The 57,671-nt window shown below is 46.2% G+C and carries 48 protein-coding genes and 1 pseudogene; 32 read left to right on the top strand and 17 right to left on the bottom strand.

Features of this window, described 5'->3' with window-relative positions; all coding sequences use genetic code 11:
- Window positions 1-827: 827 nt before the first annotated feature.
- Window positions 828-1,142, top strand: a complete 315-nt coding sequence (locus tag A596_RS23915; RefSeq protein ID WP_412130341.1) for a flagellar protein FlhE — start codon at window positions 828-830, stop codon at window positions 1,140-1,142.
- 54 nt (window positions 1,143-1,196) lie between these two features.
- On the opposite strand, the gene A596_RS21255 is transcribed toward A596_RS23915, so the two are convergent.
- Window positions 1,197-1,676, bottom strand: coding sequence for a hypothetical protein (locus A596_RS21255; protein ID WP_039918687.1), 480 nt, complete (start codon window positions 1,674-1,676; stop codon window positions 1,197-1,199).
- A 1,105-nt stretch (window positions 1,677-2,781) separates the two neighbouring features.
- On the bottom strand, window positions 2,782-4,623 hold the full coding sequence (locus A596_RS21250; protein ID WP_039918686.1) for a 3'-5' exonuclease: 1,842 nt from the start codon (window positions 4,621-4,623) through the stop codon (window positions 2,782-2,784).
- 745 nt (window positions 4,624-5,368) lie between these two features.
- On the opposite strand from A596_RS21250, the gene A596_RS21245 reads away from it, so the two are divergent.
- From A596_RS21245 to A596_RS21160, 17 genes are all read left to right on the top strand, one after another.
- Complete coding sequence (locus tag A596_RS21245) at window positions 5,369-5,773, top strand: hypothetical protein (protein WP_039918685.1); 405 nt, start codon at window positions 5,369-5,371, stop codon at window positions 5,771-5,773.
- A 229-nt stretch (window positions 5,774-6,002) separates the two neighbouring features.
- Complete coding sequence (locus tag A596_RS22420; protein ID WP_052417774.1) at window positions 6,003-6,425, top strand: hypothetical protein; 423 nt, start codon at window positions 6,003-6,005, stop codon at window positions 6,423-6,425.
- A 312-nt stretch (window positions 6,426-6,737) separates the two neighbouring features.
- Window positions 6,738-7,487 carry a PEP-CTERM sorting domain-containing protein gene (locus A596_RS21230; protein WP_039918683.1) on the top strand — a complete coding sequence of 250 codons (750 nt, stop codon included), beginning with the start codon at window positions 6,738-6,740 and terminating at the stop codon, window positions 7,485-7,487.
- A 373-nt stretch (window positions 7,488-7,860) separates the two neighbouring features.
- A complete protein-coding gene (locus A596_RS21225) occupies window positions 7,861-8,541 on the top strand; it encodes a response regulator transcription factor (protein ID WP_039918682.1) in 681 nt (226 codons plus the stop codon).
- Window positions 8,528-9,874, top strand: coding sequence for a sensor histidine kinase (locus A596_RS21220; protein WP_052417773.1), 1,347 nt, complete (start codon window positions 8,528-8,530; stop codon window positions 9,872-9,874). The genes A596_RS21225 and A596_RS21220 overlap by 14 nt, the downstream gene beginning before the upstream one ends.
- A 131-nt stretch (window positions 9,875-10,005) precedes the next feature.
- Window positions 10,006-11,277, top strand: coding sequence for an NAD(P)/FAD-dependent oxidoreductase (locus A596_RS21215; protein WP_084128769.1), 1,272 nt, complete (start codon window positions 10,006-10,008; stop codon window positions 11,275-11,277).
- Window positions 11,271-12,032, top strand: coding sequence for a DUF1365 domain-containing protein (locus tag A596_RS21210; RefSeq protein WP_039918681.1), 762 nt, complete (start codon window positions 11,271-11,273; stop codon window positions 12,030-12,032). Before A596_RS21215 ends, A596_RS21210 begins: the two co-directional genes overlap by 7 nt.
- Window positions 12,033-12,091: 59 nt before the next feature.
- On the top strand, window positions 12,092-13,252 hold the full coding sequence (locus A596_RS21205) for an SAM-dependent methyltransferase (protein WP_039918680.1): 1,161 nt from the start codon (window positions 12,092-12,094) through the stop codon (window positions 13,250-13,252).
- Window positions 13,242-13,826, top strand: coding sequence for a chalcone isomerase family protein (locus A596_RS21200; RefSeq protein WP_160280199.1), 585 nt, complete (start codon window positions 13,242-13,244; stop codon window positions 13,824-13,826). Before A596_RS21205 ends, A596_RS21200 begins: the two co-directional genes overlap by 11 nt.
- Window positions 13,823-15,142, top strand: a complete 1,320-nt coding sequence (locus A596_RS21195) for an MFS transporter (RefSeq protein ID WP_052417771.1) — start codon at window positions 13,823-13,825, stop codon at window positions 15,140-15,142. Before A596_RS21200 ends, A596_RS21195 begins: the two co-directional genes overlap by 4 nt.
- Window positions 15,135-15,626, top strand: a complete 492-nt coding sequence (locus A596_RS21190; RefSeq protein WP_052417770.1) for a DUF3833 domain-containing protein — start codon at window positions 15,135-15,137, stop codon at window positions 15,624-15,626. The genes A596_RS21195 and A596_RS21190 overlap by 8 nt, the downstream gene beginning before the upstream one ends.
- Window positions 15,623-16,378 (top strand): SDR family NAD(P)-dependent oxidoreductase, encoded by a 756-nt coding sequence (locus A596_RS21185; RefSeq protein ID WP_039918679.1) that lies wholly within the window; start codon window positions 15,623-15,625, stop codon window positions 16,376-16,378. The genes A596_RS21190 and A596_RS21185 overlap by 4 nt, the downstream gene beginning before the upstream one ends.
- Before the next feature lie 311 nt (window positions 16,379-16,689).
- Window positions 16,690-17,502: a hypothetical protein gene (locus A596_RS21180; protein ID WP_039918677.1), complete on the top strand. Its 813-nt coding sequence runs from the start codon at window positions 16,690-16,692 to the stop codon at window positions 17,500-17,502.
- A 480-nt stretch (window positions 17,503-17,982) separates the two neighbouring features.
- Window positions 17,983-19,173, top strand: a complete 1,191-nt coding sequence (locus A596_RS21175; RefSeq protein ID WP_052417769.1) for a lytic polysaccharide monooxygenase — start codon at window positions 17,983-17,985, stop codon at window positions 19,171-19,173.
- 518 nt (window positions 19,174-19,691) lie between these two features.
- Window positions 19,692-20,183 carry a DUF892 family protein gene (locus A596_RS21170; RefSeq protein WP_039918675.1) on the top strand — a complete coding sequence of 164 codons (492 nt, stop codon included), beginning with the start codon at window positions 19,692-19,694 and terminating at the stop codon, window positions 20,181-20,183.
- Window positions 20,184-20,280: 97 nt separating this feature from the next.
- Window positions 20,281-21,273, top strand: coding sequence for a hypothetical protein (locus A596_RS21165; protein WP_200882987.1), 993 nt, complete (start codon window positions 20,281-20,283; stop codon window positions 21,271-21,273).
- Window positions 21,274-21,728: 455 nt separating this feature from the next.
- The gene (locus A596_RS21160; protein WP_039918673.1) at window positions 21,729-22,514 is read left to right on the top strand and encodes a type 2 periplasmic-binding domain-containing protein; all 786 of its coding nucleotides are present in this window, start codon (window positions 21,729-21,731) and stop codon (window positions 22,512-22,514) included.
- Between the two features lie 103 nt (window positions 22,515-22,617).
- Here the strand turns inward: A596_RS21160 and cysW are convergent, their stop codons facing one another.
- From cysW to cysP, 3 genes are read right to left on the bottom strand one after another with little or no spacing between them, the layout of a single operon-like run.
- Complete coding sequence (gene cysW / locus A596_RS21155) at window positions 22,618-23,457, bottom strand: sulfate ABC transporter permease subunit CysW (RefSeq protein ID WP_039918671.1); 840 nt, start codon at window positions 23,455-23,457, stop codon at window positions 22,618-22,620.
- Window positions 23,458-23,497: 40 nt separating this feature from the next.
- Window positions 23,498-24,322 (bottom strand): sulfate ABC transporter permease subunit CysT, encoded by an 825-nt coding sequence (cysT, locus tag A596_RS21150; protein ID WP_039918669.1) that lies wholly within the window; start codon window positions 24,320-24,322, stop codon window positions 23,498-23,500.
- 56 nt (window positions 24,323-24,378) lie between these two features.
- Window positions 24,379-25,437 carry a thiosulfate ABC transporter substrate-binding protein CysP gene (gene cysP / locus A596_RS21145; protein WP_326979758.1) on the bottom strand — a complete coding sequence of 353 codons (1,059 nt, stop codon included), beginning with the start codon at window positions 25,435-25,437 and terminating at the stop codon, window positions 24,379-24,381.
- A gap of 398 nt (window positions 25,438-25,835) precedes the next feature.
- Between cysP and A596_RS21140 the strand changes: the two genes are divergently transcribed.
- Both A596_RS21140 and A596_RS21130 read left to right on the top strand, forming a co-directional pair.
- Window positions 25,836-26,324: a hemerythrin domain-containing protein gene (locus A596_RS21140; RefSeq protein WP_039918667.1), complete on the top strand. Its 489-nt coding sequence runs from the start codon at window positions 25,836-25,838 to the stop codon at window positions 26,322-26,324.
- Between the two features lie 703 nt (window positions 26,325-27,027).
- Window positions 27,028-27,516, top strand: coding sequence for a hypothetical protein (locus A596_RS21130; RefSeq protein ID WP_039918663.1), 489 nt, complete (start codon window positions 27,028-27,030; stop codon window positions 27,514-27,516).
- Between the two features lie 7 nt (window positions 27,517-27,523).
- Here the strand turns inward: A596_RS21130 and ligD are convergent, their stop codons facing one another.
- Both ligD and ku read right to left on the bottom strand, forming a co-directional pair.
- Entirely contained in the window at window positions 27,524-30,286 is a 2,763-nt protein-coding gene (ligD, locus tag A596_RS21125; RefSeq protein ID WP_039918661.1) for a DNA ligase D, read from the bottom strand.
- A gap of 29 nt (window positions 30,287-30,315) precedes the next feature.
- The gene (gene ku / locus A596_RS21120) at window positions 30,316-31,371 is read right to left on the bottom strand and encodes a non-homologous end joining protein Ku (RefSeq protein WP_084128760.1); all 1,056 of its coding nucleotides are present in this window, start codon (window positions 31,369-31,371) and stop codon (window positions 30,316-30,318) included.
- Between the two features lie 319 nt (window positions 31,372-31,690).
- On the opposite strand from ku, the gene A596_RS21115 reads away from it, so the two are divergent.
- Together A596_RS21115 and A596_RS21110 are read left to right on the top strand one after the other, a co-directional pair.
- Window positions 31,691-31,891 (top strand): hypothetical protein, encoded by a 201-nt coding sequence (locus A596_RS21115; protein ID WP_039918659.1) that lies wholly within the window; start codon window positions 31,691-31,693, stop codon window positions 31,889-31,891.
- A gap of 32 nt (window positions 31,892-31,923) precedes the next feature.
- Window positions 31,924-32,844: a DUF72 domain-containing protein gene (locus tag A596_RS21110; protein ID WP_039918657.1), complete on the top strand. Its 921-nt coding sequence runs from the start codon at window positions 31,924-31,926 to the stop codon at window positions 32,842-32,844.
- A gap of 144 nt (window positions 32,845-32,988) precedes the next feature.
- Here A596_RS21110 and A596_RS21105 read toward each other — a convergent pair whose 3' ends face one another.
- A complete protein-coding gene (locus A596_RS21105; protein WP_039918656.1) occupies window positions 32,989-35,214 on the bottom strand; it encodes a TonB-dependent siderophore receptor in 2,226 nt (741 codons plus the stop codon).
- A gap of 291 nt (window positions 35,215-35,505) precedes the next feature.
- Between A596_RS21105 and fumC the strand changes: the two genes are divergently transcribed.
- On the top strand, window positions 35,506-36,891 hold the full coding sequence (gene fumC, locus A596_RS21100; protein ID WP_039918654.1) for a class II fumarate hydratase: 1,386 nt from the start codon (window positions 35,506-35,508) through the stop codon (window positions 36,889-36,891).
- A gap of 25 nt (window positions 36,892-36,916) precedes the next feature.
- Here the strand turns inward: fumC and A596_RS21095 are convergent, their stop codons facing one another.
- From A596_RS21095 to A596_RS21075, 5 genes are all read right to left on the bottom strand, one after another.
- Window positions 36,917-37,234: a DUF3325 domain-containing protein gene (locus A596_RS21095; RefSeq protein WP_039918652.1), complete on the bottom strand. Its 318-nt coding sequence runs from the start codon at window positions 37,232-37,234 to the stop codon at window positions 36,917-36,919.
- Window positions 37,227-38,915, bottom strand: a complete 1,689-nt coding sequence (locus A596_RS21090; protein ID WP_039918650.1) for a PepSY-associated TM helix domain-containing protein — start codon at window positions 38,913-38,915, stop codon at window positions 37,227-37,229. The genes A596_RS21095 and A596_RS21090 overlap by 8 nt, the downstream gene beginning before the upstream one ends.
- Window positions 38,916-38,925: 10 nt before the next feature.
- On the bottom strand, window positions 38,926-39,222 hold the full coding sequence (locus A596_RS21085) for a hypothetical protein (RefSeq protein ID WP_039918649.1): 297 nt from the start codon (window positions 39,220-39,222) through the stop codon (window positions 38,926-38,928).
- 158 nt (window positions 39,223-39,380) lie between these two features.
- A complete protein-coding gene (locus A596_RS21080; RefSeq protein ID WP_039918647.1) occupies window positions 39,381-39,956 on the bottom strand; it encodes a DUF1003 domain-containing protein in 576 nt (191 codons plus the stop codon).
- A 282-nt stretch (window positions 39,957-40,238) separates the two neighbouring features.
- A complete protein-coding gene (locus A596_RS21075) occupies window positions 40,239-42,425 on the bottom strand; it encodes a TonB-dependent siderophore receptor (RefSeq protein WP_039918645.1) in 2,187 nt (728 codons plus the stop codon).
- A gap of 261 nt (window positions 42,426-42,686) precedes the next feature.
- Between A596_RS21075 and A596_RS21070 the strand changes: the two genes are divergently transcribed.
- Both A596_RS21070 and A596_RS21065 read left to right on the top strand, forming a co-directional pair.
- Entirely contained in the window at window positions 42,687-43,583 is an 897-nt protein-coding gene (locus A596_RS21070) for a LysR family transcriptional regulator (RefSeq protein ID WP_039918644.1), read from the top strand.
- Window positions 43,584-43,617: 34 nt separating this feature from the next.
- The gene (locus tag A596_RS21065) at window positions 43,618-44,226 is read left to right on the top strand and encodes a YigZ family protein (protein ID WP_039918642.1); all 609 of its coding nucleotides are present in this window, start codon (window positions 43,618-43,620) and stop codon (window positions 44,224-44,226) included.
- Between the two features lie 328 nt (window positions 44,227-44,554).
- On the opposite strand, the gene malQ is transcribed toward A596_RS21065, so the two are convergent.
- Window positions 44,555-46,078, bottom strand: a complete 1,524-nt coding sequence (gene malQ / locus A596_RS21055) for a 4-alpha-glucanotransferase (protein WP_039918639.1) — start codon at window positions 46,076-46,078, stop codon at window positions 44,555-44,557.
- 471 nt (window positions 46,079-46,549) lie between these two features.
- Here malQ and A596_RS21050 point away from each other — a divergent pair, with 471 nt between their 5' ends.
- The 7 genes and pseudogenes from A596_RS21050 (at window position 46,550) to A596_RS21020 (ending at window position 54,589) form a co-directional block, all read left to right on the top strand.
- Window positions 46,550-46,771, top strand: coding sequence for a hypothetical protein (locus A596_RS21050; RefSeq protein ID WP_039918638.1), 222 nt, complete (start codon window positions 46,550-46,552; stop codon window positions 46,769-46,771).
- Window positions 46,772-46,869: 98 nt separating this feature from the next.
- A pseudogene (locus tag A596_RS23910) lies at window positions 46,870-47,139 on the top strand (alpha/beta hydrolase family protein); the annotation flags it as partial.
- Window positions 47,140-47,306: 167 nt separating this feature from the next.
- Complete coding sequence (locus A596_RS21040; protein WP_039918634.1) at window positions 47,307-48,158, top strand: YciI family protein; 852 nt, start codon at window positions 47,307-47,309, stop codon at window positions 48,156-48,158.
- 339 nt (window positions 48,159-48,497) lie between these two features.
- Window positions 48,498-49,049 (top strand): TetR/AcrR family transcriptional regulator, encoded by a 552-nt coding sequence (locus A596_RS22415; protein ID WP_052417767.1) that lies wholly within the window; start codon window positions 48,498-48,500, stop codon window positions 49,047-49,049.
- Window positions 49,050-49,065: 16 nt separating this feature from the next.
- Entirely contained in the window at window positions 49,066-50,202 is a 1,137-nt protein-coding gene (locus A596_RS21030) for an efflux RND transporter periplasmic adaptor subunit (protein WP_039918633.1), read from the top strand.
- Window positions 50,202-53,276: an efflux RND transporter permease subunit gene (locus tag A596_RS21025; RefSeq protein WP_039918631.1), complete on the top strand. Its 3,075-nt coding sequence runs from the start codon at window positions 50,202-50,204 to the stop codon at window positions 53,274-53,276. Before A596_RS21030 ends, A596_RS21025 begins: the two co-directional genes overlap by 1 nt.
- 32 nt (window positions 53,277-53,308) lie before the next feature.
- Window positions 53,309-54,589, top strand: coding sequence for a DUF445 domain-containing protein (locus A596_RS21020; RefSeq protein ID WP_039918630.1), 1,281 nt, complete (start codon window positions 53,309-53,311; stop codon window positions 54,587-54,589).
- Here A596_RS21020 and A596_RS22410 read toward each other — a convergent pair.
- The 3 genes from A596_RS22410 to A596_RS21005 all read right to left on the bottom strand — a co-directional run.
- On the bottom strand, window positions 54,573-55,889 hold the full coding sequence (locus A596_RS22410) for a multiheme c-type cytochrome (RefSeq protein WP_052417766.1): 1,317 nt from the start codon (window positions 55,887-55,889) through the stop codon (window positions 54,573-54,575). The genes A596_RS21020 and A596_RS22410 overlap by 17 nt on opposite strands.
- 14 nt (window positions 55,890-55,903) lie before the next feature.
- Complete coding sequence (locus tag A596_RS21010; protein ID WP_039918628.1) at window positions 55,904-56,176, bottom strand: sulfurtransferase TusA family protein; 273 nt, start codon at window positions 56,174-56,176, stop codon at window positions 55,904-55,906.
- An 87-nt stretch (window positions 56,177-56,263) separates the two neighbouring features.
- Window positions 56,264-57,671, bottom strand: a 1,408-nt coding sequence (locus A596_RS21005; RefSeq protein ID WP_039918698.1) for a YeeE/YedE family protein, incomplete at its 5' end; no start/stop codon positions are given.

The following is a 57,671-nucleotide window of genomic DNA, read 5'->3' as shown; positions in this document are numbered from 1 at the left end:
GAGGGAATCGCGACATAGCACTTAAAAAATCGGCGTCAGATTAAATCAATTTCTAAAGATTTTCCAATTAAAGTTTCAGTAGCATGACCTCTTTAAATTCCATTAACTAAGTGATGCCTCACGAACCAAACCTCAAAGAGATGCTACGTAAACGACTCACATCAATCAATTTAATATCAACCTTTTGAAAACCAGAAATTTGACTAGCCCCCCTACGAAACGCCAGCAATTAGTTGATATTCTCGAATCCATACCCCATAAAGTGAAACTTGTAAATTACGCAACATTACATTTTGAATCGCTCATGCCTTACTTTAAAAAATATGTACTTATATGTGAGAAAAGAGCTGGCGAACTGCAGAATGCTTCACTAGTTGACAGAAGCATGTTTAACTCATCCTGCTTCAGCACCCAAACGAACACGAAAAATGTTTTTTAGTATTATTTTCAATACATTTAATTTATAACGATACCAATGTTTAAACATACGTATTTATTACACTAATGGAAGTCACGGGATTTGATGGCCAGATTTTGTAATCGTGGTGTGACGTCTTCTATGTGACCTGCTATATTAGTTTTCAGTTGCCTATTTTTTGGAATTAACGGATTAGGCGTAACTTAAACTCAAAGGAACAAAAATATGGAATTACTTAAAGCGTTTAAAAGTATATTTAACCTTGGGGTTGGTTTCTGCGATTTACCCTGTATTTGCGCAAACAACTTCAATATCAATTATCCCTGAAGATAATTCATATCAAGTCGAAGCTGCTAGTCCTATTGCTGCACTTTTGAGTGGTGCTTGGATTAACAGTGGAGTGGGACCGATGCTCACAAATAAATCCACTAACTACGCATTGACTATTCCAGTGCTGGGTCCAGTTCCGGCAGGCTCTGTAATAACCTCTGTGAATTACTCCTGGAACCTATCCACGCTGCCTTCAGGTCTCACTGTGAGTCTATGTCACGATACTACCGCGACTTGTGTGAACGTGACATCGTCCAAAAATGGTTCGGTGTCTAACTTCAACGGTCTGGATGCTAACAAGAAGTTTATTTATGTGTTCCGTGTATCAGGTTCGGGTTCAATTTTCCCGGTCGCATACGGAATGTCGGACCAAGTGATTGTTAATTATAACTAATTAACATCGCTGTGGCCGCAACATAGACAATAGTTGCGGCCACTTTTGATGAAATCAAACATAAATACTATATCTGCTTAATCCAGTCTTCAGCTGATAATCCATAGGAAGGGATTTGTTGAATTCCATTAATGATTTGAAAATTTCTGCATCAGGAATATTTTCGGCCTTCATTTTTTTATAAATCTCAATCCGTTGTTCAGTTACATCTTCTGCTATTTGACTGAATTGATTGGTCCGATCCTGAAAGGCCCTCCATGCCTCAATATCAGAGGGCACATCATTAGCGTCATATATCTCTCTATCGGGAATAAAGGTATATATTTCGACCATTTCTTTGGCGAATAGAGGATCTTGTTCGACTTGTTCAAAAATTTTTTCAATGCCACTAGCGGCTTCATCGGATTCATTGATATTGGATGTTAATGAGATACCTGTGGTCGACGCTGAGTTAACATTGGTTGTTGTTGAAGGTTTAACTGGGTTGTTTATTGAATTACTTAATAAGCTGCCAATGCTAGAAATTACTGACATTTTAAATCTCCTTAAGTTTATCTCCTTATCTACATTGCAGAGCTTATGCCTATAAAAAAATAATGAATAGGTTCAACAAATTACGTCGTGCTAGTAGTGCATGACGTATACCAAGCGGTAGATGCTTGCCGGGATACGGCAATAATCTTCCGCCTTCAGATTCACCCACTTTCCATTCATTTAATTCCAGCGAATAACAACTGTTCTTGGGCATGGCTATTTACTTGTATTTGCATAAACTGGCACCCGATTTTGGCGTGTACCGTGATAAGGCGGTGCTTTCCCCCACGGATGAAAAACCTACTTGCCTATCGTTCCAGACGAAAGCAAGGGGAGCAATTGTGGAGGCAACGAAATAGTTGAAGCCTTCGTTGAGGCGTGCCACAAAATACGGTGACAACGCGAGTATGCAGACTGTAACGTGAGTGAGCGCCGAGCAATTTTCGAAAAGAATGTTGCACAGGCTTATCGTGCAATTGATAGCTATATCGCCATGCGGTTGCACATGTGGCTGCGACATAAATATAAAGTTAGAGGGTCGAGGTAAGCCATTTTCCTCGGTCCCATCTCTAAGGGCATTTTGGGTTCGTGCGTTTAACGCAATTGGGTTGCGGGTGAAAACGCGATATTTTGTCCGAGTGCCAAATGCGGGAAATTTGCACGTCCGGTTCGGTAAGCGGCGGCTGGAAATGTGAGCAGAGAGAAGGCGTGTCGGCTGCATTAATAATTGTTAAAAATGCGATGTCTATCGATCTTGTCAGTAATCGTAAGCTTTGCAGTTAGACTGTATCCACAGATGAATTTTCTAAAATTGAAAAAGCGGTAAAAAACTATCTGTTGCTATAAATAATTAAGTATAGATATGCAGCCAAAATGATTCAGAAAAACTGTTAGATTAATTTTAAGAGGGGCGGACGAGATAATGGATGAGCGAGAAAATAAAATATTTGAGATGGTCAAGCTCAATAGACGTCGGGAAATAATTAGAAAATTTCTAAAAAATTCGAAGTTGGTATGGATATTAGATCCATACCCTTACGAAACACATATAATCACCTATATTTTAATTAAACGATCCTTTAAAAAGGAAAATTGGTTGATACTGTCAACCACTCCCAACCAATTTTTGCGCATAATGATTATTAACCGATGAAGTTAATAACAAAAATTGCTGCGCACGTGTCATGGCAACATACAGTAAGCGCGCTTCTTCAGGCATAGCTTCCTCATCATCTTTCAGAACTCCAAGCCCCGCGACTATCACGCGGGGAAATTCAAGCCCTTTACTGCTTTGGCGAGTTACCAATAAGACTTTATTTTCCAGAGGATCATAGTTGCGGCGATTTTTGGAATCGCCCATCCATACATTCGGAACGGTGTGTTGGTTGAGTTCATGCATAAGCGCTTCACCAAAATTATGATGGCAATAAATGACTGCCATATCGGACCATGCAACACCATCGTCATGCCACTTTTTCAAACAAGTGCGAATGAATGATAATTCCTGAGCCCGGTTTGATAAAAGACGAAACGCTGGAACCTGACCGGATTTCCCGCCCATTTGTGGTTTTATAAGCGGTACTGAATCTTCATCTGCATCTTTTTCTTGTAAATATTCTTTAGCAAAGTCAAAAGCAAAATGTAGAATTTCGCGGGTGTTTCGGTAATTTAATTTGAGGATGCTGGTGCGGCCACGCGCCTGAATCCCTACACTGGATAATGTAAAATTCAGATTTGATTTTTTCTTATAGATGGCTTGCGCATCATCGTACAGTAACAGCAAAGCATTGGTTTCCGGATCGATCATACCTACGATTAATTTTAACCATTCAGCTTCAAAATCATGACCTTCGTCAATTAACACAGCACCATATTGCGCACGCGGAATGTGTTCCTGTTCTACACCTTTTATTACACTTAATACCTGCCGCTCCCATACTGGCTCTTTACCGTCTATTAAATTCACATGGTAGCTACGCAGTTGCTGCCCACACCAATCGTGAAAGTGATAAACCTGCACTTGTTGTTCAATGCCTTTTTCGCGCATAAATGCACGTAATTTTGCCGCTAACGAAATGTTGTAACAAAGCACCAGAATAGGTTTGGATTGAGTTTGAGCCAAATACCAACAGCGAAATCCTAAAATTAATGTTTTTCCAGAACCAGCTACGCCATGTACTACACGGTGTCCCTCTCCAAAGCTGCGAGCCAATTGTTCTTGCTGCATATCCATAACTTTAACAATATCCGGTACATCAACCGGTTTATCATCGCCATCTACTGGTGAAGCAAACAAATCTTCGTTCACCGAACCAATTCGAATTTCGGGAAATAGATGCGCACGGATACGATCAATTTGCGGCAAACTCAATTTTTGCGAAAACTGAAAGCTAAACATATTCCATAAACGCTGCTGGAATTCTTCCGCATCCGTTTTCTCCATCATTTCATCCTGACAAATCACCAAATGCGCAGGCAGAATCGATTCACCATCTTCCCCCAGCGCAGTTAGTAATTGTTTACGTGAAATATTGGTAAAAACTACACCGTAACCGTAGGGGCAAACCAGATTGCCTTGATGTTTTCCATCAGCCTGGACCAATGCATTATCGCGTTTTAATTTATTTACAACTTGATAAGCGCACTGGCGCGCTTGTTCAATGGGATTCGATTTATTAAAGGAACCGCTGGAAGTCAGCAATGTAAATGATTGGAGAGTCATGGATTTAATAGTGGATAACTTCCAATCCTTTACCTCCAAAAATAACAATCCACGCCCAGGATGCAAAATAATAAAATCCGGATAACGTCGGGCTGCACCTACAGGCACATCAAACCAGCAGAGATAATCATCTTCCAGGAATTTTTCCAAACGTTGTCCGAATCGGCGTTCACCGGGGGTCATTTTGGTAGAGCTGGAATTAATATTAGGGATAATTGTGGCCATCTATTTATTTTCCATTACTAATGGCAAATCTCGATTCATGGCAGTGCCTGCTATTGAATAACGATCATTATAAAAATCGATATTAGTAGTTTTGCAAGCTTACGCAAATATCAGAGCATTACAGTACGATCACTTTTTGTCCTGCTTTTAACTCAGCCAACTCGTTTGACAACCCTCCCCCACCCCATTAAAGTTCACCCCACTAGAACACGTGACGGTCCCCGCAACCGTCAGCTTTTTTTGCGATTTCGATATTCGTAGGGAAAGTGGCGCCCGCCATTTGGCCGGGTGGAGAGGCGTAATAGAAAACCCGCAAGGGGAATATGCCCGGAGCGCTCACGTGGCTCTAGTTGACACCCGGCTTCCAGCTACTAACTGGAAGCCGTTAACTTAAATACGTGAGAGTCTAATCATGAACAATCCAAATACACCGGACGTATCCGAAAATCCCTCCCCAAGCCTCAAATGGTAAATAGTTCAGCTGTACGATTCCTATCGAGAATTCCAACATCATTGTGCGTTTTATTGTAAATCCACGAGTGTAATTATTCATCGTTTTGTTGATGACCTCGATGCGGATAGCACCGAAGGCATCGAACGTTTTGCACAATTAGTGGTTGATAAAGCCGATGCAATTGATGTGCGATTAAAGCGGTTGATGGATAGGGTTTGATTCATCAATTTCTAAACAATCCCCCTTGCAAAAAAGGGGATTGATGCATGATTATCTTTCGCCGAATGCACTATGTCTCAGACATATTGTTTAACCATTGGGTATGATACTTTTTTGTTTTTTGGTTCTATTAGGGATGTGGATATGATTTGGCTAATAAAATTTAAAGCGGCAATGGGAGTTTCCTCCAGTGTGAATATGGATGGCTCGGATGCTATTTACGCTACAGGCGTTGTACTTGCGGATACAGAGAAAAGCGCTAAAACGTTACTGCAAGAATATCTCCACTCTGACCATATTTCGTTAAATATTAATGAGATTAATGCAGAGCAATTTGACCCTGAAAATATTGAGGGGTCTGCAGATGAGATTGCAGATATTAGGCAATGTGTTCTTGGCATCAATGAAAAAAAACCTGTTGCATTAGCAAATGCGATATCGTCAGAAGCGTACGAATCTATAAAGGGAGATAAATAATGCTAAAAGGAGCTTTGTCATTAGCCGAATGTATGCCAGCCTATAAAGTTGACTGCACCTTGATTCTGCACAATTCGAGGCAAAAGCGCGATTTCGTTTTACGCACCACTTTAGATTCCCTCTCCGTATGGAAAATTAAAGTCAAATACCTGTTTCACCTTACCGAGAGGCAATTGGTGCTATTACTAAAGATGCAGCAATCATAGAAGGTGATTTATGGGTTTTTGGCGTGGACGCCACCAAACCAGAGGATATTTTTACCGCCGTAAAAATCGGCATGCCTCATCACAAGGTTAAAGCTTCAGATATTATTGGAGATGTGTATGTAAAAAACCTTAATACAGAGCATGAATCAGAAATGAACTTACAGGCTCTGGTATTGGCAAATAAAAAATTGTATCGCGGGGTTTGTACCGCTGTTTTCAACGCAGCCAAGCTCCTTGGGGTTCAAGGCGTTATTAATTTTTTCGTCATCAGCAGTAATGTAAATCATAAAATACCTAAAGAGGATTTACACCAGGCACTACGGGATGGAGGCGCAAATAACGTTGACACTGACGGACATATCCATATGATCAAATCGGGTTCAAATAAAGGTGATAAAGCTGCCATTATTAAACAAAATATTCATTTAGTGACCTTTAAAATTTGATCATTGGTTCATATGCATCACGCGCATCAAAATATTAGTCAAGACGACACACTGCTGCGTCAGACATTGCGGGAAGCTTTTATTAATTACCTCGTCCATGCCGATTATTCTGATCGTGATCGGCCAGTTTTTATGGTAATACTGAGGCTTTTTCAGCGTCGGCCTTAAATCGTTCGTCAAGTCCAATATCCAGGGGATGCAGGGGGTTTTTCGTACAACAAAAAGGATTGTCATGTTGTATATGTGGATTTAGAATGTCGCGCTTTTCATTTTTTAAAATTTATTTTTCTAATTACAACAAGGATTTATTCGATGCTGAAACAATTTAAAAGTCTCATTTTGGGAGTTGGTGCATTGATGGGCGTAAATGCCCATGCAGTAATTATCTCTGGCGACCAGGTAACCTCAGGTGGAAAACAAGTAGCCTTGCAAGGTTTGGAATGGCTTTCCCTGGATCATACCGTTGGCTTCAGCCGCGCCGATATCGAAGATGGTTTTACTGACCGATTTGGCAATACCTGGAATGCGGGTGACTGGCGTTATGCAACTCGCGCCGAAACTACAACGCTATTGAGCTCATTATGGGGTGGTGTCTGGACGGGAGAGCTAGGAGGCTGGCAAAGCAGCAATCATGACGGTGCAAGCTGGTTTATAAATGCGTTTGAAGGCTTGGCGTATGACAGTGGCTTCGGCAACGGGCGTATTGATAAAACTTACACGTTCCCTGGCGGTTACAAGAATCATGACTTTTCTCAATTCTTTTTTGGAAATCAGTATGAGTGCAACGGCCGGTATGATTTTACCTGCTACGGTCTAGTGCAAGTCGCGGATTATCATTCCTCTAGTAATAACTCCGAAAAGACTGGCTGGCTACACAAGGGCTACGGTCTAAGCATGCAGGCTTCGAATATTGCAACGCTTAGTATTAGCAGTGGCGTAAGTAGAGGAAGCCTTTTAGTCCGTACAGCCAGGGAGCCGGTTAATGTTCCAGAATCAAGCGGCTTGATATTGTTAGGTTTAGGTTTGCTCGGGATGATGACTCGCCGTCGTTTTAAATCTTAACAATCGTCAGCTTTTTTGTGAAACCCGCAAGGGGAATATGCCCGGAGCCCTGCATGTGCTCCAGTTAACACCCGGCTTCCAGCCACTAACTGGAAGCCGTTAACTTAAAACACACAAAAGTCCTATCATGAACAATTCAAATACATCGGATGTATTCGAAAATCCCCCCGCAAGAAATCAAATTGGAACGACTCATTAAATTTCGTCTCAACACTTTAAAAACACTTAGACGAAATTTAAATCAATTGCATGTGTGCGCCACACCAGCTTGCAACTATAACGCTGGTTTTCACTAGCGCGATGAATAGCCCCTTTGATACATTGCATGGCATATCGGTGAACTCCACCATTTCAAACACACAAAAGATAATCCATGAAAATCCTGATTATTGAAGACGATCCAAAAATCCGTACCTACGTCGGAAAAGGTTTAAAGGAAGCCGGGCATGTTGTTGATCTGGCTGAGGATGGGGAAATCGGCCTTCATCGCGCGTTGCATGAAAAATATGATGTGCTGATTATTGATCGTATGTTGCCGTTGCTCGACGGTCTTTCCATTATTAAAACATTGCGCGGTAGCGGCAATTTGGCCGGCGTTTTGATATTAAGCTCGCTTGGTGACGTAGATGACAGAGTGACCGGTTTGCGCGCTGGTGGCGATGATTATCTCGTTAAACCTTTCGCGTTTGTTGAACTCCTGGCGCGGGTCGAAGCGCTGGGCAAACGCGCATCTTTGCCATTATCCGCGCAATCAACCACACTCAAAGCCGGCAATCTGGAAATAGATTTACTCGCACACAAAGTGCGTTGTAACGGCAAAATCATTGATCTTCAACCGCGTGAATTCCGTTTGCTGGAATACCTCGTAAAATTCAAAGGCCAGCTGGTCACGCGCACTATGTTGCTGGAAAGCGTGTGGGATTATCATTTTGATCCGCAGACCAGTGTGATCGACGTGCACATAAGCCGCTTGCGCAAAAAATTGGGCGACACCGGAAATACGTTAATCAAAACCGTGCGCGGTGCAGGATACATTGTTGATGACAGTTTCTAGGCGTTATATCCAAAGCTCCAGTTTTAAGATGGCATTGTTGTTCACAGTGTTGCTTGCCGTGTCTGCTGCCATCCTGGGTTATTTCCTGATTGATTTGGGCAAACGCGATTTCCTGCGCGAAACCGAAGCCGCAATTGATATTGAAATCAGCATGGTGTCGGGCATGGCGAATGTTGAGGGCGAGTTGCTGCCCTACATTCAACGCCGGGCCAAGGATGATCAGATCGTGCGCTTCCGCTATGAAGATGCAGCGGGAAAATTGCTGGGCGGCTCCATTGACCCCATGCCCGCTACCATCCAGAAGATTACTGAAGGCGTTTTGGGTTTTGACCTTGAAACATTCCACGGCAACCAGGCATTTGCTGCAAAAATCCACACATTCGATAACGGCGCGCGCATTATGGTTGCGCGCAATGTGCAGGAACTGATTGCGAGTTATGAGCAGCTCAAACATTTGAGCTGGCTCATTATGGCGTTGATGTTAATTGTGGTGCTGGTAAGTTTTGGAATCAGCCATTTTGTGGTGAGCAGAATTAACCGTATCGCGGCGACCGCAGAACATATTGTTAAAACGGGTGATTTATCCCAACGCCTCGCGATTGATAGCCGCTGGGACGATTTGAGTAATTTATCGCTGGTGCTAAACAGTTTTCTCGCAAAAATCGAAGACCTGATGAATGGTGCGCGCGAAATCAGCAACAATATCGCCCACGATTTACGCACGCCATTAAGCGGTTTGCGCAGCGATATTGAAGCGTTGAAAAACCAGCGCGTCGATGACGAACACATCGACATGGTGCTTGCGAATGTCGACCACATCCTCGGTGTATTCCATGCATTGCTGCGCATTGCCAATATCGAAAAAGGCAAGCGCGGCCAGCAAATGCGCGACGTGAATTTGAGCAAAATTGTTCATGACATCGCTGAGCTTTATGAGCCGGTCGCTGAGGAAAAAGAGATTCGCTTCGATATAAAACTCGCCGCCAATTTAATGATTAAAGGCGATGGCGATTTGCTGTTCCAGCTGTTTGCCAACCTCGTCGACAACGCCATTAAATTTTCGCCGTCGCATTCGGTGATTGTGTTGTACACATGCGTTGAAAAGAATCACGTGGTGACATTGGTTGGCGACCAGGGGCCGGGAATCGCGGACGACGAAAAAGAAAAAGTGTTCAAACATTTTTACCGGGGCGATGCCAGCCGCAGTACGCCGGGCAACGGGCTGGGCCTGAGCCTGGTGCGCGCCGTGGCCGAGCAACACCAGGCGCATATTACCCTTGAGAACGCGGCTCCGGGCTTGCGGGTTCGCATAACCTTCCAGGCTTACCAATAAAGTTTTAACCTGGCCAACAACCTTAAACCTTCCCCGATACTTTCTAACCTTACCAAAAATTTAGAAAAGAGTAAGTTTGTGTCAATACCAGGCCCTCTACTATTGTAAGTGGCTCTAACGAGGACATACCTTTGACACAGATAGGTCGAAAAAAAATAGCCATAATCGGCACCGGTATATCCGGCCTTGGGGCAGCATCACTGCTGCATCCCCACCATGACATTACCGTCTACGAAAAAAACGGCTATATCGGCGGCCACAGCCGGACTGTGGAGGTAAATACCAAAGACGGCGTTGTGCCGGTGGATACCGGGTTTATCGTGTTTAACAAACGCAATTATCCCCTGCTCACCCGCTTGCTGGCGCATTTGCAAGTTCCTATCGCTGACAGCGATATGTCATTCGGTGCGAGCATCAACAACGGCTGGCTTGAATACGGCACACGCAAACCCGCCAATATATTTGCGCAAAAAAGAAATTTGTTACGCCCGGATTTCCTCGGCATGATCGCCGACATTTTACGCTTTAATAAATCGGCGCATTTATACCTTCACAAAGATCCTTCGTTCACCCTGGGCGATTGCCTGGACGATCTGGGCATGCGCCCCTGGTTCCGGAATTATTTTTTATTGGCGATGGGTGGTGCGATCTGGAGTATGCCGCTTGCCGATATGCTTAAATTTCCAGCGCGGACCTTTATTCGTTTTTTTGAAAACCATGGCTTGCTCACTATCAACGACCATCCCCAATGGCACACGGTGGTTGGCGGTAGCCGCGAATATGTGCGCCGGCTGACAGAGCCGTTTAAAGGTCGCATTCATTTGGGCCGCGCGGTTACCAATGTGATACGCAACGACGACAGTGTGTTGGTGGAAGACTCGTATGCAGGAATGCAATATTTTGATGAGGTGATCTTTGCCTGTCACGCCGACCAGGCACTCGCCATGATTGCCAATCCAAGCATCCAGGAACAAAAAATTCTTTCCGCGTTTACCTATCAACCCAACCGCGCCGTGTTGCACAGCGATACCAGTTTTATGCCCAAGCGGCGCAATGCCTGGTCGAGTTGGGTTTACCTTTCCGAAAGCAAGGCCGATAACAATCCCTGTGTGTCGCTCAGCTATTGGATGAATAATCTCCAGCCACTGGCGACCGACCAACCATTAATAGTGACGCTGAACCCCGGCCACGAACCGGCGGCTGAACTTATCCACGATGATGTGATGTTTGAGCATCCGGTGTTTGACGCCGCAGCAATTGAAAACCAGGCGCGCATTGAAGGGATACAAGGGCATAACCGCCTGTGGTTTTGCGGCGCCTACCAGCGCTACGGTTTTCATGAAGATGGCCTTGGCAGCGCCGTAGCCCTGGCGGAACGCATGGGGGTTTTGCCGCCATGGTGACCACAGCGCAACTCTATACCGCGCAAGTCGTGCACAAACGGCTGTTTCCCAAAGCCAACGCTTTCCATTACGGCATTTATTACCTGGTGTTGCCATTGCCCGCTGCGCCGGTTCCGGGACGCTTTGCAAGTTTTCACCGGGAGGATGTTGGCCCGCGCGATGGCAGCGATCCAACCCCCTGGGTCAGGAACATCCTGGCGGAATACGGCCTGGACCATAAAACGCAACACATCACCCTCGTCACCATGCCGCGCGTGCTCGGTTATGTTTTCAATCCCGTCAGTTTTTATTTTTGTATGGATGAAAGCCACGCATTAAGAGCGGTGTTGTGCGAGGTCCACAACACCTTTGGCGAGCAACATAATTATCTGTGCGCGAACCCGGACCACGCGCCGATTACCGCCGATCAATGGCTCGAAGCGGAAAAGGTGTTTCATGTGTCGCCCTTTCTTAACCGGCATGGCAATTATAAATTTCGTTTTGATTTCACTGCGGACACTCTGGGCATCTGGATCGATTACTACGATGCTGACCAGCAAAAACAATTGGTCACTTCGTTGACCGGCACACTCGCACCACTGACATCACAAACGTTACAGCGCGCGTTCTGGCGGCATCCATTGGTCGCGATGAAAGCCATTTCATTAATTCATTGGCAAGCGTTAAAACTGTTACTGCGCGGTATTCGTTTTATCACCAAACCTGTGCAACTTGCACAACGTACCACCGCAACCCGAAACCTTAACAAGATATGACAACGAAAAAGGCGAGCGAAAAAACGCTGCCACCAATAAGTTTTTACGAGGTTACTAACATGTTTGATCGTCACATTACCAACCGTTTTCTCAGCGCAATGGAGCGCATTGAATCCGGCACTATCCGCGTCACCACACCCGATGGTCAAACACATATATTTAACGGTAACCAACCCGGCGCCAATGCGGAATTTGATATTCATGATTGGCGTTTAATCGCAGCGCTGATCCGTCACGGCGATATCGCGCTGGCAGAAGCCTATCGCGATGGCTGGTGGGATTCCACTGATCCAACACAGTTATTTTTGTTCGGGCTGCAAAACCAGGCGGCGCTCGACAATTATATTTGCGGCAATGCCTTGGGCCGGTTCGCCGCGCGTATCGCGTATCTTTTTACGCGCAACACCGAACGCGGCAGCAAAAAAAATATCCATGCCCACTATGATCTGGGCAATGATTTCTATTCGCTCTGGCTCGATCCCTCCATGACCTATTCCGCCGCAATTTTTGATAATGACAAGGAATCGCTGCAGGCGGCACAAACACGGAAATATGACCGGATGATTGACCGGCTCAATCCATCCGGCAGCCTGCTGGAAATCGGTTGCGGCTGGGGCGGGTTTGCAGAGCGCGCACTGCAACGCGGTGATTATGGCATCAAGGCCCTGACCATCTCGGCCGCGCAACATCAATTTGCGGCACAACGTGTTGGCAACAATGCCGTTATCGCGCTTGAAGATTACCGCCGCCAAACCGGTGCGTATGACCAGATTGTCTCGATTGAAATGTTCGAAGCAGTCGGCGAAAAATTCTGGCCGGTTTATTTCGCCAAATTAAAATCACTGCTTGCTGCTAACGGTAAAGTGATGCTGCAAAGCATCACCATTGCCGACGATAATTTTGAACGCTACCGTACCAGTGGTGATGCAATTCGCACATTTATTTTCCCCGGCGGTATGCTGCCATCGCCAGCGCGATTCCGCGAAGAAAGTGCCAAAGCGGGGCTGCGCGTAACGGATGAGTTTGCCTTCGGCCAGGATTATGCGCTCACGCTTAGCCATTGGCTCGATAATTTTGATGCGCGAATCAACGAGGTAAAAGCCATGGGGTTTGATACGAAATTTATTCGCATGTGGCGTTTTTACCTGACCTGCTGCATTGCCTCTTTCCGGCACGGACGCACTGATGTCATGCAGTGGGGACTTCAACATGCGGTCTAGGTACATGGCGGTGCTGGACATACCGTTTTTGAATATGGTGTTTCTGGGCCTGACATTCCAAAGCATTTTTTTCCTGCACGCAATAAATGCGTTTGCCGCTGGCGAACATGCAGTTCCGGCTGAAACGGTACAAACATCCATACCGGATGCAGCAGTGGTGGGGCGCGGTGTTTTATCCTATGCATTCTGGGATGTTTACGAAGCGACGCTCTTTGCACCCGATGGTGTGTGGGACCCGGGCAAATCATTTGCATTGTCTATCGAATATTTTCGCGTAATAAAAGGCAAAGATATTGCCGACCGGTCAGTACAGGAAATACGCCAGCAAGGTTTTACCGACGAAGTCACACTGGCCGCCTGGCATGCACAAATGAAAGCCATTTTCCCCGACGTCAAAAAAGGTACGGTTTTAACTGCGGTATACATTCCCGGTAAACAAACTACGTTTTACGATGACGCAACATTTATTGGTGTTATCAAAGGTGATGATTTCGGTAAATCTTTTTTTGGCATCTGGCTCGCGGAAAAAACGTCTGAACCCGCATTGCGCCGCGCACTGCTGGGGCTGAAATGAACACGCCGGCAATCACGGGCAAATCGCTATTACAATATGGCTTTATCGCCTTGCCTGTCGCTTTTGCCGGCTTTCCCCTGTACGTGTTAGCGCCGGATTTTTTTGCAACGCGCTACGGACTCTCACTCACATTACTTGGCACATTGCTGCTTTTAATTCGAGCATTCGATGCAATACAAGACCCGTTAATCGGCTGGTTCACCGATAAACTGCAAAATCATTTCCTGCTATTGCTGTCCATCGCCGGAGCGATATTATGCCTTTCGGTTTTCGGGCTTTTTAACAGCCTTTTTTTCTCGCCTGCAATCTGGTTTTCACTCTGTATGGTGTTTGCGGTGAGCGCTTACAGCGTGTTGATCATTGTGCTCGGTGCGCAAGCTACCTTATGGACTACGGATGCTAATGCACAAACACGAATTGCCGGCGCGCGCGAAGCGTTTGGAATTATCGGGCTGGTTATCGCGGTGTCGGTGCCGACGTTGCTTTCACAATGGATGACTACCGATGAAGTTTATCGCGGGTATGCGGGAATCCTTTTTCTATTGATGCTTGCCGGCATTATCTGTTTTTCAAAACTGGCTTTACGTTCTGCAACAACTGCGACTAATAACACACACTTATCACCGCTAGCAGCAATACGCGCGCTGCCAACGGAAAGCTGGCGACTTTTTGTTGTGTACGGTGTGAGTATGTTAGCGTCGAGTATTCCAGCGATCCTGGTTATTTTTTATGTGCGCGATCTTATCGGTGCGGAAAAACTGACCGGTTTATTTTTACTGCTCTATTTTCTTTCCGGCGCTGCCGCTATGCCATTGTGGAAAAAAATCAGTGTGCGGCACGGAAAATACAAGGCGTGGTGTTGCGCCAATATTCTCGCTGTAGCCGGCTTTATTTGTGCGTTTTTTTTGACGGCCGGCGATGTGTGGCCGTATGCGATAGTGTGTATAGTTTCCGGCCTTGCACTCGGTGCGGATTTAACGCTGCCGCCATCCATTCTGGCTGATCATATCCATGCGCGCGCTAACCGTGCCTGTTCAGCATCGCATTACGCGTTTCTGGCATTTATCAGCAAAGCCAGCCTGGCATTGGCCTCCGCTATCGCGCTTCCGGTTCTTGATGTAGCCGGTTTTAAACCACAGTCCGTTAACTCACAGGCGGCGCTTGCAACACTGTCCGCCGCTTACGCGCTGGTTCCCTGTGTGTTGAAATTGGTTGCAGCCGCGTTGCTGTATGCTTTTTTTATTCGATCAGGTTCAGGAGGCAACAATGCAAATTTTCAAAATCATGGCCACAATAGGAGCTCTCATCATGCTTAGCAGTTGCGCCGCCAATAATATTGATTATTACAAAGACACCACACCGCGCGCCGACATTAAGGAATATTTTAATGGCCCCATCAAAGCCTGGGGGATTGTGCAGGATTGGCGCGGTCGCGTAGTGCGCCGGTTCGATATCGACCTTGTGGGCGAATGGAATGGTGATGTTGGCACGCTGACTGAGCATTTCGATTATTACGACGGTGAAAAACAACAACGCGTGTGGACGATTAAAAAGTTACCCGACGGCACTTTCGAGGGAACCGCAGCGGATATTATCGACAAAGCCACTGGCAAAGCCGAAGGCAGTGCGGTGCGCTGGAATTACGTAATGGACCTCCCGGTGAAAGACACGACTTATCACATTCGCTTTGACGATTGGATGTGGTTAATGAATGACGGGGTATTGATCAATCGCTCATACTTGAAAAAATTTGGCATCACCGTTTCTGAACTGACTATTTTTATGCAGAAGCAACAATGAACCGTCCCTATCAAGACCAGATCGTCTGGATTATCGGTGCCAGCAGCGGAATTGGCTACGCATTAGCACGGGAGCTTTCCGCGCGCGGCGCCATTCTTGCGCTGTCCGCGCGACGCAAGGATGAACTTGAAAAATTAAATGATGAACTGGGTGAACGCCATAGCGTGTTTATACTGGACACGGCGAACGCTGAAACAACACTGCGCACCGCGCAGGCAATTCGCGCTGCATTTGGGCGTATTGATCGCATTATTTTTTTAGCGGCCGCTTACGCACCGATGAAAACCGATGCGCTTGATATAGTGGCAACCAAAGGTATTGTCGATATTAATTTGACCGGCGCATTCAATGTAGTACACGCAGTTTTACCTATCCTGAAAGCCCAACAACCACGCGGACAACTGGCATTGTGTGGCAGTGTCGCAGGTTATATTGGCCTGCCTAACGGTCAACCCTATAGCGCAACCAAAGCCGCGATTATTAACCTTGCCGAAAGTTTGCACGCTGAATGCAAGAGCTCAATCGATATCAAATTGATCAGCCCCGGCTTCGTACGCACAGCGCTGACCGATAAAAATAATTTCAAAATGCCAGCGATGATTGAACCGGAACAAGCCGCCACCGAAATAGCGGATGGCTTGCTCGCGCAAGGTTTTGAAATTCATTTTCCCAAGCGCTTCACGCTTTTTTTGAAGCTGTTGCGCTTGCTTCCCTACAGGTTGTCCCAATTTCTGACACGAAAATTAAATTGAAATAATGCCGGCGTAAAAAAATATCGACCAATTCCATTAACAACAAAATGAGGGAAAATGGCTCAAGAACACAGGCCTGTTTCCCGAAGGTTAAAAATTCTTAAACGGATTGATTTTCCCCCGCAAAAAAACTCTGGCACCCTTATTGCGTTATACCCACCACCTTTCATTAAAAAATGATTTACAAGACGCTCAATTAAAACTATTGCGCCATAAACTGAGAATTAAGACAGGCATTGCCGAACAAACGGCAAGAAGTCGCCGCTTACAGCAATATTAATAGTGAGCGTATCCTGTAAGAGGAAATCGACATGATCAGCGTATCTACTACAGCATTGTATAATGCGTATTCAAGTGATATGAGCACAAGAAAAACTGTTTCAACAATAGTGGATGAAAAAACACCTGAAACATCGTCGAGTGAATCCCCCACTGCCATCGTCAATTTATCTAATGAAGCGATTAGTGCACTGGAAAAATATAAAGCGTCCGCAACAGTAGACCAATTCCTTAAGGAACATGGAAGGGAGGTGTATGAAAGCACCATGAACAGTTTGAAAGGATACCCGGAGAATTTGGCTAGCAAGCTCAATGATAAATCGCTTTCGGAAAAAGAACTTACCGCCATTCAAAATGCATTAACCGAGAGAGAAATGAATGCATTTATGAAATATGCACGTCAGGACCCGCCAGACATGAAAATGTTCTTCGAAAAGTATGTTGAATATTTAGATACTCTTTCTCCAGAAGAACTACTATCACAGCGTTACATTGGCCAGCGTGCCGTAGCGGAACAGCAATACCAACATTTTGCGCGCGAACAAGGAGAAACCCCCGATGATTTATCTTCCGCACAGCATCCAATTACATCTCTTTTTGAACTCTTGAAGGAAGTGGATTTTACGGTAGAAGATAAAAATGGCTTCCTGAAAAAATATGAAGATAAAGTTTCTTCCATCCTGAACCGCGAAGGCAATGAAAACCTAAAGCCATTATCCGATGAGGCTGTTGAAAAATTAAACAATCTTTTTAGCATTATCTCAGCAGCTCATGAAGGTGATAAAGCAGCATTTGAAAAATTGCAATCGGCTATAAAACCCGCAGAAATTGAAAAGCGCACCTAGTTTTCAAGGTGCGTCTTAAATCTTATTTAAATTATTTCAAACTTCAACGAATATGCGCCGGTTGTAAAATTCTGCGAAATTACAGTTGCCTAGCATTTTGTAGCAGGCGTAGCAGATTTCAAATAATCTGAACAACAATTAAGCAACTCTCCGATTAAGATATTTAACATTTCCAATAAAAACTTATGTCGCGAAAATTATTATAATGAATTTTTTTTGAATTATTACGCGCCCCTATACTAAAAGTCGAACGTAAAACCCAAAAGTCAAACTCGCCATTTAGTTATTGCCCTCGTAGACTGCGATTGCGCAATAAGCGCGCCTTTCTGTTGTAACCCCGCTGATGTTGCAAATTAATGACGATGTAAAACGTTAATTGCCTTGTAGGAGAATGGCAATCTTATGCGCACAAACCGCATTTGCAGATGCATGTAAATGCAATGACATTCAATCGTCCGAAAGGAAAAGAGGATAAAAATAATGAATAATCAACCTGACGTTTTTCGCAAGAATATAGTGAAAGTATTCTCGCTATTAGCCGGGGCATCCATGATGCTCGGTGCCATCGATGTTAGCGCACATGGATATGTTTCCAGCCCGAAAGGGCGCGCGGTAGCGTGTCGCGATGATGGCCCCAGTCCGGAAACTCCGCGCAATGCTGCGTGTAAAGCAGCATTTGCAGCGGGCAACGCCGCTATTTATGAGCCTTGGTCAATTAATGTGATTGGTGCTGATAATAATCACCAGGCATTAATTCCCGATGGCAAATTATGCAGTGCGGGCCATGGTGATTTTGGTGGGCTGGATCTTGCCAGAAATGATTGGCCGGCGACGCAGGTTTCGGCCGGGCCACGCGCGTTTATCTGGACTAATACGGCGCAACACAGAACCACTTATTTCCGCTATTACATCACCAAGCAGGGTTTTAATCCGTTACAACCATTGAAGTGGTCCGACCTGGAACAGATTCACCAATCGGGACGCGCAGGTAATGAAGCCACGTCGACTCATGTAGTCACACTGCCAGCGCGTACAGGGCGACATATTGTTTATAGCGTGTGGCAACGTGACAAGGCAGATGCGCCGGAAGGTTTTTACCAATGTGTGGATGTGATTTACTCACCTGATACCAATTCATCAAGCTCCGTCGCATCCAGCAGTTCCAGTTCCAGCATTACCACAACGTCGCGCTCCTCATCCAGCATTAGCGATAACGCCTGTGTAAATTTATCGACCTGGAATGCCAGCACGCAATACAACGCGCGGCAGGAAGTTATCTACAATGGCAGACGTTATTCGGCGAACTATTGGACCCAGGGAAATAATCCTGCGGAAACCTCCGGCCAATATAATTACTGGTCAGACATGGGGCCATGCAGCGAAACAACATCCAGCCAATCTTCAGTCATCAGGGTTAGCTCCGCCAGCAGTTCCTCCAGAAGCGCAGTGCCATCATCCAGTAGCGCATCATCAACGTCTGTCAGCGGTAATTGCACATCACCCGTTTTTGCCAGTGGCACCAGTTATGCGGCAGGTGCATTGGTACAAAATGGCGGCAGTGAATACCGTTGCAGCGTAGGGGGATGGTGTTCGTTGGGTGGCGCAGCTTATTCACCGGGAACTGGCTGGGCCTGGACCCAGGCCTGGACATTGGTGCGCAGTTGCCAATAAAAAAGTTGATGTAATAAAAACAATACTGTAATAAAAACCGGTCAGAAATGATCGGTTTTTATGTTGGGCGAAGCATAAAATACAACTCACCAATGATTGCCAACAAACAGAAAACAATTACTAAAAGCCGACTTAAGAGATCCTCCACACTTCAATAAAATTAAAAATAATTCAACCTTTTGCATTGCTGCATAAATTTATTTAAATGGATTACAGGCAAGTACGTATTTATTTGTGTCACTTCTTATCAACACCCAACAGTTTGGCAGCCAACGGAGCTTCCATAATCCGCCCCTGGTGAAAAACGCGTTGGTGAAATTCCCTTCCCAACATGCCGACCACATCAAAACTCTGCAAAATTTACACATTTCCAGTGCCATTTAGCCTGCATCCAGTCGCATCAACGCTCTAATTGGCATCTTAAGCGCAGGAAAACCCTGATAAATGAAGTAATTACGTCGATGGTATTCATATTGCATTGTGGTAATTCAACAGCATATTTTGTCAGGAGAAATAAAATGGCAGATTCCCGCAATGAAAATATTCGCGATTGGTTGCGCGATGCGCATGCTTTGGAAGAACAGGGTGAGAAGCTTTTTTCCGGGCAAGCAGATCGCTTAAAGGATTATCCGGAATTGCGTGCAAAACTAACCGCTGAATTAAATTTTTTCAGGGAATTCCAAAAACTGCTTTCGATTCGCATCCAGCAATTGGGAAGTGGGCCTTCTGTTATTAAAGATACCGTTGGGAAGTTACTCGCTGGAGCGCAAAATTTTTCCGGTACCGTTGTGAGTGATGAACCTGTTAAGGGAATTCTTGCTTTACACACCTTCAATCAATTTGCGATTGGATCTTACAAGATTCTGATTTCCGCAACCGAAGCATCTGGCGATGAAACCACCAGGCAACTCAGCCAAAAAATTCTGGATCATGCCGAAACACGAGCCCTGTGGCTGGACTCGGAATTAGACACGGTAACCAGGCGCTTTCTGGTTGGCCAGGCAGCATAAGCGCTTAATACCAGGCATTTGATAAATGTTAACCGGATTTCGAAATAATTTTAAAACTGGAAAATTTTTATCGTCCCAATAAATGAAGGAGATCAACGTGGCTACAACAATTGAAGTTCATGAAAAAACTGATGTAATCCTGCCCTCCCCCAACAGGGGAGATAACTCTGCGAGTGCTGTATCCTGGGGCGCAATTTTTGCCGGCGCCGCAGGTGCTGCCGCATTATCGTTAATCCTGTTGATACTGGGATCGGGTTTGGGTTTTAGCTCAATCTCCCCGTGGGCTAACGATGGTGTGAGCGCAAAAACACTGGGAATCTCCGGAATCCTGTGGATCACCCTAACTTCACTTGCTGCAAGCGGTCTTGGTGGTTATTTGGCAGGTCGCTTACGGACACGCTGGGCCTCATCAACAGATCGCGACGAAATTTATTTTCGCGATACTGCGCATGGCTTCCTTGCGTGGGCAGTCGCCACTTTATTAACCGCAGGCTTACTCACCACAACTATCGCAACTGTGGTTGGCGGAGGAATTAAAGCCGGCGCGAGCGTTGCAAATGGTGTAGCAACATCAGCTGCCGTTGCGGGCGCAAGCTCCAGTGAATTCGGTGACCGGTTTGGCTTGCACGGTGAATCAACAGGTTATTTTATTGATACTTTATTTCGCAGACCAGCCAGTGCCGCGCCAACTACTGCCCCGACCAATGTAACTGATCCAAACGCTGCCGCATCCCCAACTTTACCCTTGCCACCGCCACGTAATGAACATGCTGCAAACGCAGAGGTAGCACGCATATTTATTAATGCCCTGCGAAATAATGCACTCCCGGAAAATGATGCCCGGTACCTCGGCCAGATTGTTGCTGCACACACCAGCCTTAGCCAGCCGGAAGCGGAGCAAAGAGTGAAAGAAACTTATAACCTGTGGCAAACAAAATTGCGTGAGACCGAAGCCGCTGCAAAAAAAGCAGCTGATGAAGCTCGCAAAGCAACTGCGTATATTTCGCTCTGGTTATTTATTTCATTGTTAATCGGTGCATTTACTGCCAGCTGGCTTGCTACCTTCGGTGGCCGCCAACGCGATTTATAATTTTCCATTTAACAAAGGAGAGTAATTATGCGTTCTTTATTACTGTGGTTTCTCGGTGTCCCTATTCCGGTCATTATTTTGATTGCAATATTGACCTGACCTGATAAGGCATTTTGGCTCAAGACAGTAACACACAAGCCCTGGTAAACCTCGCATGGATAACAAGCCTATACAAACAGATCCCTGCGAGGTTTTTTTCGATATAAAATTTCAAGTTGCGTCATTTTTTGTTAACCTTCTGTACCCGGGATATGAAGCGGGAAATCAGGCTGCTAGAATCAGATAATCAGTCCTCTCTCCGTTAAACGCGTTGATCAGTATCCTGGAGTCCCGCGATGGAAAACCCGACACACTGCTCATATCGCTATTCCGTCATTGCCCTCGTGTTACTCTTTTTGTTCTCCGCTAACAGCCGCGCCGATGATGGATCACCTATGGTCTACCGATAATGGGATTTGGGTGCAAGCCCAACTCGCGACCAATATCAATTTGAATTATTGAAACTTGCGCTGGAAAAAACACGTAATACTTACGGTGATTATCAATTAATACGTGTCGATCAAAAAATTACCTCGTTGCGGGCCAGCCGTGAAGTTAGCCGTGGCAATTTGATTAATATTGAGGCCACACCCAATTGGACTACTGACACAGTTCCCTCGGAAATAAAACGTGATAAACGCATCGCGGTAAAAATTCCCATTCTGCATGGGCTATTGGGTTATCGCCGTTTGGTTATCCGCAAAAACGACCTGGAAAAATTCAACGCTATAACGCAGGAATCGCAATTACAAAAATTAGTCGCGGGCCAAGGCAAGGATTGGGAAGATGTTTTCATTTATCGTTCCAATGGTTACCAAGTGAACGATGAAGCAGATTATTATAAGTTGTTCGCCATGCTGGCAGCGGGACGAATTGATTACATTCCGTTGAGCACCATTGAGGTCGAGAATTTCATTCAAAAATTTGGCAAGTACTCGCAAGACGTTACCGTTGCGCCAGGAATTTTAATTTACTATCCGTTTCCGGTTTTATTCCAGGTCAGTATTCGCTACCCCGAGCTTGCCCAACGTGTTGAAAAAGGCCTTATCAAAGCCAAAAGCGATGGCTCTATGGATAAATTATTCCAATCGTATTTCGCCCATGAGTTAACAAAACTGCGGTCAGCAAATAACCGCGTCTTTGTACTGGATAACAAACGAGTCCCGACCGAATTACGCCTGGCCAAACCCGACCTATTATGAGACCGGCAGCAACCAATCGATTAATAATTCCCGCGTAATACTTACAACGCCGATTTGAATACCGGTTGGCTGTTTATTTTTCCAGTGAATGTTTGCCGGAACCCTAATGAGCTGAACCCGATAACTTCCTGTTCTGGAAAAATTCAAACAGTGTCTTCAGGATTAAAGTCAGGAGCGCAATGGATGCAAGTAATAACGCAGCAGTGAAGGCACCTATACTGTTGTAATCCTGTTGCAGTAGTTGCACATGGAGTGGCAAGGTATTGGTGTGACCACGGATTGCACCGGAGACTACGGCAACCGAACCAAACTCACCTACTGCGCGCGCGGTGGTTAATACAGTACCGTAAAGTAAAGCCCATTTGATATTCGGCAAGGTAACCCGTAAAAACATACGCAAACCATTTGCACCTAACACCATCGCCGCTTCCTCTTCTTCAGAACCCTGCGCTTCCATTAGTGGAATTAATTCCCGCGCAACATAAGGGCTGGTAACAAAAATCGTAACCAACACAATGACTGGCCATGCAAAAATAATTTGAATGCCCTGCTCATTCAACCATCCACCCAACCAGCTTTGGTTGCCATAAAGCAGCAGGTAACATAACCCGGCAACAACGGGAGAAATCGCGTAAGGCGCATCAATAAATGCGATGAGTAATTTGCGGCCCATGAATTGGAATTTGGTAACACACCATGCGATCAACGTGCCGAAAACCAAATTAACAGGTACTGTCAGCAACGCCACCCACAAGGTTAAGCGGATTGCGGCAAGCATATCTTTATCGAGTAAATTGCTGGCAAATAACTCCCAACCACCGCGAAAGGCAGCCACAAAAATTAATGCCAACGGCAAAATCAGTAACAGGAATACAAAAAATATCCCTAAACCAATTAATACCTTACCGCCCGTTCCGGGCTTTTGTGCGATGTAGGTTTGCATAGTGTGATAAAAGTTGACGCCGCATGGTAATAATTAAAAGTTAACGCTTAAGGCGTTTCCCATAATAATTTTGTAACAGCTGGACGATTAGCAATAACAGCAATGAAGTGATTAAAATAAGCATCGCAACTGCCGATGCCGCCGGATAATTGTATTCGCCGATATAAGTAAAAATCATTAGCGATACAACTTCCGTTTCATACGGCATATTGCCGGCAATAAATATGACCGCACCAAATTCACCCAGGCTGCGTACAAAAGACAAGGCGACACCGATCATCAACGCCGGCGTAATATGGGGCAAAATAATCCGCAAGAAAACCTGCCTCCTGGTTGCCCCAAGGGTTTCCGCTGCCTCTTCAAATTCAGGGGATAAATCTTCCAGGACCGGCTGCAAGGTTCTTATAACAAACGGGATACTGGTGAAAATCATCGCGATGATAATGCCGCAAAAAGTATAGGAAATTTTAATATCAAACGGCACCAGCCATTGCCCTATCCAGCCGTTTTCCGCAAACAATGCCGAGAGTGTTAACCCGGCTACAGCAGTGGGTAATGCAAAGGGCAAATCAATCAATGTATCAATCAGCTTTTTCCCGGGAAATTGGTAACGAACCAGAATCCAGGCAAGTAGCAACCCCAATAACAGGTTAAAAAATGTCGCGATCCCCGCCGCCAGGAATGTCACGCGAAAGCTGGACAACAAACGCGGGTCAGTAATATAGAAAACAAACTTATCCCAGGTAATCTGCAGTGATTGCATTACCAGTGTGATCGCTGGCAGTAAAACGATAATACTTAAATAAAATACGCCCAGCCCGAGGCTGAGCGTAAAACCGGGAAGTACGCGGGTAGATTTCGTCACAGATTATTCATCATCAACTATTTTTTGAAATGATTACGGTGCAATGATCGCAACAATCATTGTTTCTTTGCTTGCCGTAATAGTTGGTCAAGGATGCCACTTGTTACAAAGTGCTTGTCGTTGACGTCTTTCCATGAGCCAAATATCGATTCAACACTCACCAGTTTAAGTTCCGGAAATTGTTTGGCGTAATCGGCTTTTACCTGTTCATCGTGGACACGGTAAAAATAGCTGGCCAAAATAGCTTGTGCTGCAGGTGAATATAAGTAATTCAAATATTCAGTCGCTACTTTTTCAGTACCTTTCTCCTTAACAACAGAATCGACTACAGCAACCGGGAATTCAGCCAGCACACTGATTTTGGGAACGACGATATCGTATTTATCGGAACCGTATTCCTTGCGAATCAAATTGACTTCCGATTCAAATGTGAGCAATACATCACCCTGCGCGCGGTCCACAAATGAGGTGGTAGCACCGCGGCCACCGGTATCGAATACCACTACGTTTCCTAGTACTTTACTCACAAAATCCTTGATTTTTTTCTCATCCCCATTAAACGCATTGTGAGCATAAATCCAGGCGGCGAGGTAAGTGTAACGGGCATTGCCCGAGGTTTTTGGATTAGGGAATACCAGTTTTACATCCTTACGGGCCAGGTCATCCCAATCTTTAATATTTTTCGGATTACCTTTGCGCACCAGGAAGGCGGTAGTTGAATAAAAAGGTGACGCATTATTAGGAAACTTTTTTCGCCAATCCGGGCTCACAAATTTTCCTTTCTCATGCAATACATCAATATCGGTGGATTGGTTAAAGGTTACTACATCAGCCTTTAAGCCTTGTAGTATCGCGGCAGCCTGTGCCGACGAACCCGCATGGGACTGCTGGATATTAATATCTTCGCCCGTTTTTTCTTTCCAATAACCCTGGAATTTCGGATTAATAGCCACAAATAACTCACGGGAAACATCGTAGGATGTATTCAGGATCTCCTGTGCCGCATGTGCAGAAAATACCGGTGACAACACTAAAGACAATCCCAGTGATGAAATGAGTTTTTTCACAAACGAATTCTTTGCCAATGAATTTCTTCCCAACTCGTTAACAGCCACGTTCAGCTCCTCAATATAAAGTAATTACAAAATCCGGTTTAAAGTGTAGTGATCAAAAATACGCAGTTAAGCATATTTTTTTGCGCCGGATTTAGATCATTAGTGCCTATGCTTATTCCTATTTGGCAGGCAGTAATGGCCTCCACAAACTACTGGAGGATTACTCCATCATCGGCCTCAATAGCCATGCCCAAAGGAAATTCGCATTGAGTTCCGCCGCACTTACCTAATCAAAAATGACGCACTACAACTATTGAAAAAGCCTGTATCGATCATCAATTCCTGGCGAGCAATCATTAATTTAAGCGTTATACCGCTATTTACTGATTTGAAATAAAACTTTATTACTATGAGGGCGTCCTAATCATGCAACCGTGTTTATTATTTTGGAGAAAAACATGACTAGTTCAGCAAAAAAAATCGTTCCACTTAGCCCCGCCGGTAAAGCTCAAGAAGCAACACGTTTGCTAAGAGCAGACCATAAACATGTTAGCGAGCTTTTTGAGCAATTTGAATCCGCACGCTCATCATCCAGGAAGAAAGCGCTGGTGCAGGAAATCTGCCAGGAATTGACTGTGCATGCGCAAATTGAAGAAGAAATATTTTATCCGGCAATACAACCGGTATTGAAAGATAAAACGCTGGTGCCAGAAGCAAAAGTTGAGCACGAAACATTGAAATATCTGATCGCTCAAATCGAAGATGCCGAAACAAATAGCGACTTGTACGATGCAAAAGTCAAAGTGCTTTCAGAATATGTGCAACATCACGTTAAGGAAGAACAAAATGAGATTTTTCCACAAGTCAAACAATCAAAGCTTGATTTGGTAGAACTGGGAGCCAAACTCGCGCAGCGCAAAGAAGAGTTGCTAGCGAAATTATCGTAATAGCGCTATCCATACGCGATCCATTTAATAACAAAGGTGTTCATCGCTCCTTTGTTATTATTTGATTATTTTTTGGTTATTTATGCGATACACGCTTCCTGTAATACCTTTCCCCCTTACCTGTCATTCCAATTAGTCTCATTCCGATCAGTCTCATTCTAATTAGTCTCATTATTGTTATAGGGTTTAATGACGCGTTAAACCATCGCATGCAGATTGTGTTGCATCTTCGGCTCTGTAAAGTTGCGTGCTGCACAATGTCGTTTTTACAAAAATTTATCGAAATTAGCGCAGAAAATTAATGTACAGATGCCAATGTGGCCACATAAATGCTGATGGGCAAGCCATTTGGCGAACATGGCCTTGTTATTGCAATAATAAAATCGTCGTATGATTAGGTATGTATGTATCTATGTACCGATGGCTATATGCGGGAGGGAGTTCTGGTTCATCCGCATGTGATGAAACCCGGTAGGAATCTTGACCATATGTGCCCCAATTGGACTGGCAACATGGATGTTTTTTTGACAGGAAGTTAAAGGATTAACTTCATTCCGATCCTCCCCAGTGGTTACGTATAAACCTGTTCCATACATAACAGCTCCTTCCTGTCATCGACACTGATTTGATTTCGTATTGTTCACGTTGACTTCGCACAGGCGGCTTAAATCTTATTGAAATCCCAAACGATGAGGGATTACCAATGCTTGCAGATATAATTGAGATTAATAATGAAAGAATTGAAATCCACATTATCAATCTCATTGACCATGATTACTTTTCTATTTACGCCCTTGATTCCAACGGAAACAAAGTTCAGGGAATGGAAATGAGAATTTGCAAACCATTTAAAATAGATCTTCTCGAATTCGCGTTACAGGAGCATACCGTGGCAGCGGTCAGTTTTTTGCGTCGCCAGATTGAAACGTTTGGTTTGAACTCTTCGCGAAATGAAACCGTTGATATTCAATTACAACAAAAAAATTCTGTCGATGACCTTCGCAGCGCAGGGCGGAATGCATTTCTTGCCGGGATGCACTATCGTATTAATCCTTTCACCACGATTAATACACTGAGATCAGTTGAATGGCATCGCGGCTGGATGGAAGAAGCCAAAAAAAATCCCGGCCGCTTTGATTTTGAATCCGATCAATTCCGTGAATACACTTATAAACGCACTGCTCACCGTTAAGGCACATTTATTGTGGCGGTTTAGCACCCAGTTTTTTCCACATCGCGGCAGTCAATTCTTGCTGGTTTGTGTACCCCTTCCATGGATCTGCTTTTAATTTTTCCAGACGCGCGGCCAAATTGCCAATATGCCATTGCGCAGGCCCTTTGAGTTTCTTTATTTCATCGCGAGTAATGGGCACAGAGACCGGCAATCCTGGCCGGGCACGAACTGAATACGCACACACTGTACTTGCGCCACGCTGGTTACGCAGATAATCAATAAATAATTTACCAACCCGGTTTTGTGGCCCCATCTTCGCCACAAAGCGATCCGGTATTTGCTTTGCCATAAATTGCGATAACGCTTTGGAAAATTCCTTTACATAATCCCAACTGAATTTACGCGCTAATGGAACTACAATATGCAAACCTTTTCCGCCACTGGTTTTTAAAAACGCATCCAGTTTTAACTCATCCAATACCGCGAGTGTCAGGGTTGCAGCCTCCGTAATACTGCGCCATGGCAGCACCGGGTCCGGGTCCAGATCGAAAATAATTCGCTCCGGGGTTTCAATGTCTTCGCTGGTTGAGCCCCAGGTATGCAATTCAATAGTTCCCATTTGTGCCGCCCCCACTAACGCTTGTGGTGTATCTATTTGCATAAGGCGAGCGTGGCCTGGGTCCAGGGATGGATCGAGATGATGCATATGCGGAATCGCCATATGCTCCGCATGCTTTTGAAAAAATTGTTCGCCGCCGACACCTTGTGGTGCGCGCAATAGCGATACCGGCCGATCCTGGATATGCGGTAACAGCCAGGGGGCGATGTATTCATAAAATTGCGCCAGTTCCAGTTTGGTAGCACCGCTTTCACTGTCGATAATTCGTTCGGGATGAGTAATTTTTATATCCGCCACAGTAGCCGATGTAGTTTTACCCCTGCCATTTTTTACCCCCGTGTTTTTTGCAGTGGTCGTTTTTCCATGGAGTGTTTTTATTGGGATACCCGCAAGGTTATCGGCGCCGGCTTTCACTGATTTTGCTTTCGGGCTTTTGGTATTTTCATCGTGCGGAGCAACTGGCGGTTTGATGGCATGCTCGCGAATAATTTCCCTGGCGGGTTTATCTGTTCTCATAGCGATAAACGCAGCTTGCCGCAAAATATTATCGCCCGTCCATTCCGCAAATTCGACTTCGCAGACCAACGTCGGCTTCACCCAATGAACACCGCGCGCCAATGCACCGCTTAACGGAGTAGTAAGCGGCGAGCTGGTTGTTTCCAATGCGGTTAATTTTTTATGGCACTGTTTGAGGCTGGCGTCATTAAAACCGGTGCCTACACGCCCCGCGTATAACAATTCAGAGGATTTGGGTTGCGCATAAACGCCCAACAACAATGCTCCAAATCCCGTCCGGCTACCTTGCGGTTTTGTATACCCGATAATGACGAACTCCTGCCGTAAACGGCATTTAAGTTTTATCCAATCCGGACTGCGGCGCGATAAATAGGGGCTGCCAGCGCGCTTACCGATAACACCTTCCAATGACATGGAGCAGGCACTTTCAACAATGTTGCGATGATCCGCCAAAAATGCAGCTGAAAAACGTAACGGGTTTTTCGCTTTGCCGGGAATAATTTTTTGCAAGGCTGCGCGGCGTTCTTCTACCGGCCGTTCACGCATATCCACGCCATTTAAAAAAGGTGCATCGAATAAATAATAAAGAATTTGCTGGCTGCGACCTATTTCAAACGCACGTTGCAATTTCTGGAAATCGGGAATGCCATCATCATTCAGGACAACCACTTCACCATCCAGCCAGGAATCGGTTAAACCGAGTTCGGCAATGGCTTTGGCTTGCAGCGGCATGCGTTCGGTCCAATCATTCCCATTGCGCGTAATTAATTTCACTTCGCCATTTTCAATACGGCTGAGAATCCGGTAGCCATCAAACTTGATTTCATAAAGCCAATCACCCGCTGGCGGTTCACTGACTAATGTTGCCAACTCCGGAGCAATCATTTCTGGCAAAGTAATTTCTTTTGTGGTTTTTTTTGCGGGTGAGATGGCATTTACAGCGTTAGCTGCCGATTTCGCGGAATGAGCGCTCGCTTTCTTTTTAGCATTTTCGCTGCTCGCATTTGCGCCGGTTTTTGCAGTAGTTTTCGTAGCCGTTTTTTGTGTTACAGATGCCTTATTTTTTTTCCTTTTTTCCGGATCGATCAATGCACCGCTGACAACACTTTGCGGTAGTTCTACGACTACATCATAATCCTCCGCTGCACGTGCACTTTCATCGCGCTCTTTTATGAGTAACCATTGCTCTTTATCACCGCTGCCGCGTAAATTCGTGCGCACCAACGTCCAACCACCTGTCAATTTTTCACCGATCAAGGTGAATTTGAGTTTACCGGCTTTATAACTTGCCGCCGGATTGCCTTCCGGCTCCCATACCCCACGGTCCCAGACAATAACATCGCCACCACCATAATGTCCCTCTGGAATATGCCCTTCAAAACTGGCGTAATCCAGTGGGTGATCTTCTACGTGCACGGCGAGGCGTTTATCTTTAGGGTCCAGGCTCGGCCCTTTAGGTATTGCCCAACTCAATAAAGTACCATTCATCTCGAGGCGAAAATCATAATGCAACCGCCGCGCATCATGTTTTTGGATAACAAATTGCAACGCATGAGCGGGCGATTTTTTCTTTCCGTGCAAATCTTCGCCCCGGGGTTCGGTTGTTACATCGAAATTGCGTTTACGATGATATTCACGCAGTGGTTTGGCCATGGGAATCTCCGATTATTAATAAGCGCCTTTTAGCCGGAAGCAGATTTCCTTTGCCGGGCAGGCGCAGGGGATTTTTTGGGTGTAGGTTTGGTAGCGGATTTGACAACAGGATTTTTTGTCGTTGTTGATTTTTCAGGTGCAACGGATTTTTTGGATGCAGCGGATTTTTTTTGCGCAGACGTTTTTTTTACACTGGTCGTTTTAGCAGTAGCTACAGGCTTTTCTTTGTCAATAAGCTTTTCTTTGTCAATAGGTTTTACTTTTGCAGATGAAACCCTCGCGGCCTTCGTTGCGGTTTTACCACCAAGACTTCTTTTGAGCAGCTCGGTTAGATCGATGATGTCAGCACTTTTTCGCTCTTCTCCCGCTGCGATTGGCTCAACATTTTCAATTTTCCCTTCGTGGACTTTTTTATCTACCAGCGCCATTATTTTTTCCTGGAAGCTATCCTGGTATTTATCTGGCTCCCAGGTTGCGCTCATATCCTGGATTAATCGTTTCGCCATATCGATTTCGCTTTTTTTCAACTCCGGATGGGTGACCGCTTTCCCCAGTTCAAGCGTATCCAGACTGCGCACTTCGTTGGACCAACGTAACAGGATTAACACCAGCGCCGCATCCAGTGGCATTAATACCGCCAAATGTTGGCGTGTATGCAGGATTACATTTGCGAGTGCTACCTTGCCGGTGGTTTCCAATGCCTGCCTTAGCAGCGCATATACTTTTTCGCCACGTTTATCCGGGCTTAAGTAGTAAGGAACTTCAATATGGGTGATGGGAATTTCAGATTGGTCGACAAAGGAAAAAATATCGATTGTCTGGGTTGTTTTAGGATGAGCGGCGCGAATCTCTTCTTCACTCAGTACTACATAATGCCCTTTTTCATATTGGATTCCCTTTACAATATTTTCCTGCTTCATTTCCTTACCGGTTACTTTATTAATTCGTTTGTATCCCACCGGTTCCATACTGCGTTTATCCAGCCAATCAAAATCAATAGAATTTGAAGATGTTGCAGAAACCAGGGCTACCGGAATATGCACCAAACCAAAACTGATTGCGCCTTTCCAAATTGCACGCGCCATATCGCCCCCTTATAAAAATATCACATTGCAAAAACATCAATGTTTGCAAAAATTGCAAACGGTGTTGTGACAGGTTCTATTAAATTCTTGACTGAAAAATGATTGGAAAAGTTCACGTTTTAGAAAATGCGTCATGCAAATCAACACCTATTAACGCTTATTAAAAACGTCTTCTTTAAAAGCCGATAGAACGGAATTTTTTCCACAAAATTCAGGTCATACGAGGACGTTATTTATTATTTACAACAATGCCATCGCATGATAATCGCGTGAAAGTAGAAATGTTCATTTCGCAGCTTGCATGCCAGAGGAGGTAGTTATGATTCCCAATCAACCGCACATTAAGGAAATTACCAACGAACCTGATTTTAATGATCCGCAACCCGTATCAGGTCCGCGCCCTAACAGGCCAACAGTACCCTATCCTTCTGGTGGTGTGGCCGATTCCGGTGAGATAAAACAAAATTCGCAAAAACTACCTGCTGATAAAGAACAAAAGAAGCAGACCGGCAATAATTAATTATTAAATAAGAGATTTTTTTGGGGGGATTTATGAGTCAATTTCATATTGGTATTTCCGGATGGCGTTACGCCCCATGGCGGGATAACTTTTATCCCAAAGGTTTAGTGCAAAAAAAAGAACTTTATTTTGCATCCCGCTCGGTAAACAGCATTGAGATCAACGGTTCTTTCTACGCATTGCAAACACCTGAGCGCTATGCAAACTGGTATGCAGATACTCCGGATAATTTCATATTCAGCGTCAAGGCACCGCGTTACATTACCCATATTCGCCGGTTAAATGATGTGGAAGAGCCTATCGCAAATTTCTTTGCGTCGGGCCTGTTGGAATTGAAAGAAAAGTTGGGCGCAATCCTGTGGCAATTTCCGCCCAGTTTTAAATTTGATGAAGAAAAATTTCGCCAGTTTTTAGACCTGTTACCCAAAACAGTGACAGAGGCGGTAAAAAATACGCGCAAATATCACCCCGATTTCGAATTGCCAAAAAATTTTCCGCGCAGTTTCAAGCTCCGCCACGCTGTCGAGATTCGCAATGAGACGTTTGTGAATGAAAAATTTATCAAGATGCTGCGCCATCACAACGTTGCATTTGTAGTTGCCGATACTGCCGGGCGTTGGCCTTATGCAGAAGATGTTACCAGCGATTTTGTCTATATGCGCTTACATGGTGATACCGAACTGTATCGCAGTGGTTATTCCAAAACAGCAATTGAACATTGGTATAAACGCATTAAATCCTGGAGCCGTGGCCGCCATCCCAAAGACGCAAAATTAATTGGGAAGCGGGTGCGCCTGCATGAATCCCTGGATATTTTTTGTTACTTCGATAACACCGATAAATTGTGGGCGCCGCAGGATGCGCGGCAGTTGTCAGCGTTACTGGGCATTGATAAAGAGTTGGAGCAGCAAGGGGATTTGCTGGAAGGAATCATGGAGGAACGCAGGGCCTGATCCGTTAATCCTCCCTTAGCTACGCGCACTGATTCAAAGGGGAGGGTTAACGATAAAAAAGTCCGACAATCCTATTGCCGAAAAAACGCGTGCAATAGTGCATAACATTTTTCCGGTCACTCCATCCCTAGAGCAAGTGTTTGGTTAAAACTCGGTAGTAACAGAAAGCACCAGTGTGCGTGGATCACCAATACGCGTACCGTTGAAACCATTCCAGTAGTGCTCATTGGTAAGGTTGTGCACGTCTGCGCGGAAGGTAACCAGCTGCTGCGCCACCGCCGTTTGATAACGGGCGCCGATATCCAATAAGGTGTAGGCGGGAACCTTATCCTTATTCAAGCCATCGCCGTAACTGGAGCCATTGTAATTCGCTGCTGCTGAAAAGCTGAGGTTGGGTATAGCCGGAACCTTATATTCAATGCGCGCTTTGACAATTTGTTCAGCAACATCAACTGGCGCTTTACCTTCCAATGCCGGTGTTTGTTTTTGCTGTTTCACTTCCGGGTCAAGCCAGGTGAAACCAGCGATAAGATTCAAATTTTCCGTCAGGTTACCGATAGCGGTGAACTCAATCCCCTCATGCACTTGCAAACCATTCTGCACGAATTCTGGCGCACCCGGAACGTTGATGTAGTACTGCAATCCTTTTTCGATGCGAAATAAGGCGGTAGCCAGCGCAATTTCGCCAACGGTGGCCTTCACACCTATTTCAAATTGCTCGCTGGTTAATGGATCAAAAACGTCACCGCCATTCACGACTTTTGTAGCGGTGTTGTTGTAAAACTCGGGCACAACAATCCCCGCTTCCAATCCTTCGATGTAACTTACATAGGTCGTAATCGCTTCTATCGGTTTGAACAGTATTGATACCGATGGCGTAAGCGCAGACTCATCGTAACCGGCTCCGGTTTTTTGGGTGATGGTGGTTTTGGCAACACCGAGCAATGTCGACCATTGGTCATTGAAAGTGATGTCATCGCCAATCATGAGGCTGCGGTATTCAGTGTTACTGCTGAGGGTGAAAACACCCCGGTTAACCGGTGCCACAACGGACGGGCGCGGAATGTAAGTTGGCGATGAGAGTGGCAAGCCAGTGAGATTGATGTTTGCAGCGCTGGCCCCGTTCATCCGGTATTGGAAGCTGTCGCTGTATTGGTAACCTGCCGTGAGTTTGTGCGCGATTGCGCCAGTGTCCAACAGCACATCAAGATACAGTGCCGCACCGGAATCCTTCTGGTCACTGAGGATGGTATCCAGCCCCGGGGCGTACACGCCGGAAATTTGCTGGCTGTAGGTACCATTGGCAGCGATAGTGTTACTGGTACTCTCCGCGCCGCGCGCGCCGCGGTTATCAATATAGGCTCCGCGCAATGATACCTTTTCGCTGATATTCCATTTCAGATTAGCGCCGTAACGGTTGTAATCGTACCAGCGGTTGGTCCAGGGTTGTCCCCAGGAAATCTCATTGTCGATGCTGTCTGCTGAAGGGCGTTTTACACCGTTGGCAAAATACCAATAGGTTTGCGAGCCGTTCACATCGTAGGTGTAATCCATACCATGGACTTGCACCCAGAAGTCATCAAACAAATAACCGTCGAATGCGAGGCTGTAAAAGGTTTTCTCGACAGCCTGGTTTTTGATACTGCCTTCGCCACCTTGTTCCACCAGGTTTACGCGATAGCCATATTTGCCTTCACTATCAAACTTGCCGCCAAAATCACCATGGGCATTCCAGCTTTCCCCACCGAGGCTACTCAGGGTTAACTGGTTCATGCGCTCGGCGGTCGAGTGCTTGGTCACATAATTGGTAACACCGCCTACATTGTTCGCGCCGTACATAAACCCCGAGAGGCCATTCAGGATTTCAACGCGCGCGGCATCTTCCATAGTCGCGCTGTGGTTGTACTGATCATCCGGCACACCATCGCGATAGGAACGCTGCACTGAAAATCCACGCATCATAATGCGCGGCTGGTTGTTCTCGTGTTGCGCCCTTATGAGCTGGGTGGTCGGGTTAACGCGATAAATCTGGTCGGGTGTCGTGGCTTGCAGGTTCTCGATCAACTCCTCGGTAATAACGTTCACCGCGTAAGGAGTATCCTGGAGGTTCCGGCCCTGCCATGGGCCGACAGATGACACGTCTTCCGTGCGATAACCATTTTCAGCACCACCGTCGGCAGCATCAGCCGTTACTTTCACAGCGTTCAAGCGTTTAGCTTCTGCGACTTCGTTGGTTGTTTGCGCGGCTTCCTGTACGGTATCTGCCAGGGCCAGTGGGCTGGTCGCCAGCAATAAACTGAGGCCGGCATTACATAATGCATGCGTAAGCGGATGAAGTTGGTGCAATCTGCGATGAGACTGTTGGCGCATGAATATTCCCCAATTAAATGAATGTTATTGGCCTTCATGCCTGCTACCGTTAATGGAACATGCCTGTAAGATCCGGAATCCGGGAGACGGGCGAGAAGCAAGCTGAACGGTGCGCCACATTACACCAAATGATAATGACTTTCATTAACATTTGATAAAGATTTTATTTGGTTTATAGTTGCCACTTTGTGCTGCCCAATCTGGAGAGGGTCACCATGCAACTCCTGCTACCCCGTCCGGTCAGATCTATGGAGCGCGCCCCGTCTTCGCCGCAATCAATAAGGTCCCATTATGAAAACACGAAGTGAACGCGATACCTTTGGTCCCATTGATGTTCCCGCTGACCGTTTATGGGGTGCGCAAACACAACGCTCGTTGCAGAACTTTGCTATCTCGGGCGAGCGTCAACCACTGGAAATTATTCGCGCGCTAGCGCAAGTGAAGCGCGCCTCTGCAAAAATAAATTGCGCACTGGGTTTACAAGACAGCAAAAAAACCGATGCAATTATTGCTGCGGCGGATGAAGTGATCGCAGGAAAACATTCCGATGAATTTCCGTTAGTGGTGTGGCAAACCGGTTCCGGTACGCAAACCAATATGAATATGAATGAAGTGATAGCCAATCGCGCAAGCGAAATACTCGGCGGTCCGCGCGGTGATGAACGCCTGGTGCATCCCAACGACGATGTCAATCGCAGCCAATCCAGTAACGATGTTTTCCCCACGGCGATGCACGTCGCAGCTGTTGAGGCACTCACCAATCATTTATTGCCAGCAATCGCAAAATTGCGTGCGACATTGGAAAACAAAGCGCGCGAGTTTGATGACATCGTCAAGATTGGCCGCACCCATTTGCAAGACGCAACTCCACTGACGTTAGGCCAGGAAATTTCCGGTTGGGTCGCGCAATTGCATCATGGCGAACAACATGTTCGCGCTGCATTACCCCACTTAAGCGAATTAGCATTGGGCGGCACTGCCGTTGGAACCGGATTGAATGCGCCCAAAGGTTATGCGGAACAAGTTGCGGCTGAACTCGCACAACTGACCCATTTGCCGTTCGTTACTGCGCCGAATAAATTTGAAGCGCTGGCGTCATGCGATGCATTGGTCCATGCCCACGGTTCGTTGAAAACACTCGCCGCCAGTTTGATGAAAATCGCCAACGATGTGCGTTGGCTGGCGAGCGGCCCGCGCAGCGGAATCGGTGAAATCAGTATCCCGGAAAATGAACCCGGTTCGTCAATTATGCCGGGCAAAGTAAATCCCACCCAAAGCGAAGCATTAACGATGTTAGCCGCGCAAGTAATGGGTAACGATGTGGCGATTAATATCGGTGGTGCATCGGGTAATTTTGAACTCAACGTATTTCGTCCGATGATTGCACATAACTTTTTGCAAAGCGTGCGCTTGCTGGCCGATGGCATGGTGAGTTTTAACGATCATTGTGCAGTTGGCATTGAGCCAAATCGCGCGCGCATCAATGAATTGGTGGAGCGTTCACTGATGTTGGTTACCGCATTGAACACGCACATTGGTTACGATAAAGCCGCACAAATCGCCAAGAAAGCCCACAAAGAAGGCACGAGTTTACGTGAATCCGCACTCGCGCTCGGTTATGTTACTGGCGAACAATTTGATGAGTGGGTGGTGCCGGGGAAAATGGTGGGGCGTTAATCAGGTCAAAACAGCAAGCAGCAGCCTAGCTGGCTGCTTTTGCCCAAAAGATCAATACAGAAAACAGCCGTGGACGCCAGCTAAAAGTGAAGGCAACTATCAAAGTTGCTGCCGCCAGCAACATCACCCATACCAATGACGCCATAGACGCGTGATCGGTAAACAGGCACAACACCAATGAAGCAAACAACGACAAACTACCCAACAGGCGCAGCACTTTTGCAGTGCTTTCGGAAGGTTGATCAGTGCGCACTTGTTTCCAGTGCACATCCATCGCCAGGGCTAACCATGCACAACCCAGAACACACAATAGCGTAGCGGCAGCGAGTAACAAATTAACCATGTTGTACCCCTGCCCCGGCAAAATCTGTTGCCCCCTGCACCGGAGCGCCTTGCTCCCTACGGCGTAAATGGCGTGCAGCGATCAACGCTAATACACCCCCAACAAGGATCGATAGATCCAGACCTGCCACCGGCCAATACCCCTCACCCAGCGTTTTCAGCAGATGATCGCCCGTCGTTACCCAGTTCAGTATTACAGTCACCGGTGCAAGTACGGCCAATGCCAAACATTGCTCACGCCATGCCGGGTTGATTTCTCCTTGCACTACCGGCGCGCTACGTAAGAACGCATGGGCCATGGCCACCACCCAGGTACCCCAGAAAAAGTACTCTTCCAGATCGCCACGGCCGGGCCATCCAAAAGGCAAACTGGCTGGCAGCAAACGGTTGGCAATCAGGATTCCCAAGGTTGCCAGCAGCATACCGGTCACGGTAGTAACCGCGAGCGCATCGACGATGCGGCCATTCTGGCTGCCCTCTTTCGCATATTGGCGTTTGCGTTTTTCGACAAAGAAAATAAACCCGGTCGCGATACACACACAACCCGCAAGGCCACCCAATACGTACAACCAACGCAGCATCCAATGACGGAAATGCTGTAAATGCAGGCCGGTCAGGAATTCGTTAATACTTTCAACTGCCGTTGGAGGCAGGTCTTCGCGCAGTACTTCACCAGTGCTGGCTTTGAAGTGGATTCCCTGGCCGGTCAGGGCAATACGATCCGTACCAGCGCGATAGATACTCACATAACCATTGGTATCACCCACGTGGCGCAGGGTAAGGAAGCCAACATCGCCCCCCATACCACGCTCCGCCCAGCGGCGCTGCGCTTCCACCACCATGGCATCCACCGAGGCAATCGGTGCAGGTACGCCAGCGCGGTCATGTGGCAAACCGGTTTCCTGTGCCTCGATCACTTCATGTTGATCGTGCAATGGCTTCATTTGGGTGTGGGACACCGGAAAATAGATGCCGGCAAAAATCACCAGCCCGGTAAAGGCAAAGAAAAAGTGAAATGGCAGTGCAACGACACCGGTAAGGTTGTGCAAATCCAGCGTGCTGCGCTGGGTGCTTTTCTTCGGGCGAAAGGTAAATAACTCGCGGAATATTTTGCGATGCATAACCACACCGCTCACCAGCGCCGCCAACATAACCAACGAGGCGAAGCCTACAATCCAGTAGCCTAGATTTGCCCAGTGAAAATGGAGGCTGTAATGCAGTGGATAGAAAAAGCCGCTGCCGATTTTGAGCTGATCATCAGGAAATGCCACGCCCGTGCGCGGATCAATAGTGCGATTCCCCCAGACGGTCACATCCGGCTCTTTCGCATTGGGTACCTCATAACCGGCAAAAATTGTGAGTACCGGATCGCGGTGGGTGGTGTAAGCGCCCCAGGTAACTATCGTGTCAAAACGCTCCGGCATCGGGCCATTCACTTTGTCACGCGCGAAGTCGATACTTTCCTTGCTCGGTTGCATACCCTCAAAAACAGGTTTGAGCAAAGTGTCGAACGATGGCATCGGTTGCGGTTCAAAACGCGATTCCGGAATTGCCCAGCGGTCTATCTCGCGGTCAAATACCGACAGCGCACCGAAGAAAAATACTGCCATCAGCACAAAGCCCAATACCAGGCCGAACCAGGTATGTAACCACGCCATCGACAAACGGAAATTCTGGAACATGGAAGCCCCCCTAGAGCAGCGATTGCTGGATCAGGGCGCCGATACCGGTCATTAGCAAACCGCCACCAACCAATATCATCCACACCCGTTTCAAATTGGATGCAGCAAACGCCCATAAAAATACAACGAGGAACAGTAAAAACCCGAGGATATTAGACAGGGCTTCAGCATCGTGAAATGGCAGTCCCACCGCGTAAAATCCGGCCAACCCAAGGGCGATGAAGCCCCACACAAACGCATAACCGCCGAGGACGCCGGCGCCGATACGTGCAATCACGTGGCGGGTTGAAAGTGTTGATGTAGACATAATGATCCCGGCAATACGCCATCAGCTCCGAATCTGATAACTTAACAGGTGCGCAAAGATTATCAAATGATAATTTTTCTCATTTTAAGTCAAGTAAAGTTTTAAAGGCAATGAAAGTTTGGGAAAGAAGTGTTTATGTCCATCCTTATCCATGTTCCTTATATTTCCCCCTGTCGCTTTTCCGATTGCAGCAATTGGGTCAAAAGCTCTATTTGCTTTTGTTGCTGGTTAATAATGTCAGTGAGGTGCTCTCCCCTGAGCGCATCCAATTTATCGTGCAATGCCATAATTTCGATTTCCGCCTTCAGGTTCACCTCATAATCGTGCATGGTGATTTGACGGTCTTTTGCTGATTGCCGATTTTGGCTCATTAAAATGACAGGGGCTTGTACAGCGGCCAACATTGATAGCACCAGATTTAAAAACACATAAGGATAGGGATCAAAGGCGGTTTTCCCCAGAATTTCGGTATTCAGAATTGCCCAGGAAATCATAAAGCCGCCAAATAACCCGATAAACAACCAGGAACCACCAAATGCCGCCACCCGATCCGCAAGGCGCTCCCCAAGCGTCGCCGACTGATCCAGTTTACGCGTAGGGTCTTCGGTCATGGCCTGGTGTTTTATCACATGCTCCAGTGCCGACCGTTCGATGTGATCAAGTTTGTCTGCACTGCGACCAAACCAGCGTGTTGCTGCCTCAAAATAATTAAAAGGGATATTAATTTTTTTCATCACAAGGTCCTTTAAGAAAAATGTAAAAACAAATTATGGGTCATTTTATTAATACCGTATTAATTCCAACCGCTTCTTTTCTTAATAGAACAATATTAAAAGTGCAACAGCCGTCCCCATTGTTCTCCGGGTTGCCCGATTATTGAAACATTTTAAGGTTAAAAAAACGCTTATAAATTTCCGCCATAAATGCATTTATTGCCAAGGGTGGAACTCATATTTCTTAAAAAAAAGCCGCTCATCAAGAGCGGCATTTTCTAAAAATTCAGCAGTAATCTATTTTTAGAATTTGTACCTCACTGCTGCGGTTGCGCTACGGGTATCACCAAAATCGGAATAGCCCCACATGGAGCGGTTGTAAATTTCGTCGAACAGGTTATCGATGTTGAGCGACACCGACAGCGAATCGGTAATTTCGTAACGCCCCATCACATCTACCAACCAATAAGACGGTTGCTCTTGCTTAACATAGATTGCTTTTCCGGTTGAACTGATTGCCGCAGGAATAGTGGCATCGCCATAAGAATAATTTTGCCAGCGCGCACTCGCACCGACCGTTAAACCATTACTGAGGGAATAACTATTAGTGATTTTAAATTGCCTGGTGGGTAGATAAGTCTGGCGAGGGTTGCCCTCTTTATCTTCTGCTTTGTTATCGGTGTAGCCACCACTGATATTCCAGCGCTCGGTTAACGCCCCGGAAATTTCAACTTCGTAACCGTCAGTTTTTACACCATCGATACTCTTATAAATCAAGGTCCCATTAGGCAACTTACCTGCATTGGCATACTCGGCAACATTGTCTTTATTTGCGCGATACACCGCTGCGGAAATATTAAGCTCGTTATCAAAGAACGCCATTTTGATGCCGGCTTCGGTGTTAGTACCTTCTGTTGGGTCCAATACATTTCCATCGGCGCCGTATTGTTGAACGGGCAGGAAAATACCGGTGTAACTGGCGTAGAGCGAGAGGAAACTATTTACGTCATACACAAGGCCAGTGTAGGGGATAACCACGTTGTTTTCAGAAGTGCTCACTATCGTTTTGTTAATCAAATCAGTGTTGAGGTAACTCCAGTCGCTAACGCGGCCACCGAGCATAAATTTCAATGGATCAGCGAGATTAAAACGCACAGTTCCATAAATACCGGATTGCTCACCTTCCTCAATCGATCTGGATAGTCCATAGGGAGACGACGGACCTGAGTAGTCGGGGGCATCGGCATGAGGATGATTGAGGTTGTAAACCGGCATATCGGCATAATCAAACAACAAACCAAATTCGTTGCTGCTGTAGCTGTAACCAAATACTACGTCGTGGTCGCGCCCCAAAAGCCCGAACTCGCCGTTAGCCACTATGTTGAAACTTTCAGTGTCAGAGGTGCGATCAGAATAGAGTGCGTAAGGAGTTGTCCATGGATCAACTAAATTGCCCGTCGCTTTATCCACATAAGCACCAAAGCTGGCATTACTCACATCCTGGGTTGCCTTCGCGAAACGGTAAATCGCTTTCACGCTCCAGCTATCGCTAAAATCATGTTTGATGTAAGGGGTAATGCTCCACTGTTCAATAAAACGATGCGCCCATTCGTGGCCAGTCGAGAAAGAAACATCGTGATCAATCAGGGTGCCATCGGTATAAAACGCCGGGTTGGAACTCCAGTTGTAAACACCGCGCGAATTCACTTTGGTTTTATCGATTGCGACCGAGGCCAGGGTATCCGGTGTGAGATCGGTTTCGATGATGCCATACACCACGGATTTATCGCGCGAGTAACGGTCGATATAGGAGTCGCCATCCATGTAGGAACCAATGAAACGCCCGCGTACACTGCCGGATTCATTCAATGGACCGGAAATATCGCCCTCAGTACGGTAAGTATCCCAACTACCTAACGATCCCATTAAGGATGCTTTAAAGTCGGTCGTCGGACGTTTGCGAATCATATTCACTGTCGCCGATGGCTCGCCCTGCCCGCCCAGAATACCAGCGGCACCTTTTAATATTTCAATACGCTCAGCCAGGATAGGATCGATACTCTGGCTGGTATCGCCGGAATATGTAGAGTTAGCCGGTGTCGTAATCATTCCATCGACCTGCACACCGGTATCCAGTTGGAAACCGCGCACATACATCACACTGTATTCGGACGCATCGCCCGATTTGCTCACACCGGGAACATGGTCGAGCACCTGTTCCATGTCCACCAGACCTTTATCTTCGATCATCTGGCTGGTCACGATAGTGACGGTTTGTGGGGTCTCACGCAGGGTCATATCCAGGCCAGTGGCACCATTCATGGATTGGGTGGTGTAACTTCCCTGAACCAGGATTTCCTCTACCACCGGGTTAGCCTTTTTGCCTTTTACAGGGGCTTTTTCAGCCGTGATTTGCGCCATGCTGGCCTCGGGAAGAGCGGCCCAACATAAAGCGCTAATAACGATAGCGAGGTATTTTTTTGTAGGCATAGAGGCACCTTAAATAACGGATATATAGAGTGGTGCGCAATGTATTCATAATGATAATTGTTTTCAATAAATAATTATTAACATTTGTAAAATAATTCAGATATAACCTTTAATAGTGAGAAAACTTGGGTTATGGATGAGTACCATTGCAATGTCTCCACTAACAAGGAACCTGCGCAGGCTGTCTATTCATGATAAAAAATGGTATTTTTTCAAAAAATGATTAGTTTTTTTCATAAATAGGTTTATGAGTAATCCTACATGCTGGAAAGAATCCATTTAGCCGTAGTCCGCGAAGTTGACCGCCAGGGGTCGCTTACCGCCGCCGCTGAAAAATTGCACCTCACCCAATCTGCATTGAGCCACACCATCAAAAAACTGGAACAGAACCTGGGGACGGATATCTGGCTGCGCGAAGGCCGCAGCCTGAAACTCACCCAGGCCGGGCAATATTTATTAGCAGTTGCCAACCGCGTGTTACCGCAACTTGATCACGCCGCGGAGCGCATACGCCAGTACGCAGAAGGCGAACGCGGCGCGTTGCGTATCGGAATGGAATGCCACCCGTGCTATCAATGGTTACTGAAATTGGTTTCGCCATTTTTATCCGCGTGGCCGGATGTAGACGTGGATGTTAAACAAAAATTTCAATTCGGCGGATTGGGCGCGCTGTTTGGTTATGAAATTGATTTATTGGTAACACCGGATCCACTCTACAAACCGGGTTTGCATTACGAACCGGTATTTGATTACGAGCAAGTGCTGGTAGTGAACAGCACCCACCCACTCGCAAAAACTACTTATGTTGAGCCAACACAATTAAGCAACGAAGTATTAATCACCTATCCGGTAAGTATTGAGCGGCTGGATATTTACAACCAGTTTTTATCGCCCGCCGGTGTCAGCCCGAAACGCCACAAACCTATTGAAACAACAGACATCATGATGCAAATGGTGGCGAGCGGGCGCGGCGTGACCGCATTACCGCGTTGGCTGGTAGAAGAATACGCAAGCAAACTGGATGTAGTGCCGCTACGCCTCGGCAAACAAGGTATCCATAAAAATATTTTCCTGGGTATTCGCGAACCGGATATGTCGATTGATTACCTGCGCGCATTTGTGGATTTGGCTCGCCAATTCCGTGCAGCCAATAAATAATCACTATCGATCACAACGAACTAAATTGCAGACTATGTCTTACACTATTCTCGCAGCTACCATTGAATCCTGTACCGAAGAAAAGAACAGCGAATTTCTAACATTTTTGCACCCGGTAACTTCACGCGAAGAAGCCATGGCGCATATTGAGCATTACCGCAAACAATATCCGGATGCGAATCATGTGTGCTGGGCCTATGTGATTGGCAATACACGACAACCGCAAACACAAGCATTTAGCGATGATGGCGAACCATCCGGCACCGCTGGAAAACCCATGCTGCACGTACTCACCGAGCGCGAGGTTGGCAATTCACTCGCCGTCGTGGTGCGTTATTTTGGTGGAGTGAAGTTGGGTGCGGGTGGATTAGTCCGGGCTTATTCTGCAGCGGTTTCCGATGCGGTTAGTATTGCCTCTCTATTGCAGGTAACGCCCAGTGTGCAAATTAATGTTTCGGTAGATTTTTCACGCGAGACCAAAATCCGCCATCTGGCCAATCAATTTGACGGAAAAATCTTGCAGGTGGATTACGCTACCGCCGTTACACTGAGCATCAGTTTACCCTCAGCACAGTTGGAAAACTTTACGCAGCATGTTATTAATGAAACAGCTGGCAACGCCATAGTCGCTATAAAAAAATAAATTATCAGGCGCTGATATTTCAAAAATAATTGACTGTAAAATAACCCGGAAAAAAACGCAGAAAGATCATTTGAACCATTGCATCAACAATCACCCTCAACCGCAGATTTTTTATCCAGCCAATATATTTTGAATCCCCGTGCCCACGCCAGCGTGTAAACAAAACTCAGGAAAAATATTCCCCATTGTTGCTCACTGTAGGAAATATAAAACCAGAACGGCTGCCCTGCCAATCCAAACCAACAAGCGTATTTACGGCGATGCAATTTCGGATCCTGGCTCAACCATACAGACAGGACGCCCAGGATCGCGATAATCGTCTGGCTTATCATACTGGTTGCGAAAGGCGCTGATATTTTTCCAGTCGCTGTTTTATAGCACCTGCAAGGCCAGGGTCAACCTGCGACCATGAAAAGCGCCAACGCCAGTTTTTATCGGGTGTGCCCGGCATATTCATCCGGCTATCACTATCCAGTGCCAAAAAATCCTGCAGCGGAATAATGGCGAGCTTCGCTACTGATGAGAGCGCCATATCAATTAAAAACCACGGCATTTCAGCGTCAGACTGGAAATCATAATGTTCAAATCGTTCGCGGTCTTCATCACTCATTTGCTTAAACCAGCCCACAGTCGTGTCATTATCATGGGTGCCGGTATAAACAATATTATGCTCGGTGTGGTGATGAGGCTGGAGCTGGTTATCATCGCTCTCAAACGCAAAATGCAGTACCAACATGCCAGGCAAATTGAATTTCAACCGTAAATCTTCAATTTCTTGCGTAATTTCACCCAGGTTTTCAGCCACCAATTTTAAATCCGGATAACGATCAAAGGATGCTTGCAATAACGCGTCACCCGGGGTCTTGATCCATTTGCCTTCGCGGGCGTCTTCATTTTTACCGGGAATTTCATATACAGAATGAAAACCACGGAAGTGATCGATGCGGATAATATCAAACAATTTTTTTTGTGTTCCGAAGCGCGCCAGCCACCACTGGAATCCATCTTGCTCCATAACATCCCAGCGATAATGTGGATTGCCCCAACGCTGGCCGGATTCAGAAAATGAATCCGGTGGCACGCCGGCAACGGTGAGTGCCTGGCCATTTTCCTCCAACGAAAAATAGTGTTGTGCAGCCCATACATCCGCACTGTTATGGCCAACAAAAATAGGGATATCACCAAAAATCGCAACACCTTTTTGGTTGGCGTAATTTTTTAATGTGAGCCACTGGGCGTAAAACGAAAATTGCTCGAAGTAAACGCTATTAATATCATCCTGCAATTCGTTTTTCTGTTGTTCCAGTGCGCCCGATTCACGCTTGCGTAGTGCTTCAGGCCAATCCACCCAGCTACTGCCGTTGAAGCGGCGCCCCAGTGCAACAAATAATGCAAAATCATCAAGCCAAAATGCTTCCTGCTGGCGAAAAGATTCAAATTGTTGTCGCGTTTCTGTACCAGCATCACTATTGAGATAGTGAAAAAATGAAGGTGCACAACGACGGCGTAATTCAGCAAGGCCTTGCCGGCTCTTTTCATCCAGTTGCAAATTATTTTTATCGATCCAGCCGCGCGCCGCCAAATCATCCAGGCTAATTAAATCCGGATTACCCGCATGCACCGATGAAGATTGGTAAGGTGATAAATTATCTTCTGTAGGCACCAGTGGTAGCACCTGCCACACCCTTAAACCGGCAGCGGCCATAAAATCCACAAAATTAAACGCTTCCTTTCCAAAAGTCCCCGAAGCATTTTGCTGCTCATCACCCCAATAACTCTCCGAACCAGGCAAGGATGTAGGGTGCAATAAAATACCGGCTGTGCGTTGTTCAAATAGATTAGGGGATGGCATAAGTATTCCTTACCTTCGGCGAGTTAAAATAAAATTTCGTTACCTCTCTTGCTTAAGCAATTTAAAAGCCAATTTATTAATTCGGTTTCCTATTAATGAATGTTCAAATAAAACGCAAAAAAATAATCAAAAACCAATAATTACAGGAAATATGCCGATGGTTATTTATAGATAAGTGACAAACGTATTGGAATTACTTTATTTTTGCTATGTATGAATTTCAATTTATGTCATTCCTTCAACGCCGCTACCGAATGGTTGTCGTTCCAAACTGCTAATGTTGCGCCTCAACTATCATTTTTCCTGATTTTTCTATTTGCTACACCCGCCAAGCTTCATTGGCCCCTTACTTGCAAATGTCCTTATCAACTCAATGTCACACAAAATTTTATACTGCAAATTTCCCGGTATAGGAAAGCCGATCAGCGCCTTCCCCCGCTTTAATATTTATTGTTTACAACGGAGCTCTGTATGTCGCGGCCTATCCAACTTGATCCTGCTAATGAAAAATTTTTCCAGTCCCATGTCATTGTTTTCCATAAACCCGCTCAAGGCTGTTACAAATCTGTTCAGGGCTGCACTGGTAAGAATATTATCGATCAACAGCTACCAGACCAAACCAACAAACATGAACCGGAATTTCTACAGCGTTCATCGGTTGTTATTTTCAAAACAAAATTACACAACAAATAAATCCTGAACTGCCGCCGCCGAGGGTGATCGCACTGTAATTCCGTTTATGGTCCTGCCGGGCATTTGTCAGCTATTGGAAACGTCAATTCGCCAATGGAGCAATAGATAACGCTGCTTTGGAGGCTGTTTCGCCCGTAAATTTTGCACAACACTTTAAAGCACCTGTACTCTTGATTCACGGGACACGCGATCAAACCGTTCCTGTTGAACAGTCTGAACGCATGAATTCAGCACTGAAATCGGCCAGGAAACCTGTCACGTTTATCGAGCTGGACAAAGAAAACCACTATCTCCAGGAAAGTGAAACACGATTAAAGACGCTTGAAGAAAGTATCAAATTTGTTAACAAACATATTGGACATCAATAAAAACACCGAACAACTTCATTGAGTTAACCCTCAGTGGAGTTGCTATGGGTTTGTCAAACAGGAATAAATATTTTTTCCTATTGTCGATTTAATAACGGTTGGCTCGACTATGGGTAGAAGACATCAACCCTACCCTAAACAATGGTCTACATATAGGAGAGACAACAATGAAAGTCATGGTAATGGTTAAAGCATCCCCCGGTTCAGAAGCAGGCAAAATGCCGACAGAAGAGCTCATGACCGCAATGGGCAAATATAATGAAGAACTGGTAAACGCCGGCATTATGGAATCCGGGGATGGACTCAAGCCCAGCAAAGAAGGCTATCGAGTGCGTTTTAGCGGCGACAAGCGCGTTGTCACTACAGGCCCGTTCACAGAAACCAACGAATTAATTGCCGGTTATTGGATCTGGAATGTGAAGTCCATAGAGGAAGCATTGGAGTGGGTAAAAAAATGTCCCAACCCAATGGACGACGAAGAATCCGATATCGAAATCCGTACCTTTTACACCATCGATGATTTTGCAGTGGCAGATCCCGATGGCAAAGTGCGCGAACAGGAAGATCAATTGCGCCAGACCCTCGCATTGCGTAAAGCCACCGTGAATAATTATTTGTTTTTTTCCGGGCGCTGCGAAGAAGCGATTAATTTTTATCGACAACACTTGGGCGCAACGGTAAACATGATGTTGCGTTTTAATGAAAGTCCCGATCCGGTTCCCGAAGGTATGTTGCAGGAAGGTTTCGAAAATAAAATCATGCACGCTGATTTTACCCTCGGCAATGTCAATATCCTGGCCTCCGATGGCTGTGATGATGCAACCAGTTTTAGTGGTTTCCGCCTGACCTTAACCGTTCCCACAGCGGAAGACGCGCACCGTGTTTTTGATGCGCTGGCAACGGGCGGTACCGTGGATATGGCGCTTGCGAAAACATTCTGGTCACCACTTTACGGGCAAGTTACCGATCAATTTGGTGTGGGCTGGATGGTAATGTTGCCGGAAGGCGCAGCAGCGTAATCAATACGCGCGCACCAGGCCGGGTAATCACCGGCGGACGCCGCATTACAACCAGGAATATCGACAGCTACCGAAATCCTGTAGCTGTCGGTTGACCGCTTGATGATAACGGGGGCCGGTCGTATAACTATTGCAGGCGTCCCACGTTTCCCGCACCCACCGCCTTTGCATTCATCTTCTGCACCGCCCCATCCATGTTCGAGCCCGCCGCCGCCAGCACTTCTTTCGTGTAGGCCAGGATAAATTTTTTCCCGCTAAAATAAATTTGGTATTTTTACCAACTTTTGGTATTTTTACCTAAATAGATCAAATGCCATTCCGAATGCAGGTAATAATCCGGTGAAAACTAAAGAAAAAATACTTAATGCGGCCCTGGAGGTCCTTGTGGAGGAAGGGTTTAACGCACTAACCCAAACTCGCGTTGCCGAGTTTGCGGGCGTTCGGCAAGGCTTGCTCACCTATCACTTTCCCAAACGCATTGATCTGTTAACGGCGGTGGTAGATGAGAGTAAAAAGCGCATGACTGAATCGCGATTCGGCCCGAACACCCACCCCTTCACCCTCGCCGCACTAAAAGAACTCATGATTCATTTCGCGATTAACAAAACGTTTCCCCGCCTTATGCTGGCACTCACCGTAGCCGCCGATGAAGATCCATCGCTTGCAGAATGGTTTGTTGAAAGTGACCTGGATACCCGTAGAAAAATGCGCGAGCTGATCAAGCACTCAGGGTGGCAAGTTGAAGAAAGTGTTCTCCATACCCTGCGCTCAATTGTCGTAGGCGCATCGCTTATTAATCTGCAACAAAACACCGCTGAATCAGAAGAACGCGTAAAGCTGGTGATTGACTCCGCGTTCAAATATCTCACTGACAACCTCAAACCGCTATAAATTCCAGGATATGAACATGTTTTTATCGAATTACAACGATCGGGATGAATGCGATTGCAAGCACTTGGTACTGAATATTATTGTGGCCATCGGTTTATTCCTGATGACATTTGTCCCCTTTGCATTTGCAGCAGACACCACTACGGAAAACAACGAAGCACCGCGAACCCAGGTTACAACGGCCGAAGCAAAAACCGCCGACTGGGCAGTCTCTATTCCTGCGCAAGGTGAAGTATTGCCATGGGAAGTTGCGATTATCAGCGCAAAAACCAATGGTATAGGGGCAACGGAAATAAAAGTGGTAGAGGGCGATAGTGTGCGCAAAGGCCAGGTGCTTGCGCGCTTTGATGATCGCTTGTTAAAAGCAGAATTGGCACAAGCAAAAGCCAATCTCGCGCTTGCTGCATCCAATTTGCAACTGGCCACTAATAATTTAAAACGTTTTGAACAACTTAAAATAAAACAAACATTAAGCGAACAGGAATTTGAACAGGTTTCCACCCAGGCAGCGACTGCAATGGCCACGCGCGATCAAGCCGCCGCCGCCGTGACACTCGCTGAAGTGAAGCTGGCAGATGCAACGGTAATCGCACCCGATGATGGAAAAATCCTGGAGCGCAATATCGAATTGGGCAAAGTGCCCGGCACTGGTGAAGTACTATTTCGCTTGTTGCGCCAGCACAAACTCGAATGGGTGGTGCAAATTAATGCGGAAGACCTGGATCGGGTAAAACCGAATATGTTGGCGCAAATTAATGTAGCGAATAACAAAACCCTGCCGGGAAAAATTCGCAGCGTTTCACCACAACTCAATAGCAACTCGCGCCTCGCAACAGTACGTGTGATTCTGGATGGATCGCCTGATCTCGCGGTAAATACCTATGCCGATGGAAAAATCCTGATCGGCAATGCGAAAGCGATCATCGCACCCGCAGACACACTGGTCATCAAAGACGGAAAAACCTGGGTATTTCGCTTAAAAAATAATAGTGCCGAGCAAGTTCTTGTGACTTTGGGGCGCCGTGTCGGGCAGGAAATTGAAATTCTTTCCGGCGTTAATGCGGGTGATGTATTGGTATGGGAAGGCGCAGGTTTTTTAAATGACGGTGACAAGATCGCAGTGAAAACCGCGCACACCACTGGAGCCCAATAATGAATTTTGCAACCTGGTCACTGCGTAATCCCAGCGCGGCTATACTGATTTTCATTTTATTAACCTTCTCCGGCCTATGGGGATTCCACCAGCTTAACGTGCAGGATTTCCCCGACCTGGATTTGCCGATGGTCAATGTTTCATTGAACCAACCCGGCGCAGCGCCCACGCAATTGGAAACCGAAGTCGCACGCAAAGTAGAGGACGCACTCGCAAATTTGCAATTGCTGCGTCACACGCACACTACTATTTCGCGCGGCAATGTTTCAATCGTGGTTGAATTCGACCTGGAGAAAAAGTTATCCGATGCCGTTGCCGATGTTAAAGATGCACTGGATAGCATTCGCAGTGATTTACCACCGGACTTGCTTGAACCACAAATTAGCAAAGTCGAATTGGGTGCAGATAATCCCACCGTTACCTACGCAGTTTCCGCACCCCATTTATCGGAAGAAGAATTGTCATGGTATGTCGATAACACGCTTGGCAAAAAAATTATGTCGGTGCGCGGCGTGGGAAAATTTACTCGCCTTGGCGGTGTCAGCCGCGAAATACAAGTGTTGGTTGATCCGTTAAAACTCAATGCGCTGGGCGTTACAGCGACGGATTTATCGAAAACCATTAAAGAAATCCAGCAGGAAAATTCGGGTGGCCGCAGCCAGCTAGGGGGTTCGGAACAAGGAGTGCGTACCATTAACACAATGAAAACTGTTGGCGAACTGGAACAACTTCCAATCTCACTCGCTAATGGCGCAACACTACGCCTCGGGCAAGTCGCGCAAGTGATCGATACCAATGCAGAGCGAACACAATCGGCGTTACTCAATGGCGAACCGGCAATAGGTTTTCAAGTATTGCGCTCCAAAGGTTTTGACGAAACCAAATTGGCTGCGGACATTGATCTGGCACTGCAAGAATTAGCAATACAAAATCCGGATGTCTCTTTCCATTTAATTCGTTCAAGCGTACCCAAAATCCTGGAGCAATATGAAGGCTCCATGAACATGCTGTACGAAGGTGCAATTCTCGCCGTGCTGGTCATCTTTTTTTTCCTGCGCGATTGGCGTGCAACGCTGATTGGGGCTATCGCATTGCCACTCTCGATCATTCCAACGTTTGCGTTTATGTCCTGGGCAGATTTTTCGATCAACACCATTACCTTATTGGCAATGGCCGTCGTAGTTGGAGTGCTGGTGGACGACGCAATTGTTGAAGTGGAAAATATTGCGCGTCACCAGCGCATGGGAAAATCCATCAAGCAAGCGACGATTGATGCAGTCAATGAAATTGCCTTGGCAGTAATCGCCACCACCGCCACCTTAGTCGTGGTGTTTTTACCCACAGCGATGATGGGGGGTATTCCCGGCCTGGTGTTTAAACAATTCGGTTGGACGCTGGTTATCGCGGTACTTATTTCGTTATTGGTTGCGCGTATTATCACACCAATGACAGCAGTGTTTTTATTGAAACCCATTGAGCATGAAGAAAAAGAAGGAAAGTTTTTACCGCTTTATCTCAACGCTGCACATTGGTGTTTATTACATCGCAAAACGACGCTTGCCGCAGGTACACTATTTTTTTTGTTGTCGGTGAGTCTCGTTGCATTTTTACCTGCCGGTTTTATTCCTGCATCCGATGAAGGAATGACTTACGTGCAGATTGAAACACCGCCGGGCAGCAGTTTTATTACTACCCAGCAAAAAGCTGAAGAGGTGCGTAAAGCAATTAAAGATATACCCGGTATTGCGCAAATCTTTACCACTGTCGGCACAGCAACAGCCAATGGCGGCGGCGGCAGCATGTCATTGGGTGAAGTGCGTAAAGCAACCTTGATGGTAGTGTTTGCAGCGTCGCGCCCGACACAAACTGAAATTGAAAATAATATTCGCGCGCAACTGGAATCTATCGCAGGCATTAAATATTCAGCGGGTGCCGGCGGCCCGGGTGAAAAATTCCAGATTCTATTGACGGGCGATGACTCACTCGCACTGGCAACCAGTGCGCGCGCCATTGAAAAAGAAATTCGCGAATTGGGATATTTAAGCGGAGTGACCTCCACCGCCAGCCTTGAACAACAGGAAATACAAGTCATCCCGAACAGTATCCAGGCCAGTGAGCGCGGCGTTTCAACCCAGGCGATTGGCGAAACATTACGTATCGCGTTAGCCGGTGATTATGATCATATTTTACCGAAACTAAACCTGGACCAGCGCCAATTGGGAATTCGCGTTATGTTCCCGCCCGGTATGCGTGCGAATGTGGATACCATTGCGAATTTGCGTGTGCATTCCAACAATGGATTGGTACCTTTAAAAAGTGTGGCAACCATTGAGTTGCGCAGCGCGCCGTCACAAATTTTACGGATTGATCGACAACAACAAGTATCAATCTCTGCTGATCTCGGCGGCCACGCGTTAGGCACTGCATTGGACGATGCGAAAAAATTACCAAGCATGCAATCACTCCCCTCATCTGTTCGCTTTATTGAAGGCGGTGATGCGGAAATTATGGTGGATTTATTTATGGGTTTTATTATCGCCCTGCTCACCGGCGTTTTCTGTGTGTATGCGGTGCTCGTGTTGCTGTTTAAAGACTGGTTACAACCCATTACGATTTTATCGGCAGTACCGCTCTCGGTCGGTGGTGCATTTGTGGCGCTCCTGATTGCAGGTTCTGAATTAGGATTACCGGCATTGATTGGCCTGGTAATGCTACTGGGAATCGTGACCAAAAATTCTATCTTGCTGGTTGATTTCGCCATTATTTCGTTACAGCAACCGCACGAATCCAAAAATGCCGCCATCCTTGACGCATCGGGAAAACGTGCGCGCCCGGTGTTGATGACCAGTGTGGCGATGATTGCCGGTATGCTGCCACTGGCGCTCGGCTTTGGCGGTGATGCCAGTTTCCGGCAACCCATGGCAATTGCCGTTATTGGCGGATTAATTACCTCAACTGCATTGAGCTTATTGGTCGTACCTGTTGTCTTTTCTTATATGACCGGCTTTGAAGCACGTTTGAAAAAACGCTTTAAATCCTTTGGGAGCCACCACCCGATCGCCATTGTTGAATAAGTGCCAGCTGTTGTGTAAAAGGAGTGAGCCCAATGACGAAAGAAATTGAATTAAAAAAAACCAAACGCCTGGCGCTCTATTTCCTGGTGTTTGCGGCGCTCACTTTTATTACGACACTTTTTTTACCAGCCACCCTTTGGTGGGTCGGATTAATCCGCGCCATATCGGAAGCCGCTATGGTGGGCGCCCTCGCCGACTGGTTTGCCGTAGTGGCGCTGTTTAAACGAGTTCCCATTCCTGTCGTTTCTGCACACACCGAAATCATTCCCAAAAATAAAGAAAAAATTGCTGATAACCTCGCGATTTTTGTGCGCGATAAATTCCTGGATGTGGATTCATTAGTGGCCCTCATCCAGAAACATGATCCGGCAAAAAAAGCGGCGGATTGGCTTATCGCACCTGGCAACACCAAAAAGCTGGGTGCCTACCTGGTCCGCTTTACCGCCGGCACTATCGATTTTATTGAAGATTCCGCCGTACAGAAATTTATTACCCGCGCTATTCATGCGGTGCTGGATAAAATTGATCTCTCCAATTCCGCCGGTTTGTTGCTGGAAGTGCTAACAAAAAATAAACGGCACCAGGCATTGTTAAATGAAGGCATTAATCAATTTGCGATTTTATTAAGTGAAGAAGGCACCCAGGAATATATCGCTGCCGGTATTGTAGAGTGGTTGAAAGAAGAACATCCCGTGGCAGAAAAGCTCTTGCCTTCAGGCTGGGTTGGAAAAACCGGTGCGGATATCGCCATCAAAGCCGCCAGTCAATTATTAAATGAAGTCAATGAAAATCCTGATCACCCGATTCGAACCAAGTTTGATAATTACACGGCAGAATTTATTGAAAAGTTAAAAACTGATCCGGATTTTTTTGCCAAAGCGGAAGAAATTAAACGCTACTTAAAAGACGATGCAACCTTTAATAGTTATATGGGTGGTTTGTGGCGCGATTTAAAAGACTGGATAAAACACGACTGCCTGGATGAAAATTCGATATTGCACCAAAAAATCAGCGATGCAGGCCAGTGGCTGGGCAAAACACTTTCCGAAGATGAAAGCCTGCGTACATCTCTGAACCTGCATATGGAAGATGCCGCAACCAAAATGGCTCCTGATTTTGCGCAATTTTTAACAACACACATCAGGGACACCGTAAAAAGTTGGGACAGCAAAGAAATGTCGCGGCAGATTGAACTGAATATCGGCAAAGACCTGCAATACATTCGAATCAACGGCACCATTGTCGGCGGATGTATCGGTTGTTTGTTGTATGTAATTTCTCACACCGGCGATATTCTTAATTTTCTTCGGTAAGCGAATAAGTACGTAAATTAAATTGGTATTGGGTGTTCACCGCTTCATCATAAGCAGCCTGTAACAAGGTTAACGTTTCAGCATCCAGTTTATCGCGTTGATCCAGCACCGATAAAAATGTGCGCTCATAATGCTCGCGCGGTTTTACGGTCAGATAAATATCTATTGTACCTTTACTATCAAAATCCGCTGGCAAGGTAGCGCTGATACGGCGCTTTGCCCCGGAGGGAATACGTGTATCTGCCAGTTCCTGCGCAAGCGACACATCTACATTCCAGCCGATAGTATCAGTAGCAATCACACTGAATTTTTTTTCATTGCCAGCGCGATAACGCAATTCCACAATCACTTTTGGCACCATGTACGTGGGAAAATAATGCCCCGCGCCGCTATTAATAATATCCACATAAATCCGGTTGCCATCGCGCGTTAGCTGCGTACTTAACGCATTGGTTACCATGCGTTGATCATGAATGCCTTTCCATTGATGTTTGCGATCCGGCATATGGCAGGATTGGCATTGCTGGCCATTTTTTGCAAATGCCGATTGTTGCCATTGTGCATAGGTATCTTCGCGCAATTTATTATTGGTGCGCGGACCATCTTGCGGAAATTGATGGCAGGCTGCACAAAAGCGGCTGTCCTCAAATGCCGGTGCAATGGTAAATCCGTCATGCGGTAATTGTGCAGCCATTTCTTTTAATGGCTCCGGTCCAAAACGCTGGTGTTTGCGCACGTGACACGATGCACACACCAAACCTTGATGGCCAAGGTCAGCAGGAACGTAAGCAGGTGGTTTTTGTTGCGGCGCATTGGGCCAACCTTGCGCTTGTGCAATCAATGCTTTTTGTTCGGCGAGTGGCGCGTGGCATTTCATACATTGATTGCCATCCGCCTGGGTCATTAAGCGCAATTGCCATAAAATTCCCGGCCCCATAGTCTTGCTGTGCAAACTGTGTTGCCAATCCTGGTATTGCTGCACATGGCATTGGCCGCAGGTTTCCGGTGCGAGCGATGCTTCGTGTGCGGAAAAATGTGCAGGCGGTTTGCCTTGTGGCGAAATAGGATCTTTCCAATGTTGTGCCAGAAAAGCATCCACCGCATCCTGTGGTTGTAAATTGTGGGGTGATAGTGATGCAGAATCGGAAGTATGTTGTTCAATCGTTTCTTTTTTAATAACAGTTTCATTTTTGCCAACGCGCGCAGGCAGCGACTGAGATGGAATAAACCACCACAACGCTACTGCCACGATCATAATTACCAGGCCAAGTGCCGGAATTATTTTGCGCGAGGAATTCATCTAATACTGTAATCCTATGCAGCTTTACGAATTGACCAGGTAAATGTCCCGGACTCTTCATTGCGCACAAATAAATTATCGCCACTGGCAGTACATAAGTAAGTGATAGATTCACCGGAGGATGGATTATCAAATACCACCGTCAGCACTTTGCCACTGTCGATTTTTTTCAGTGCCTTTTCAGTATAAATTTGTACGTGCGGGCACCCATAGCCGCGCACATCCAGTTTGAAATTGCCATCTTCTATTTCTTCAAATACAACTGTTTCTTTTAATTTCAAAGCCATGGTTTACCTCTTTATCTCTGTCATAATTTTCGATTACGAAAATATAAAACATATAAATATAAAATAATTAATTGCATTTGGCGTATATTAAAAATCAGCACCGGTGCGCGCTAATTGCCAATCGATCCAGGCTTTGATGGCTTTCACCGCAACATAACCGCCAAGCGCCATACCTGCCAGAAATACCCAACCACTAATATCGCCATTGGTCACAGTCGCAAAAAAGGCGCCGATGTTACAACCCATGCCAATACGCGAGCCAATGCCCATCAATGCACCACCAACGACTGCCAGTATCACGGTTTCAGTATTGGGCCATTTCCATTTAAATTCGCCAGTGATATTCGCGAGCATCGCCGCGCCCAGAATAATACCGATGGACATCATGCCCGGGGCATTTAAGAGCGGGTTAGGCAAACCGTTTTCCAAACCGAAGAAAATATTGTCCATCATATTGATGCCCAATTTTTCCAATACCCAACCGCCCCATTGCGCTTCTTGCGTAGTGATATACCAATAACCGGGATCAAACACGCTGTCCTGGATCGACAAACCATCGGTATACCCCATTTGCGCAAGCAGCTCACCGAAATTAAAGATATTGTAGTACTCGCGCAGCTCACCTGTGAGCAACATGTGTAAACCTGCAAGAATTCCCAATCCAATACCGGCAATGGCTGTATTGCGCGATTGGATAAACATGGACCAGATACCCGCCAGCTCGTAACGAATTTTTTGTGCAATGTTGTTAACATCTTCACGCGAGTTCTGGCGCACAAAAATTTTGCGGTAGTTAAAGCGATACAAAAGCATCAACAATATCAACGACGGTGCAATCGCAATTAACACGGCATTGGCAATCAAATAACTGGCAAGGTTCTCGCCCCACCCCAACCAGGTATTGGCAGTAGTGCCGGTCAATTCCCATAAATAACCTGCGGTAAATTGATCAAACCAGCCATCAGTTACAGTAAGTTCATCAGGCATTTGTGCGTTCGCCGCATTTGCAGTCCAGGTTTCCGGCACCAGCGCATTTAACCAGCCACCCGCATTCACAAACCAGGCTTGCGAAAATGAAATGGAAAATAAAACCAATGCACCACCCAGATTTCCTTCACCGGTTTTATAGAGTGAGCTGGATGCGCAACCGCCACTAAACACCATACCCAAACCAAAAATGGCACCACCAATCAATACATGCCACCCCAACGGGTGCGCATGAAAACTATTGAAGCCAGCCTCCTGGATAAACGCAGAAATAATCGCGTAGAGGATAATCGCGATAAGCACGCCCACGGCCATGCGCGGCACACCAATCGCAAATAAATCGCGAATGGCAGATGCCATACAAAAACGGCCGTACTGCAAAAAAATTCCGTAGGCGACACCAAACCAGGCATAAATTAATAAATAGATAAAACGCTGGTCCACCGCAAGATAAACCAGCGATACCAATAACACCGCAATCGCAATTGCCGCCGAATATAAATAGCCG

The organism is Cellvibrio mixtus subsp. mixtus J3-8 (assembly GCF_000766945.1).
Lineage (GTDB): Bacteria > Pseudomonadota > Gammaproteobacteria > Pseudomonadales > Cellvibrionaceae > Cellvibrio > Cellvibrio mixtus_A.
The sequence above is the reverse complement of the archived record's forward strand: the minus strand, read 5'-3'. Positions and strand labels throughout refer to the sequence as shown.

Excerpts from the sequence above, each read along its gene's own strand:
- A596_RS23915 (WP_412130341.1), top strand. The coding sequence starts at position 828 with ATGCTCACAAATAAATCCACTAACTACGCATTGACTATTCCAGTGCTG.
- A596_RS21255 (WP_039918687.1), bottom strand. The coding sequence starts at position 1,676 with ATGTCAGTAATTTCTAGCATTGGCAGCTTATTAAGTAATTCAATAAAC.
- A596_RS21250 (WP_039918686.1), bottom strand. The coding sequence starts at position 4,623 with ATGGCCACAATTATCCCTAATATTAATTCCAGCTCTACCAAAATGACC.
- A596_RS21245 (WP_039918685.1), top strand. The coding sequence starts at position 5,369 with ATGTCTCAGACATATTGTTTAACCATTGGGTATGATACTTTTTTGTTT.
- A596_RS21230 (WP_039918683.1), top strand. The coding sequence starts at position 6,738 with ATGCTGAAACAATTTAAAAGTCTCATTTTGGGAGTTGGTGCATTGATG.
- A596_RS21225 (WP_039918682.1), top strand. The coding sequence starts at position 7,861 with ATGAAAATCCTGATTATTGAAGACGATCCAAAAATCCGTACCTACGTC.
- A596_RS21220 (WP_052417773.1), top strand. The coding sequence starts at position 8,528 with ATGACAGTTTCTAGGCGTTATATCCAAAGCTCCAGTTTTAAGATGGCA.
- A596_RS21210 (WP_039918681.1), top strand. The coding sequence starts at position 11,271 with ATGGTGACCACAGCGCAACTCTATACCGCGCAAGTCGTGCACAAACGG.
- A596_RS21205 (WP_039918680.1), top strand. The coding sequence starts at position 12,092 with ATGTTTGATCGTCACATTACCAACCGTTTTCTCAGCGCAATGGAGCGC.
- A596_RS21200 (WP_160280199.1), top strand. The coding sequence starts at position 13,242 with ATGCGGTCTAGGTACATGGCGGTGCTGGACATACCGTTTTTGAATATG.
- A596_RS21195 (WP_052417771.1), top strand. The coding sequence starts at position 13,823 with ATGAACACGCCGGCAATCACGGGCAAATCGCTATTACAATATGGCTTT.
- A596_RS21190 (WP_052417770.1), top strand. The coding sequence starts at position 15,135 with ATGCTTAGCAGTTGCGCCGCCAATAATATTGATTATTACAAAGACACC.
- A596_RS21185 (WP_039918679.1), top strand. The coding sequence starts at position 15,623 with ATGAACCGTCCCTATCAAGACCAGATCGTCTGGATTATCGGTGCCAGC.
- A596_RS21180 (WP_039918677.1), top strand. The coding sequence starts at position 16,690 with ATGATCAGCGTATCTACTACAGCATTGTATAATGCGTATTCAAGTGAT.
- A596_RS21175 (WP_052417769.1), top strand. The coding sequence starts at position 17,983 with ATGAATAATCAACCTGACGTTTTTCGCAAGAATATAGTGAAAGTATTC.
- A596_RS21170 (WP_039918675.1), top strand. The coding sequence starts at position 19,692 with ATGGCAGATTCCCGCAATGAAAATATTCGCGATTGGTTGCGCGATGCG.
- cysW (WP_039918671.1), bottom strand. The coding sequence starts at position 23,457 with ATGCAAACCTACATCGCACAAAAGCCCGGAACGGGCGGTAAGGTATTA.
- A596_RS21140 (WP_039918667.1), top strand. The coding sequence starts at position 25,836 with ATGACTAGTTCAGCAAAAAAAATCGTTCCACTTAGCCCCGCCGGTAAA.
- A596_RS21130 (WP_039918663.1), top strand. The coding sequence starts at position 27,028 with ATGCTTGCAGATATAATTGAGATTAATAATGAAAGAATTGAAATCCAC.
- ligD (WP_039918661.1), bottom strand. The coding sequence starts at position 30,286 with ATGGCCAAACCACTGCGTGAATATCATCGTAAACGCAATTTCGATGTA.
- ku (WP_084128760.1), bottom strand. The coding sequence starts at position 31,371 with ATGGCGCGTGCAATTTGGAAAGGCGCAATCAGTTTTGGTTTGGTGCAT.
- A596_RS21115 (WP_039918659.1), top strand. The coding sequence starts at position 31,691 with ATGATTCCCAATCAACCGCACATTAAGGAAATTACCAACGAACCTGAT.
- A596_RS21110 (WP_039918657.1), top strand. The coding sequence starts at position 31,924 with ATGAGTCAATTTCATATTGGTATTTCCGGATGGCGTTACGCCCCATGG.
- A596_RS21105 (WP_039918656.1), bottom strand. The coding sequence starts at position 35,214 with ATGCGCCAACAGTCTCATCGCAGATTGCACCAACTTCATCCGCTTACG.
- fumC (WP_039918654.1), top strand. The coding sequence starts at position 35,506 with ATGAAAACACGAAGTGAACGCGATACCTTTGGTCCCATTGATGTTCCC.
- A596_RS21095 (WP_039918652.1), bottom strand. The coding sequence starts at position 37,234 with ATGGTTAATTTGTTACTCGCTGCCGCTACGCTATTGTGTGTTCTGGGT.
- A596_RS21090 (WP_039918650.1), bottom strand. The coding sequence starts at position 38,915 with ATGTTCCAGAATTTCCGTTTGTCGATGGCGTGGTTACATACCTGGTTC.
- A596_RS21085 (WP_039918649.1), bottom strand. The coding sequence starts at position 39,222 with ATGTCTACATCAACACTTTCAACCCGCCACGTGATTGCACGTATCGGC.
- A596_RS21080 (WP_039918647.1), bottom strand. The coding sequence starts at position 39,956 with ATGAAAAAAATTAATATCCCTTTTAATTATTTTGAGGCAGCAACACGC.
- A596_RS21075 (WP_039918645.1), bottom strand. The coding sequence starts at position 42,425 with ATGCCTACAAAAAAATACCTCGCTATCGTTATTAGCGCTTTATGTTGG.
- A596_RS21070 (WP_039918644.1), top strand. The coding sequence starts at position 42,687 with ATGCTGGAAAGAATCCATTTAGCCGTAGTCCGCGAAGTTGACCGCCAG.
- A596_RS21065 (WP_039918642.1), top strand. The coding sequence starts at position 43,618 with ATGTCTTACACTATTCTCGCAGCTACCATTGAATCCTGTACCGAAGAA.
- malQ (WP_039918639.1), bottom strand. The coding sequence starts at position 46,078 with ATGCCATCCCCTAATCTATTTGAACAACGCACAGCCGGTATTTTATTG.
- A596_RS21050 (WP_039918638.1), top strand. The coding sequence starts at position 46,550 with ATGTCGCGGCCTATCCAACTTGATCCTGCTAATGAAAAATTTTTCCAG.
- A596_RS21040 (WP_039918634.1), top strand. The coding sequence starts at position 47,307 with ATGAAAGTCATGGTAATGGTTAAAGCATCCCCCGGTTCAGAAGCAGGC.
- A596_RS21030 (WP_039918633.1), top strand. The coding sequence starts at position 49,066 with ATGTTTTTATCGAATTACAACGATCGGGATGAATGCGATTGCAAGCAC.
- A596_RS21025 (WP_039918631.1), top strand. The coding sequence starts at position 50,202 with ATGAATTTTGCAACCTGGTCACTGCGTAATCCCAGCGCGGCTATACTG.
- A596_RS21020 (WP_039918630.1), top strand. The coding sequence starts at position 53,309 with ATGACGAAAGAAATTGAATTAAAAAAAACCAAACGCCTGGCGCTCTAT.
- A596_RS22410 (WP_052417766.1), bottom strand. The coding sequence starts at position 55,889 with ATGAATTCCTCGCGCAAAATAATTCCGGCACTTGGCCTGGTAATTATG.
- A596_RS21010 (WP_039918628.1), bottom strand. The coding sequence starts at position 56,176 with ATGGCTTTGAAATTAAAAGAAACAGTTGTATTTGAAGAAATAGAAGAT.